This is a genomic window from Mycobacterium sp. E740, assembly GCF_001672895.1.
Lineage (GTDB): Bacteria > Actinomycetota > Actinomycetes > Mycobacteriales > Mycobacteriaceae > Mycobacterium.
The window spans coordinates 1-57671 of record NZ_LZKP01000215.1; the positions used below are offsets into that span (position 1 = coordinate 1).

The following is a 57671-nucleotide window of genomic DNA, read 5'->3' on the forward strand; positions in this document are numbered from 1 at the left end:
TCCCACCGTGGAGCGGCCCAACAGGTGAACGCGCCGACTGGTGGTGGTACGAACCCTTCCAACCACAACCACCACCGAACGCCAACTAGGTGGTGCATACCCGCGTCATCGGAATGTGTTGGAGCATCGGAGATTTGGTAGTAGGGCTTCGATGCCAGCTATTGGCTAATTCATTAGTTTGGTTGTGCCCTCCACCGGTCGCCAGGTGCTGACCATCTTCGCTATGCAGTTGTTCCGATCGAAGCCTTGGTCGCGGCACCAGCCAAGCACGTCAAGATAATTGGTCGATTTCAATCCCACGATTGTCACCCAGAAGTTGCGGCCGTCGAAGGTCGACCAGTCACCGGACCACAGCAACCTCACGTCGGGATACCGCTCACGTAATCGGAGGTGTTCATCGAGGATCTGCGCGTTGTGCCATACCTTGCCCTCGGCCTCGAGACCAACTCGTTTCGAACTGATCTGTGGTACCCAGATATCGCTGAAATACGAAGCGACGTAAGAGCGGTCGCCAGCTGCAATCGCTTGGAGCCGATTGAGACTAGCGGTGTTCAAGTCGGGTGCCACCGTGACTGTGCGCGTCGACGTCCGCGGCGGGGGTGGCTTAGGTGCCGATGACTTCGGCGGTGCCGCCGTAGCCGTCGGCTGATCTTCGGCGCCTGTAGTACCGAGCGGAACTTCGACGCCCGCTTTCGCCTCGGCCTCGGTGAAACTCATCTCCGGCTGCTGGGCGATCTTGACCCGGTAGAACTGGGCTCCGGTCGGGACCCGGTCGACGCGAAACAGCACCAGGCATGCATCGCGTCCGCGATTGCTTCCCTCGATCGCGCCTTTGGCAAGCAACTTTCCTGACTCGTCTTCGACGGTGACCGGGGCGCGAGCGCTGATGTCGCTGTAATTCCCTGTCCCGACGCACTTGTAGCCTCCTGGGAGGCCGCTCGTCTTCACCGTGTCGGGGGGAATGTGCAGGGACCCTGCGAGGGTGAACGGCTCGTCTCGGGGCTCGCGCTGGAAGCCGATTGCGAGATAGGCGACAACACTGACAACAGCCAGCAAGGCGGCGGCCCCGGCTAGGGCCCAACCCCAACGCTTGCCTCGTCGAGTGGAAGCTGGACGAACTTCCGAGTCGGGAGGGTAGACCATCACAGGGGCAGGTGGTATCGGCCGCGTCATCGTCTCGGCGCCGGGCGACACAGGCGGCGGTGGCGGGGCCAGATCAGCACTTGCCGCAGACTCGAGGGCGCGCGCGAAATCAAAGCATGCCGCGAATCGTTCGTCCGGGTTTTTGGCCAACGCGCGCGCCACAATCGGATCGAGCGCCGCCAACTCGGGACGAATGTCGGCGAGCAATGGGGGCGTCGCGTTCAAGTGCTTACCGATGACGACCGCCGCTTTGGAGTCCTGAAACGGCGGAGCGCCGGTCAGCATGTGGTAGGCCGTCACCGCGAGTGAGTACTGATCGGTTCTACCGTCGAGGTCCAGGCCCATGAGTTGCTCGGGCGCCGAGTACGCCGCCGTACCCACAGTCATGTTCGTCTGCGTGAGCCCACCGCTGTCGTCGGCCAGGTCACGTGCGACACCGAAGTCACCTAGCAGGACCCGACGTTCACCGTGCTCGAAGTCGGTCACCAGAATGTTCGCGGGCTTGACGTCTCGGTGTAAGAGACCCTTCGCGTGCGCATAGTCGAGCGCGCCGGCGACCGCATTCACTATCTCGACGACATCGTCGACGGGTATGCCGCTCGGATTCTGCTGCAGCAGACGGCTGACGTCGGTCCCGTCGACGAAATCCATGGAAATCCAGAGTCGCCCCCGATACCGGCCGCGATCGTGAATTCCGACAATGTGTGGATGCCACAGGCTGGCCGCAAGATCGGCCTCTCGGTTGAACCGCTCGACAAAGTCGGGATCCGCCGAGATATCCGAGCGCAGAATTTTCAGTGCGTCCTGCCGCGGCAGCCTCGGATGCTGGGCGAGATAGACCTCGCCCATTCCCCCTGAACCAAGCATCCGCTGGATCGTGTACCCAGCGATCTTCGTACCGTCTGCTAACGGCATGCTTCGTTCGTACCCACAACACGCGCTCAGCTAACGCTCAGTCGATAAGACCGGGCCGGTCGTCGCTTCTCGGAGGTCAGCGCACGAACGCGGACCCTTGCTCGCGGTCGAGGTACGTCTCGGACTTGTTCTTCAGGAAAAACAGGTACACCACGAGCGATACGGCGATGCACACGGTGACATAGCCGATGAACAGCGGCACCTGGTCGCGTTCCTTGAGCGCTTGGTAGATCATCGGCGCGGTGCCACCGAACATCGAATTCGCCAGCGCGTACCCGACTCCCACCCCCAGCGCCCGCACCCGCGCCGGAAACAGCTCCGACTTCACCAGCGCGTTGATCGACGTGTATCCGGTCAGGATCACATAACTGACCGCCACCAGCGCGAAAGACAGCAGGGGAGAACGTGTTTGGGGCAGATACGTGATGAGCACGTACGTGTAGAACAGTCCACCGAAGCCGAACCACAGCAGCAGTGGCTTACGTCCGACCCGGTCGCTGATCAGGCCGCCGACCGGCTGCAACAGCATCAGGAAGATCAGCCCGATCAAGTTGATCCACGTGCCCGTCATGCCGTCGCCCTTGTACGCCGTCTTCACGATCGCCGGCGCGTTGACGCTGTAGGTGTAGAACGCGATCGTTCCGCCCAGCGTGATCAGGAAGCACAACAGCAGCGGCCGCCGATACCGCGTGAACAACTCGCGGATCGAGCCTGCGCTCTTGTCCTCGCCCGCCTTCGCCGCTTCGATGACGTCCTCGCTGAGCGACTCGTCCATGGTGCGGCGCAACCAGAACACCACCACGGCCGCGACGCCCCCCACCGCGAAGCCGATCCGCCAACCGAACTCGCGCATCTGCTCGTCGTCGAGGAACACATCAAGGATCAGCAAGGTGAACTGCGCCAGGACATGCCCACCGACGAGCGTCACGTACTGAAACGACGAAAAGAAGCCGCGCCGCTCGCGCGTTGCCGCCTCGGACATGTAGGTCGCCGACGTGCCGTACTCGCCGCCGGTCGCGAAGCCCTGCACCAGTCGCGCGATGATCAGGATGACCGCCGCAGCCACCCCGATGCTGGCCTGTGACGGCACCAGCGCGACGACCATCGAGCACGCCGCCATCAGCGACACACTCACCGTCAGCGCGGCTCGCCGGCCCCGCCGGTCGGCGAACCTGCCGAAGAACCAGGAGCCGACCGGCCGCATCACGAACGTGATCGCGAAGATCGCATACACGTACACCGTCGAGTTCTTCTCCGACTCGGCGAAGAACTGGCTCTCGAAGTACGGCGCGAACACCGTGTAGACGTAGACGTCGTACCACTCGACGAGATTGCCCGACGACCCGCGGATCGTGTTCCAGATTGCCCGCCGGGTCTCCGCGGGGGTGGACCGCGGCGGCTGCGCTTCGGCCGTCGGAACGCTCATCGACGGTCACCCTAGCCGCGAGCAGGCGCAAAGATGCCCATTTCCACGCGTTTTCGGGCTACTTTGCGTCCGCTCGAAGGGAGGCGTTCAGCCGCTCACGCTGTGGCACCACGACGTACTTCGGGTCACGCGTCGAGGCCACGCCCGCCTCGAAAACTCCGAACCGCTGTAGCGCACTTCCCACCAGCAGCGCCACTCCCGACGCGGCGACCGCTGCCCGGTTCCGTCCGATCACCGCGCCGACCGCTCCCCCGACCGTCAGCACCTCGGAGAGTTGACGCAGCCGGTGCGGCCTGCCCGTCGTGTACGCCTCACCGACCAGTCCCAGCCGCTGCTCCATCGCCCGCGACGCCGTCACCTCCAGACCCGCACCCAGCACCGCCATCCGCCGCGCGGGTCCGATTTCGTTTACGGGCGCCAACAGCAGCCCGAGTCCGGCGCCGCTCGCCGCCGCCGACCCCGTGAACACGAACGGCAGATACGGATGCGCCTCCCGCCACGCCGGAACCGCGGTCTGCGACAGCAGGACTGCCGTGTACGACGCCACTCCCGGCGCCGTCCCCGCCGCCCACAGCCTCGCCGGTCGAGCCGCGACCTCCACCAGCCGGCCCAGCCGCGTCCGTCGCATCCGGCTCGGCATCACCTCGGCCACCGCGGCCGCACCCACTCCCGGCCCGTAGGCGGACAACAGCCACGTGCCCATGCTCATCGGCGAACTCGGCTTCGCGACCCGCAGCATGTGGTGAAAGCGCTCGGGGCGGCCCAGGTCCCCGATCAGGAAGTACAGACTGGCCAAAATGCTGACGAGCGAACCGATTCGGGTCACTTTCCGCAGGCCGGGCCGCCCGGTCAGGTCCGCACCGGCCGCCAGCATCGCAGCGCCCGCGGACAGGCCGCCGCAGAACAGGTACGCGGCGATCATCCAGTTCCACACCGGGCTCTTGAGGATCTGTTTGCCGTAGTACGACCGGAATTCGGCTTTCGGCACCGTCAGTTGTTCGCGTGGCATCAGGCCCGCCTTCCCAGAAACGACGACACCACGACGCCGACCAACGCCGACGCCGCCAGTCCCGCGTAACGCCACATCGCCCCGGCGTCGCGCGTCGGCACCACCGGGTCCGGCGGCAGCCCGTACACCTCGGGCTCGTCGAGCAGCAGGAAGAAGGCCCCGTCCCCGCCGACGCCGTCGTTCGGATCATCTCCGTACAGTCGCGCCTCGGTCACACCGCGCTCGTGAAGTTCGTTGATCCGCAACGCCGCTCGCTCGCGCAGCTCATCAAGCACGCCGAACTGGATCGAATCCGTCGGGCAGGCCTTCGCGCACGCGGGCTCCAGCCCGTCGCGCAACCGGTCGTAGCACAACGTGCACTTCCACGCCCGGCCGTCGCCCTCGCGCCGCTCGATCACCCCGTACGGACAGCCCGACACGCAATACCCGCATCCGTTGCAGATGTCCTGCTGCACAACCACAGTCGCGAACTCGGTCCGGAACAGCGCGCCCGTCGGGCACACGTCCAGGCAACCGGCGTGTGTGCAGTGCTTGCACACGTCGCTGCTCATCAGCCAGCGGAAGTCCTGACGCGTTTCCGCGCCGGTCGCGTCACCCGGACGCTCGAACCCCGGCATGCCCAAGTCGACCCTCTGCTCGACGAACGCGACGTGCCGCCACGAGTTCGCGCCCAGCTCACCGGTGTTGTCGAACGACGTGCCCAGCAGGTTGAACCCGTCCCCAGGCCCTGAGACGGGCACCCCGTTCCATTCCTTGCACGCCACCTCGCACGCCTTGCACCCGATACACACCGAGGTGTCGGTGAAGAAGCCCATCCGCGGCGGGTGGCCCGCATATCCGGCGTCGCCGGCCACGTCGGCCAGTGGACCGTAGAAGCTGTTGTTGCTCATGGCTTGTCCTCGGTGTGGTCGGCCGACGGCCCGGTGGTGTCCAGGTTGGTCCCGGTCTCGGGTGTGATGCGTGCACGCTCGCGGTACATCGCGATGTACTGCGTGAGCGCCGGGCCGCGCGGCCGCCGGCCCGGCTGGATGTCGCACGTCGCGACCTTGCTCTCCTGGATGAAGACGTTCGGATCGGCGACCACACCCACCAGGTCATTGACGACGTCGCCGTCGATCAGCCCGACACTGCCCCAGTGGTAGGGCATCCAGATCTGGTGCACGACGCGGTCCTCGATCCGCAGCGGTCGCATCCGGTCCGTCACCAACACCCGCGCGTCGACCGCCGACCGGCTGGTCACCACATGCGCCCAATCCATGTGCGTCAGACCGCGTTCGGCGGCCAGCGCCGGCGACACCTCGACGAACAGGCCGGGCTGCAGCTCGCTGAGGTAGGGCAGTTGGCGGCTCATCCCGCCCGCGGTGTGATGCTCGGTCAGCCGGGCGGCGGTGAAGATGAACGGGAACACGTCGCCGTGCAACTCCGGCGGCGACGGGTTGGACGGATTGTCCGCGCGCCCGTACACCTTTCGTGCCGGGTTGCCCTGCTGCTTGTAGAAGGCGTTGGGCACCGGCGACTCGTGCGGTTCGTAGTGCGTCGGCAGTGGCCCGTCGAGCACACCGTTGGGTGCGAACAGCCAGCCCTTGCCGTCGGCCTGCATGACGAACGCGTCGTCGCCGCGCAGCGCCGCCACGCCAACCGCGTCGGGCGGCGGTTCGTAATCCGGTGGCTTGGTTTTCTCGAAGTCGGGGACGTCGTAGCCCGTCCACTCGCGTTTCGATGCGTCCCACCAGATCAGCTTCTTGCGCTCGCTCCACGGCCTGCCCTGCGGATCGGCCGATGCGCGGTTGTACAGCACGCGCCGGTTCAGCGGCCACACCCAGCCCCACTGCGCGTCATCGTGCGGCACCCGCCGGGCTGCCTGGTTGACCTCGTCGGCGAAAACCCCGCTGTAGATCCAACATCCGCACATCGTGCTGCCGTCGGCCTTGAGCTCCAGATAGCTGTCCACCGCCCGACCGGTCGTCAGGTCGATGCCGTTGATGCGCCGCAGGACGTCCACGCTGGACGGCTCGTCACCGTCCATCGCGTAGTCCCATGACAGGTCGAGCAGCGGGCGGTCACGATCATCCGTTGAGCCGGCCAGCTTTTCGCGCAGCAGACGGCCGAGATGGTAGAAGAACCACAGCTCCGATCGGGCGTCGCCGGGCGGTTCGACCGCTTGCTCGCGCCACTGCAGCTTGCGTTGCGTCTGGGTGAACGTCCCGGACTTCTCGACATGCGAGGCCGCCGGGAACAGGAACACTTCCGTGCGACACGTCTCCGGACTGATCTCACCGGTCTCGATCTCCGGGGCGTTCTTCCAGAATGTCGCGCTTTCGATCTCGACGAGGTCGCGCACGACCAGCCAGTCGAGGTTGGCCATACCGAGGCGCTGCAACCGACCGTGCGCAGACCCGACGGCCGGGTTCTGGCCGAGCAGGAAGTAACCGAACACCTTGCCGTCGACCATGTCCATCACGGTGCGGTAGGTGCCGTGGTCTCCGTTGATGCGCGGCAGGTAGTCGAAGCAGAAGTCGTTGTCGGCCGCCGCGTGCTCGCCCCAGTACTCCTTGAGCAGCGACACCATGTACGTATCGGCGTTGTGCCAGAAGCCTTTCTGATTCTGGCCGGTGATGTCATCGATGTATTCCGACAGCGTCTCCTGGCCGGCGTGTGGCATGGCCAGATAGCCGGGCAGCAGGTTGAACAGCGTCGGCACGTCGGTCGACCCCTGGATGCTTGCGTGCCCGCGCAGTGCGAACACACCGCCGCCCGGTCGGCCGATGTTGCCCAGCAGCAACTGGATGATCGCCCCGGCACGGATGAACTGCGCGCCCATCGTGTGCTGCGTCCACCCGACGCTGTAGACGAGCGCGGCGGTCCGCTCACGGCCGGAGTTGCGCGTCCAGTCCTGAGCGATCTCGAGGAAGTCCGACGCCGGGACACCGCACACCCGCTCGACCATCTCCGGTGTGTAGCGGGCGTAGTGCCGCTTGAGGATCTGGTAGACGCACCGCGGGTGCTGCAACGTCGGATCCGACGGAATGCGTTGTGCCGAGCCCTCTATCGGAGCGCCGCCCGCCCCGTGCTGATCCGGAGCGGCGTGCTCCTTGGCGCCTTTGCCGCCGTACTCCGGATCGGTGTTCTCGTACTGCCAGGTCGACGGGTCGTAGGAGGCGGTGTCCACGTCGTAGCCGGAGAACAACCCGTCGAGGTCCTCGGCATCGCAGAAACGCTCGTCGACGAGGAACGACGCATTGGTGTACGCAGTGACGTACTCGCGGAAGTCGAGATCGTTGCTCAGGATGTAGTTGATCACCCCACCGAGGAACGCGATGTCACTGCCCGCGCGCAACGTCAGGTGCCGGTCGGCCAACGCGCTGGTGCGGGTGAACCGGGGGTCGATGTGCACAACCCTGGCTCCGCGCGCCTTCGCCTCGACCACCCATTGGAAACCGACGGGATGGGCTTCGGCCATGTTCGAGCCCATGATCACGACGTAGTCCGCGTTTGCGAGGTTCTGCTGGTAGTCCGTCGCCCCGCCGCGACCGAAGGAGGCTCCCAGACCGGGAACCGTGGCGCTGTGTCAAATGCGCGCTTGGTTCTCGATCTGCAACGCCCCGAGCGCGGTGAAAAGCTTCTTGATCAGGTAGTTCTCTTCGTTGTCCAGCGTCGCCCCGCCCAGGCTGGCGATGCCCATGGTGCGGCGCAGCGTGTTGCGGTCGGCGTCGAACTGCTGCCAACCCTTCTCCCGCGCGTCCAGCACCCGGTCGGCGACCATGTTCATCGCCGTGTCGAGGTCGATCTCCTGCCACTCGGTGGCGTACGGCGGGCGGTACCGCACCTTGGTCAACCGCTGCGGGCCGGTGACGAGTTGCTTGCTCGCAGAACCCTTGGGGCACAACCGGCCTCGCGATATCGGGCTGTCCGGGTTGCCCTCGATCTGGATGACCTTGTCGTCCTTGACGTAGACCTTCTGCGCACAACCGACCGCGCAGAAGGGGCAGACGGAGTGCGCGACCCGGTCGGCCTCGGTGGTTCGTGGGGTCAGCGTTGCCGAGCGCTTGGACTGGGCGGCCTGGCCGCGGCCCAACCGGTCCTGGCCGGTGAGCTGGCGGTAGACCGGCCATGACCCGAACAGCCCCTTGATGTCCACAGTTGCCTCCTTACCCCGGGTCTTCTTCATCAAACCGTGTCGGGTGCGCTGCTGCCGCGAGGTTGACGTATATCGGCATCGCGGCACGTCAGAGCGCTACGCCGGCCGCCGGTCGTCATCGTTTGCGCGGCGATGCCGGACGTCGCGGTGCCCGGAACCCGGCATGACTTCCGTCCGCACCCTCTATGGTCGTGCTGTGGCCGAAATCGACCGACGCACTCTGATGATGATGACGGGGGCCGCCGCGCTCGGCGCGGCAGCGTTACCCACGGCGAGCGCCAACGCGTCTCCGCTGCGGCCCTCCCCGCCGACGCAGCCGCCACCCGGCGCCGCGACCGGCAGCTATCTCTTCCAGGACGAATTCGACGGTCCCGCGGGCTCGGCGCCCGACCCGTCGAAGTGGCTCATCCAGAACTTCGACGATCCCGTGGTCCCGCCGGTCGTGGGGCATTACCGGGATGACCGGCGCAACGTGTTCGTCGACGGCAACTCCAACCTCGTGCTGTGCGCGACGCAGGAGGGCGACCAGTACTTCAGCGGCAAGGTGCTCAGCCACTTCCGCGGGCAGATCGGCACCACCTGGGAAGCGCGCATCAAGTTCGACTGCATGCACCCCGGGCTGTGGCCCGCGTACTGGCTGCTGAACCAGGATCCGCTTCCCGACGGCGAGATCGACATCGTCGAGTACTACGGCAACGAATCGTGGCCGCCCGGCACCACCGTCCACGCCGCCTCCAACGGCAAGACGTGGGAAGGCAGGTCCATTCCCGAGCTGGTGGACCCCGACTGGCACAACTGGCGCACCGAGTGGACCGAGGACGGATTCCGCTTCTGGCGCGACTACACCGACGGCGCCAAGCCGTACTTCTCCGTTCCGGCCAAGCCCATCCAGGTCCACGGCCGGCCCGGTGACATGCGGTGGCCGTTCGGCATCCCCGGTTACTGGTTGCAGGCGATCTTCAACCTCGCGGTCGGCGGTTCGGGCGGCGGCGATCCACGCCGGGCCCCCTATCCGTCGGTCATGCTCGTCGACTGGATCCGCGTCTGGTAGACGTCTGGGCGCGCGGTCGGCTCGCGCGGCTGACACCGCTGCTCGTCGGCATTCTCGGCGCCGTGGTGAGCCTCGCCGGCGCCGGGCGTCCGTCGTTCTGGTACGACGAGGCAGCGACGATCTCGGCGTCCTACAGCCGGTCGCTGCCTGCGCTGTGGCAGATGGTGCACGACGTGGACGCCGTGCACGGCTTGTACTACCTGCTGATGCACGGCTGGTTCGCGGCTTTTCCGCCGACCGAGTTCTGGTCCAGGGTGCCGAGCGGGCTGGCCGTCGGAGCGACTGCGGCGGGCGTGGTGGTGCTCGGCAGCCAACTGGCGTCGAGGAAGGCCGGAGTGACGGCCGGCGTCGTCTGCGCGATCCTGCCGCGCGCGACGTGGGCAGGAATCGAGGCGCGTCCGTACGCACTGTCGATGATGCTCGCCGTCTGGCTGGCGGTGCTGCTGGTTTTCGCGGCTCGGCGTGAATCCCGCTGGGTCTGGGCGGGATACGGCGCCCTGCTGGCGGCGGCTGTGCTGCTCGACGTCTACCTTGCCTTGCTGGTGTTCGCCTACGCCGTGTTCGTGGTGGCTTTCCGGCGCGCAGCCGTGCTGCCGTTCGCTGTTGCGTCGGTGCTCGCGCTGGCGTTGATGGCGCCGTTCGTCGCGGTGGTCGCCGGGCAGGCCAGGCAGATCAGCTGGATCACGCCGATTGGGCTGCGCACCGTCGAAGACGTTGCCGTGCAACAGTATTTCGACCGCAACCCGTACTTCGCGTTGTTGTCCGCGGTGACGGTGCTGGCGGCGATCGCCGTCTGGGCCGTCGTGCGCCGATCGAGCGTCGGCGAGCGGGAGGCGGTCGTGCTGGCGATGGCGTGGCTGCTGATTCCCACCGCGCTGATCGTCGCGTATTCGGCGGTGGCCGAACCGCTCTACACACCGCGGTATCTCTGTTTCACGGCGCCCGCGATGGCATTGCTGCTGGGCGTCTGCATCACCGCGGTGGCCCGTCCGGTCTGGGTGACGACGGCGGTCGTCGTCGTCTTCGCCGTCGTGGCCGCGCCCACTTTCGTTGCGGTGCAACGCGGTCCGTATGCCAAGTACGACATGGACTACAGCCAGGTGGCCGACCTGATCTCGGCGAACGCCGCCGCGGGTGACTGCCTGCTGGTGAACGACACCGTCACGTTCCATCCCGCGCCGATGCGTCCGCTGATGGCCGCGCGGCCCGATGCCTATCGCAAGCTGGCCGACGTCAGCCTGTGGCAGCGGGCCGTCGACACCCGCGAGGTGTTCGACACCAACCTCATCCCGGAGGCGTCCGTCGGGCCGCTCGAACACTGCACCGTCGTCTGGGTCATCACGCAGGCGGACCCGGCTGCGCCGGAACACGAAGCGGGCGTAGCGATTCCGCCGGGACCGCTGTTCGGCGGGACGCGCGCGTTCGCCGTGACCCACGACATGGGTTTCCGGCTGGTCGAGCGGTGGCAGTTCAGTCTGGTGCAGGTGATCAAAGCGGCGCGGTAGGCCTCAGGTGTTGCGTCCGCTCAACGCGTCGCGCAGCCGGTCCACCAGACCTGCGCCCGGAGCGAGGATCTTGTTGGCCGGTGGATGGTCGGGCGCCAACGGATGCGGGCGGGTCGGTGCAATGCTCTTGGCGCGCTGGAACTTCTCGCTCAACTCCTGCAGCTGTTCGGGCGGGCAGGCGTCGCGGAGCTCGGCGAGCATGTCGTTCTCCTCGTCGCCGATATGGTGGCGGATCTCGCCGATGAGCTTGCGGACGAGTTCGTCGTACTCAGGGTCGTCGGCGCCGGCCTTTTCGATCGCCTTCATGATCTCCTCGGCCTCAGCGTGCTCTTTGAGCTCGTGATCGGCGAGCTCGTCGCCGTTGGACAGGACCTTGCGGGCGGCCGGGTAGAGGTACTGCTCCTCGGCCACCGCGTGCCGGACGATCCCGGCGATCACGTGGTCGACCAGATCAGGCTGGCTGTGCGGGTCACCACCGGATTCGATCTCCGTGAAGACGCTTTCGAATTCACGGTGGTCGGTGATGATGTCGTCGACGATGTTTCCGGTGTCTGCCATGGTCACCCTCCTCGATTGACGGGCGTACCCCGGTGCCCAGCGGCTAAACCGCTCAGCGCGACGTGCGGGTGCCGTCGGCGTGACGACGGGTGACCTTGAGCGCGTCGAGCCCTTCCAGCAGCGGCACCGCGACGCGGCGCGTGGTGTTCAAGGCACGCTTCGCCTCCGCGACTGTGAACGGTTGCGGCAGCGCTCGGACGACCGCGGCCGCGCGGTCGTACGCATCGCGGCCGAGCACCACCCCGTCGGCGATCCGGGTCAACCGCTGCGCCCGGACCGCTGCTGCGAGTTCCTTTGCACCGAGCTGCAATTCGGCGAGCTCGTTGGCCTCCGGCGCGCGGAACGGCTCGGCGGCCAGCCACTCCTCCACCGTCCGCACCGCCTTGTCCACTCGTGCCGGCAGCTCCGCAGCCGGCTGCCGGACCACCCCGTCGACAATCTGCAGACCGGCACCGTCGAGCAACGCGGGCAGTAGCTCCGCGGCGGGCACGCCGACCTGCTGCCGCAACGTTTCCAGCGGCATACCGGCCGCGATGTCGTGTTCGGCGACCCACCGTGCGGCAGCCGCGACCGCCTGTTCGCGCCGCTGCGTCCACCAGTCGTCATCGATGACCCAATCGCCGACCCGCGTGCCGTCGGCGCCGAACCCCATGGCGCGCAACTCGTCCGCCCGCATGCACGGCGGTCGCCGGACCCGGCCGGCCGCCAGTTCCGCGCCTCGCTCGCGTGCGGCGCCGCGGCGGCGCAACGCCGGCGGTCTGACGTCGAGTACCTTGATGCCGGCGGCGATCCGGTGTTCGCCGGGGTCACGCAGCAGTCCGGTGTCGCCGATCCGAAGGGGCAGCGGCCGCGACAACCGCAGCCGCGCGCCTACCGTGCCGAGCGGCCGTACCCGCACCGGCACCGCCGCCGAACCGATGTGCAGCACCAGTTCTCGGTGCAGTTGCCCGGATTCCCGCAGCAGCACGTCGATTTCGGCGGTGTCCCGCCATGCACCGGGCGTCTGCACGGTGTCGCCGCGACCGATGTGCCTGCGGTCGACTCCGCGCAGGTTCACCGCGACGCGCGCTACGGCACCGACCTCCGACCCGTCCCGGCCGAGCGACTGCAGGCCGCGGATCGTGACCCGTCGTCCCGCATGCTCGAGCTCGTCGCCCACCCGGAGCGTGCCTTCGCCGAGTGTTCCGGTCACCACGGTGCCGGCACCGCGAACCGTGAACGAGCGGTCCACCCACAGCCGCACATCGGCGGCACGGTCGGCAGCGGGAAGCCCGTCGAGAAGCGAAATCAACGCTTCGCGAACAGCTTTGAGATCGGTGCCGAGGACCACCGGCACGGCGGGCAACCGCTCGCGCACCTGGGTGATGGCGCGCCCCGGGTCCGCGAGGTCGGCCTTGCTGATCACCACCATCAGATGCCGGACGTTCAGTGCGCGTAGCGCGTCGAGGTGCTCGTCGGACTGCGGCATCCAGCCCTCGGTTGCGGCGACCACGAACATAACTGCGGCGACGGCGCCGACGCCGGCGAGCATGTTCGCGACGAACCGCTCGTGGCCCGGCACGTCGACGAACGCGATGTCCCGGCCGTCGAGCGTCGTCCAGGCGAAGCCGAGGTCGATGGTCAGCCCGCGGCGCTGCTCCTCGGCCAGCCGGTCCGGCCACATGCCGGTGAGCCGCTCGACGAGCGTGGACTTGCCGTGGTCGACGTGGCCCGCGGTGGCTACGACGTGCACGCCAGCACCGCCCGGGCGAGCAGGTGGTCGTCGCCGGGGGCCACCGTGCGCAGGTCGAGCAGGCAGCGGCCGCCCTCCAGCCGCCCCACCACCGTCGGTGTGCCGGTACGCAGCGGCGCGGCGTAGGACTCCGGCAGGCTGACGGCGGCGCTCGGCAGCGCCACGTCGGGCGCACCGCCGCCGCCGACCGCGGCGACGCAGTCGACGGCTTGCGCTCCGGGAAGTTGGGCGGCCAGCGCCTGCGCCCGCGCTCGCAGGTTCGCGACGTCGGCGTCGAGCGCCTGCGCGACGGGTGTCGGCGGGCCGACGAGCGTCGCCTCCAACGCCGCCAGGGTGAGCTTGTCGACCCGCAGTGCCCGCGCCGCCGGATGCCGTCGCAGCCGTTCGATGAGGTCGCCCGCCCCGAACAACAGGCCCGCCTGGGGGCCGCCGAGCAGCTTGTCGCCGCTGGCGGTGACGAGGTCGGCGCCGTCGCGCAGCATGGTCGTGGCATCCGGCTCGTCGGGCAGCAGCGGGTGCGGGGTGAGCAGGCCAGAGCCGATGTCGGCGACCAGCGGCACGCCCAGCCCGGCGAGTTCGGGCACGCCGACCGTCGACGTGAACCCGCTGACCGAGTAATTCGACGGGTGCACCTTGAGGATGAAACCGGTGCCGGGCCCGAGCGCGTCGACGTAGTCGCGCAGATGGGTGCGATTGGTGGTGCCGACCTCGCGGATGCGCGAGCCGGTCGACTCCATCAGCTCGGGCAGCCGGAACCCGTCGCCGATCTCGATCAGCTCGCCGCGGCTGACGACAATCTCCTTACCCGGCGCCAAGGTCATCGCGGTGAGCAGCAGCGCGGCCGCGTTGTTGTTGACGACGTGCACGCCTTGCGCGGCGGGAACGGCGTGAGCCAGCGCGGCGAGCGCACCGCGACCGCGTCGGGCCCTACGGCCGGTCTCGAGGTCGAACTCGACGTCGGTCGCGCCGCTCGCGGTGACGATCGCGTCGACGGCGGCCTGTGACAGCGGCGCCCGCCCGAGGTTGGTGTGCACGACCACACCCGTGGCGTTGATGACCGGGCGCAGGTTGGCCGCGCTGACCGGCAGCGCCGCGACCGCGTCGTCGGCAACCCGCTCGGGTTCGATCTCACCGGACCGCGCCCGCTGTTGAGCTTGCGCGACAACGCTTTTGACAAGCGTGCGCCCGAGGATTCGCGACGCCTCGACGAGGCGGGGATCGGCGAGCAGCGCGTCGGTGCGCGGCACCCGCCGTCGCGGATCGGTCATGGAGCCATCATGGCGCACCGGCGGTGATCGGGTACACCGATGTCATGTTGACATCGGTGGGGCACGGTGCGCTGGACAAGGCGGCGCTGGCAGGGTTGTTGACGGATGCTGGCGTCGAAGCGCTGGTCGACATCCGCCGGTACCCCAACAGCAGGCACAACCCTGACGTCGAGACGGCCGCGATCGCCGAGTGGACGCGAGAGGCCGGCCTGGATTACCGCTGGGAGCAGCGGTTGGGTGGGCGCCGGAGCCTGCCGAGCGGCGCGGAGATCGAGGACCCGTGGTGGCGGGTCAAGCAGTTCGCCGCCTACGCCGCCTACACCCGCACCGACGCGTTCGCCGACGCGCTGGGCGAACTCGTCGAGCAGTCGCGGCGGCAGCACACCGCGATGATGTGCAGCGAGTCGGTGTGGTGGCGCTGCCACCGGCGCATCGTCGCCGACGTGGCGGTACTGAAGTTTTCGGTGACGGTCGGGCATCTCATGCACGACGGCCGGATCGTCGCGCACACACCGTCGGAAGGCGCGCGGATCCGCGACGACGGCCTGGTCGTGTGGGACGCGGTCTGATCGGCGCCCGTGGCGGAGGCGGACGGGAATCGAACCCGCCAGCGACAGGATCTGCCGCTCAGCGATTTTGAAGACCGCGCCGGTCACCAGACCGAATACGCCTCCCTGGCCACGGTCCGATCATGCCAGGCAGCATGGAGGCTGTGACCGAGCAGACGACCTTCCGACTGACCCAGTACGCCCACGGCGGCGGCTGCGCATGCAAGATCCCGCCCGGCGAACTCGAGGAGGTCGTGCGCGGGCTGGTCAATGCCGCGCCGCAGAACCCCGTCGGTGAACTGCTCGTCGGCCTCGACGACGGTGACGACGCAGCCGCGGTGCGCATCGACGGCGGGGTGGCGCTGATCGCGACGACGGACTTCTTCACCCCGGTCGTCGACGACGCCTACGACTGGGGCCGGATCGCGGCGACCAACGCGCTGTCGGATGTGTACGCGATGGGCGGGCGCCCGGTCGTCGCGGTGAACCTGCTGGGCTGGCCGCGCGACGTGCTGCCGTTCGAGTTGGCGACCGAGGTGCTGCGCGGTGGCATGGACGTGTGCGCGGCTGCGGGCTGCCATCTGGCCGGCGGGCACAGCGTCGACGATCCGGAGCCGAAGTACGGTCTGGCCGTCACCGGTATCGCGGACCCGAATCGGTTGCTGCGCAACGACTCCGGTAAGCCGGGGGTGCCGCTGTCGCTGACGAAGCCGCTCGGGGTGGGGGTTCTCAACACCAGGCACAAGTCGACTGGCGAGACGTTTCCGACGGCCGTCGAGGTGATGACCACGTTGAACGCCGACGCCGCTGCGGCCGCTCTCGCGGCGGGTGTCGAATGTGCCACGGACGTAACGGGTTTCGGGCTGCTCGGGCATCTGCACAAGTTGGCCCGCGCCAGCGGCGTCACCGCGGTGCTCGACAGTAGCGCGGTGCCCTACATCGACGGCGCGCGCGACGCGCTGGCGGCGGGCTACGTCAGCGGCGGGACGCGGCGCAATCTCGACTGGGTCGCCCCGCACGTCGACCTGTCGGCGGTCGACGAGGACGAGGCGCTGCTGCTGGCGGATGCGCAGACCTCGGGCGGCCTCCTGCTCGCCGGCGAGATTCCCGGCGCGCCCGTCATCGGCGAACTAGTGCCCCGCGGCGAGTACACGATCGTCGTGCGCTGAGCGGGCTGCGGTCAGTTACCCCCGCCGCCCGCACCGCCGGCGCCACCACCACCAGCACCGCCGGAACCGCCACCCGATCCGTTTCCGCCCGCAGGCCCACCGACACCCTCCTGGTTCGGGTTGCCCCCGCCGGGCGCGGTCACCGTCGGCGCGACACTCATGTTCGGGCCGCGGGTCACCGAACTCGGGCCCTGGTTGTCGGCCGGTGCCTGCTGCGGAGCTTCGCCGGCCGACGGGGCGGCAGATGTGGAGACCGGCGCCTGGCCCGTCGGTGAGGACGGGACAGCAGCGGTGGTCGACGGGGTCGTCGTGACAGTTTTCGTCGAGGTCGTCGGTGCTTCGTCGGCTTTGTCGCTGTTGCAGGCGGCCAGCGACCCGGCCGTCAGAACGGCAGCCGCGCAACACACGACGCGTCGGGTAAAGCGGGATGAGTTCATCAATGCTCCTTCGAGGTCGGCAAGCGCCGAGTTCCCGAGTACTGCACTGACAAACGTTCGCGCCGAGATCCGTTCGACGGTCAGGCCCGGATCGCCCACGCCGAGCTGTCGGCTCGGGCGGCGCGGATGACGGTGTCAGCGGCTTCACACCATTGGCTGTCTCGCGCCGAGCCGGAATTCGGCCTACCCACCGCGCAGCGCATCACCATCGCGCCGAGTGCAGGCGTCGTCATGTGCGGAACGACAAGGAGTTTGGCCGAAGCCGTGCGTCCGACGACCAACATCAGCCGATGCGGCCTGCGCGGAGCAGGCGTCTTCGAACGACTGTGGGAGAGAATCGAGTTGAAGTCCAGGGTGGCCTCGGTGGACGCCCAGTTCACCCGCAGGTCGACGACCTCGCCGAGCGTCTTGTGCAGTGTTTCGACGAGCTCGGGCAGTTCGCCGGCCACCGACCCGGTGTGCGGCCACCAGGCGCCGTCGATGTCAGATCCGAGTGTGTGCGCCAGCACGAGGCGGACGGGCCGGGCCAGTCGACGCGCACCCGTCAGGCCGTTCATGCCGACGGGGTGGCGGCAGACGAATCCCGTTCGGGACGATCGGAGAACACGGGGTTGGTCACGGGTTCGGAGGAATCGTCGTCGCTCGCGACGAACTGAGGTTTCTGAGGGTGGGAGAACAAGTCGTGTGACTGCATGGAGCAGGTCCTTCGTTACGTTCCGCTGCGGCCGACTTGAAAACGTGGCGCGCGGTATCAAATCGCAGACCCATCGTCATCCGTGAAGTCTGTCGACGGCTGCTAACCAGAGAAGGTCTACGTTCAGACTACCCGGTGCAGTTCGTGCCGTGTCAGCCGACCGGCCGCCAGCGCTTCACTGCCGATGAACGCCTCCGCCATGGGCGCAGGGCGCCAGGACGGCCTGACATCTCCGATGAGATTGCACCCACGCAGAGAAGATGCGAGTAGCGGCCTGCGTGAGTGCAATAGAAACGCGAACGGGCGGGCACCGCTGTTCAGCGGGTCGCGCCGTTGACCTGCGGGGTGGAGATCATGCCCTTCTCGACGCCCCACATCAGCGCGATCGTCCGGTATTCGCCGGTGGAGATCAGGTGGACCAGCGCTTGGCGTAGCGATTCGGCGAGCCCGGACCCCTTGGCCACCGGCCAGCCGTAGGGCGACGAGTTGAACACGTCACCGGCGGCCTCGAGCGATCCCCCCGAGGTCTTGATCGCGAACCCCGTCACCGGTGAGTCCGCGGCCATCGCGTCGACCTCGCCGTTGATCAGTGCCGTGTTGAGCACGTCCTGGCTGACGTAGACGACCTTGTCGATCGGCGCCGATCCGGCGGCCACGCAATCCTTGCTCTTGCTTGGGATTTCGTCGGTCTCCTGCAGCGACCCGTACGAGACGCCGACCCGCAGGCCGCAGCCGTTCGCCGGGGTGATGGCGGACCCGGCTCGCTGCGCCCACAGCGTGCCCGCCTGGAAGTAGGTGACGAAGTCGACGGCCCGCTCGCGCTCTCTGGTGTCGCTGAACGACGACATGCCGACGTTGAAGTCGCCGGCGCGCACCGACGGCAGGATCGCCTCGAACGCGGTCTCGCGGTACTCCGGGACCAGACCCAGGGTTCGCGCGACCGCGTTCATGAGGTCGACGTCGAAGCCGACGATCTGACCGTTGGCGTCCTTGAATTCGTTTGGCGCATAAGGGGTGTTGACGCCGATGATGAGCCTGCCCGTGGATCGGATCTCATCGGGAACCGTCGCCGCGATCGATTCGACCGCGCCTGGCGCGGCGGTGGGCGTGGCGGTCGTCGCTTCGACGCTGGCCGGTTTCGTATCGCTGCGGTCGACGCCGCCGCGCCATTGCAGCACACCGAAGGTGCCCAGCGTCGCGACCAGCACCACCGACGCGGCCAGTGCTAGCGCCCTTCCGGACGGCCGCACCTGGCGCGCGGGCGTCCGGCGCGCCTGGTGCCTCGCGCTGCCGCTGCGCACCGGGGCGTTCAACGCCCGGCGCGCGGCCTCGGCGAGATCACTGGCCCGCTGGTAGCGCTTGGCCGGCTTCTTGGCCATGCCCTTGGCGATGACGTCGTCGAAAGCCGCCAACCGCGGATCGACCGCCGACGGCTTCGGCACATCCTTGGTCATGTGGCCGGCGATCTGCTGCTCGAGGCTGTCGGCGGGATATGGCCGCACGCCGGTGAGGCATTCGTAGAGCACGCACGCCAGCGCGTAGATGTCGGCGGTCGGATCGACCGGCTTGCCCTCGAAGCGTTCGGGGGCCATGTAAGCCATCGTGCCCAAGGTGCTGCCCGCGCTCGTCAAGCCTCTGTCGCCCGCGGCGCGTGCCAATCCGAAGTCGATGAGGTACACGAACTCGCGGCCGGTGAGCAGGATGTTCGACGGCTTGACATCGCGGTGGATCAGCCCCGCGGCGTGCGCGGCGTCCAGCGCCGTGGCCACCTGCTCGACGACCTTGACCGCCAGCGCCGGGTCGATCGCCTTACCGGTGTCGGTCAGGACCGTGCCGAGGTTGCGGCCCTCGATGAGGCGCATGTCGAGATAGAGGCGGCCGTCGATCTCGCCGAAACCGTGGATCGGTACGACGTGGGGGTCATTGAGTCCGGCGGCGGCCTGCGATTCGCGGCGGAAGCGCTGCTGGAACGTCTCGTCAGCGGCCATGCCGGGTGGCAGAACCTTGAGCGCGACGACGCGATCGGTCCTCGCGTCGTAGGCGCGGTAGACCTCGCCCATACCACCACGGCCGATCAGCTGCTGCAGCTGGTAGTGCCCGAATGGTGTCGCGTCCACCGTCTTACTAACCCCTCGACAGCGGCCAACCCCGCCTTGGTGTGTCGATTGAAGTTACATCATGTTTGCCAGAATTCTTAAAAATCGACGGTGGCGCACGGTCAGCGGGTCGATTTACGCAGGTCAAGCCGGTAAAATAGACCAGTGAAGCAGTTCTCTTCGGGTTGGCCCATCTGCGGTAAATGTTGTGAAGTCGCGTATTTCCCATGGCTCGGTGGCGCGCATCGCTGTGACGTCACGAGCCGAGACGACTGGCCCGATTACGACTTCTTCGAATGGGAGGACGACTCCTTCGAGAGCCGTCCATTCGATGACTTCCGCTACGAAGACGGGCTCCATCGCCTGCTGTGGGATGTGATCGCACATTCTGCCGAAGTTGCCGCGAGCGCCGTTTCGGTGACCTTGCGCGCCGATGGCGGCGTCGAAGTGAGCCACGACGGTCGAGATCCGAACCTCGACGGTGCGATCGCCGCACTCCAGGACAACTTCCTGTCGGAACTGGCCTGCAGAACCGCCTTTCCGGATCTCGCCGCCGCTTACGTCGAAGAGCCGTCGGAACGGAATTCGCTTCCCGCTCGGCTCGACATCGAGATCCACCGTGACGGCTTCATCTGGTTCCAGCGTTACGATTGCGGCGTTGCCCGCCTCGTCGAATGCCGAGGTGCGACCACCAAGACAGGCGTGACCGTGCGGTGCTGGCCCGAATCGCTGGTGTGCGAGATGACGGACGGCGATGCCGGTGCGGCGCTGAAGCGGCTGCAGCGGATGGCTTTCCTGCGCGAGGGGCTGACCATCGATGTCGTCGACGACCGGCGAACCCGACCTGCCAGATCCCGCACGTTCTGCTATCCCGGCGGCTTGGTGGATTACTGCAGATTCCTCACCCGCATATCGATGCCGTTGCACGACAACGTCATTCAGTTGTCGGGCCGACGACGCGGTTTCGCCGTCGAGATCGCGATGCGGTGGACCACCGGTTACAGCCCGACGATCCAGGTGTTCGACACTTTCTCGGGTTCGCCCCGACCCAGTGCGCACGAGGAGGCAATCGCGCATGCGGTGACGGCGACGGTGGCCGGCCCGGTCAAGCAACACGTCGCCGACCGCATCCCGCTACCTGCCGCCGTACCCGATCTGACGACGCGCGACATCGCGGAAGGGTTGACGGCGGTGGTCAACGTGAGGCATCGGGCGTCGCCGCCGGAGGACGAGCGCCCGAGCCCGGAGGTGGTGTCGATCATCTACACGCTCTGCCATCGCCATCTGGCTGGCTGGCTGGACGCCAACCCGCGAGCGGCCGACCTCATCGCCGACAAGGCGATCGCGGGGCACCACTATGCGCGCATGCCGAGACGGAGCTTCTGCCGGGGATGAGGTCGCTCGCGGGTGATGCGGTCGCTCGCAGCCCGCGAGCGACCGCAAATTGCTGCTCCGGCGCGGCGTGTCGTGTGCAAACACGGTCGCTCGCGCCAAGGGGGAGGCAGCTCGCACCAGAGGGGGCCAAAGGGTGTGCTTGCAGGGAGTTCCGGTGAACTCCATGTTTGAGGGTGGCCGGTCGTGGTAAAAGCTCCGGCATGATGATCAACATCAAGAAGGTCTCACCGCTACTGGTGGCCGGCGCGGCTGCGGCCGCGATCGCTGCTGCGCCTGCCGGCTTCGCTTCGCCGTCGTTCGTCCCGGCCGGCGGCCCGTCGGGCTGCGTCGACCCCGCCGGCACCGGCTGCGGGGCCCCGGCTCCCGCTCCCGCACCCGCACCCGCCGCCGTGCCGGGGGCGTGGACGCCGCCGCCCGCCGGTGCTCCTGCCGCGGCCGGCGCGGTGCCGGGCGGACCCGCCGGAGTGGCCGGGCCGCAAGGTGCCACCGGCGCCGTCCCCGGCGGACCCGCGGGCACGGCCGGACCGCAGGGCGCCGCAGGCACCATCCCGGGCGGGCCCGGCGGTATGGCCGGACCGCAAGGCGCGGCAGGCTCGATCCCGGGTGGACCGGGTGGTGCGGCGGGGCCGCAGGGCGCCACCGGAGCCATCCCCGGTGGACCGTCGGGAACCGCCGGACCGCAAGGCGCCGCCGGGTGCGTTCCGGGCGTCGGCTGCGGCAGCGTGCCGGCCACCGACATCCCCTGAGCGGTCCTACGTCGACGATGACGTGTCGGCGGTGGTGGGTCTGGCCTCGACCTGACCCGCTGCCGTCGAGCCCGCAATCTTCTTCGCCGCCACGGTAATTCGCGCGCCGCGATGCGGTGTCATGATCACGTGCTTGAGTTTCTGGCGCTCGCCTGCCGCGGTCGTCGTCGCCAACTCGACCCGTCGCAGCACCTCGCCGAGCACCACGCGCATCTCCACCATCGCGAATCCCGCACCGAGACAACGCCGATTGCCGCCGCCGAACGGCAGCCAGGTCGTCGGGCTCAGCGTCGCGCCGACCATCCGGTCGGGGTCGAAGCGGTCGGGCTCGGGATAGATGCCGGCGGTCTCGTGCACCAGCGTGATGCTCGGAACCACCATCACGCCGGCCGGCAACCGATACCCGGCGACGTCGGTGGGCTCGGTCAGGATCCGGCCCACATCGGGCACCACCGGACGGATGCGCAGCGTCTCCTTGGCGATCGCGTCGAGATACTCGTCGTCACCGGATCCGGCCGCGCGCACCGCTTTTGCGAGCACCTCCGGATGTCGGGTCATCCGCTCCAGCGCCCACGACAGCGCCGTGGCAGTCGTATCGTGCCCGGCCACCAACAGCGTCATCAACTGGTCGCGCAGTTCGCGGTCGCCCATGCCGGCCTGCACGAGCATGGCCAGCGCGTCCGAGCGGTCGGCCAGGTTCGGGTCGGCGCGACGCTCGGCGATCTCCGCATCAAGCAGCCGGTCGGCCTCGGCCATGTTGCGTCGCAACCGCCGCCACAAGCGGTGCTCGAGCAACTTCGGCTTCGCGATGGCCAGCGACGCCCACGGCCCCACTTTCAACAGCCGAGGCATCACCTCGCGCAGCGCCGCCAGCCGCGCCGGGTCACTGGCGCCGATCACCGTCCGCAAGATCACCTCGAGCGTGATCTCCGACATCTTCGGCGCGACCGCGAACGGCTTACCGACGGGCCAGCCGGCGATGTTCTGCGCGGCGATCTCGGCCATCACTTCCGCCTGCCGCGCGACGGCGTCGCGGTGGAACGGCGCCATCATCAGCCGTCGGCGTTCGCGGTGCGCGTCATCGTCGATGACCAACACCGAGCTGTCGCCGAGCAGACCGGCCAGCATCGCGTTCGCCTCTCCCGCGTGGAAGACCCGCGGGTCGCCGGCGAACACCGTCTTGATGTCGGCGGGGTCGCCGAGGTAGACCATCGGGCCGGTCATGGGATTGGTCAGCGTGAAGACGTCGCCGTAGCGGCGCCGGCACATCGACACGATCGGCGACCACCACCGCATCATCAGCAACAGCATCACGAGCGAGGGAAGCCGGGGGCCCGGCGGCAGTGCCGACCCCGCTGTTGTACTCATGCCTAATACGGTACGTCCGCGACGCGGTCGGCGGAATAGCTCCATTGCAGCAGACTGCGGATAAGTTGTCGGCGGGTCGCTACCGACCTGACCACCAATCCGGAAGATCGTGGACACATGCGCGTCGACGGGCGGGACATCACCGTCTCGGGCAGCCTGCTGCAGCCACTGACGAGGCGGACCAACGACATCGTCCGCGTCGTGCTGGCCGCGCTGTTCCTCGTGGTCGTCGTCACCAGCTCGCTGATCACCCGCAACGAGTGGGTCGCGCTCGAACGCTCGATCTCCGAGATCGTCGCGGTGCTGACCCCGACGCAGGCGGACCTGGTCTACCTCGCCTACGGCATCGCGATCGTCGCCCAGCCGTTCGTCATCCTGGTCAGCTTGATCCTCTCGCGGCAGTGGAAGCTGCTCGGCGCCTACGCGGCGGCCGCCGTCATCGCCGGGTCGCTGCTGTCGATCAGCGGCTTCGGCCTGACGGCCCCACGCTGGCACTTCGACCTGTCGGACCGACTCGACTCGTTCGCCTCCCAGTTCGTCGACGACCCGCGCTGGATCGCGATGCTCGCCGCGGTGCTCACCGTGTCCGGGCCGTGGCTGCCGACCCGGTGGCGGCGCTGGTGGTGGGGACTGCTGCTGGCGTTCGTGCCGATCCACCTGATGATCAGCGCGGTGGTGCCGGCCCGCTCGCTGCTGGGGCTCGCGGTCGGCTGGTTCGTCGGAGCCCTGGTGGTTCTCGTCGTGGGCACACCCGGGCTGGAAGTCCCGCTCGACGGCGCCGTGCGCGCGATGGCCCGTCGCGGTTGCGTCGTGTCCGGCATGCGGGTGCTACGCCCGGCGGGCGCCGGCCCGCTGGTGCTGACGGCCACCTGCGAGGAACAGCAGTCGACGGCGGTGATGGAGCTCTACGGTCCGCACCAACGCGGCGGCGGCGTGCTGCTGCAGTTGTGGCGCAAGCTCCGGTTCCGCGACCGGGAGACCGCGCCGCTGCACGCGTCGATGCGCCGCCTCGTCGAGCACCGTGCGCTGATGGCCATCGCGATCGGTGAACTCAAGGTCGCGAACACGTCGACGATCGCCGTGGCCGCACTCGACCGGGGCTGGACGTTGTACGCGCACACCCCGCCCCGCGGACTGCCGATCAGCGCGTGCGTGGAGTCGATATCCGTTGGGCGCGTGTGGGAGTCGCTGCGCGAACTGCACGACTGCCAGATCTCGCACGGCGACCTGCGCGGCAGCGAGATCACCGTCGACGACGACACGGTGTTGTTCGGCGGGTTCGACAACGCCGAGTACGGCGCCACCGACGCCCAGTTGCGCACCGACATCGCCCAGTTGCTGGTGACGACGACGCACCTCTACGACGCGAACTCGGCGGTGCGCGCGGCGATCGACGCGTTCGGCAAGGACATCGTGCTGACCGCATCGCGGCGCTTGACGCCGGCCGCGATGCCGCCGGGCATCCGGCACTCGGTGACCGATCCCAAAGCCGTGATCTCCGCCGCGCGCGACGAGGTCAAGCGCCAGACCCGCGTCGACGAGATCCGCCCCGAGACGGTCACCCGGTTCACCCGGGGGCAGGTCATCCAGCTGGTACTGCTCGCCGCGCTCGTCTATGTCGCGTATCCCTTCCTCAGCTCGGTGCCCACCTTCATCACCGAACTGCGCACCGCGAACTGGTGGTGGGCGGTGCTCGGGCTGGCCGCGTCGAGTCTGACGTATCTCGGTGCGGCAGCGGCACTTTGGGCCTGCGCGGACGGCCTGGTCACGTTGTGGGGGCTGGTTGTCATGCAAGTGGCGAACAAGTTCGCCGCCACGACGACGCCCGCGGGAGTCGGCGGCCTCGCACTGTCGGCCCGCTACCTGCAGAAGAGCGGGGTCAGCCCGATGCGCGCCACCACCGCCGTCGCACTGCAGCAGTCGGTTCAGGTCATCACCCACCTCGGCCTGCTCATCTTCTTCTCGACGGCGGCGGGCGTGTCGGCCGACCTGGCCCGCTTCGTTCCGAACGCCACGCTGCTGTACCTGATCGGTGGCGTGCTGCTCGGGCTGATCGGCACGTTCCTGTTGGTGCCGAAGTTGCGGCGGTGGCTGGCGACGGCCGTGCGGCCGCGGTTGCAGGAAGTGCTCGGCCACCTCGTCGCGCTGGCCCGTGAGCCTCGGCGGCTGGCGGTGATCATGGCGGGTTGTGCCGCGACGACCCTCGGTAACGCGTTCGCGCTGTGGGCCGCGATCGAGGCGTTCGGCGGCAACACGTCGTTCATCACGGTCACGGTCGTGACGATGGTCGGGGGCACATTGGCCTCGGCGGCGCCGACCCCTGGCGGCATCGGCGCGGTGGAGGCGGCGCTGATCGGCGGATTGGCGGCGTTCGGCATGGCCGCCTCAGTGGCTGTGCCCTCGGTGTTGCTCTACCGGGTGCTGACGACCTGGCTGCCGGTGTTCGCCGGCTGGCAGGTCATGCGGTGGATGACCAGGAACTCGAAAATTTAGGGCCATGTCGGGCGGGCACTGATGCCGATAGGCCGACGGCGGGAGGTAATGTCGTCACATCGTGTCGAAGAACCTGCGCGATATCCGAATAACGACCCCGATATGTACTAAGGGCGAACCGTGACAGAAACGACAGAAGCACAGCAGAGCTCGGCACCGCAGGCGCAGTCGAAGTGGCTGTCCAAATCCGCCTCGGAGACCCGCGGCTCGGACAAGGACGAAGTCCAGTTCCATTACGACATCTCCAACGACTTCTTCAAGCTGTGGCAGGACCCGACCCAGACCTACAGCTGCGCCTACTTCGAGCGCGACGATTTCACGCTCGAGCAGGCGCAGCGGGCCAAGGTCGACCTGTCGCTGAGCAAGCTGGGCCTGCAGCCCGGAATGACGCTGCTGGACATCGGCTGCGGCTGGGGTTCGACCATCGCGCGTGCAGTGGAGAAGTACGACGTCAACGTCATCGGCCTGACGCTGTCGGAGAACCAGAAGCAGCACATCGAGGACAACCAGTTCCCCCGCCTCAAGAGCGACCGGAAGATGGAAGTCAGGCTGCAGCCGTGGGAGGAGTTCGAGGGCCGGGTCGACCGGATCGTGTCGATCGGCGCGTTCGAGCACTTCGGCTTCAACAAGTACGACGACTACTTCAAGAAGACGTTCAGCTGGCTGCCCGACGACGGCGTGATGATGCTACACACGATCATCATTCCCGAGGACGAGGAGATCAAGGCCAAGGGCCTGCCGCTGACCATGTCGCGGGTGCGCTTCATCAAGTTCATCATGGACGAGATCTACCCCGGTGGGCGTTTGCCGCTGGCGTCGATGGTGCGGGAGCACGCAAACAAGGCCGGCTACACCGTCACCCGCGAACAGCACCTGCAGCCGCACTACGTCAAGACGCTCGATACCTGGGCAGCCAACCTCGAGGCGAAGAAGGACGAGGCGATCGCGATCACGTCGGAACAGATTTACGAGCGCTTCCGCAAATACCTGACCGGCTGCGCTGATCTTTTCCGGCAGGGCTACACCGATGTCGCGCAGTTCACGTGCGAAAAGGCGCCCGCTTAGCCTGATTACGAAAAGTGCGATATATAAGTTGGTCGTTACGTCGGGACGCGGGTGAGTAACACCCGCTAAGGAGGCCAATCAGATGTCGGAAAGGTCGGGGACGACGATGAAGGTTGCCTACGAAGACGTTCAGGCGCACTACGACATCTCCAACGAGTTCTTCGGCCTCTTCCAGGACCCGACGCGCACGTACAGCTGCGCGTTCTACGAGCGCGACGACATGACGCTCGAGGAGGCGCAGCTGGCCAAGATCGACCTCGCCCTCGGCAAGCTCGATCTGCGGCCCGGGATGACGCTGCTCGACGTGGGCTGCGGCTGGGGTTCGATGATGAAGCGGGCGGTCGAGACCTACGACGTCAACGTCGTGGGCCTGACGCTGAGCCGCAATCAGTGCGCGCTCGGTCAGCAGATCCTCGACGGCATCGACACGGACCGCTCCCGGCGGGTCCTGCTGAGAGGCTGGGAGGAGTTCGACGAACCCGTCGACCGCATCGTGTCGATCGAGGCGTTCGAGGCGTGGCCCAAGTCGAAGTACAAGGCGTTCTTCGACACGTGCTACCGGGTCATGCCCGACGACGGCCGGATGGTGTTGCAGACGATCATGGGCCATCCGCTCAAGCGCTGGCCGGAGTTGGGCATCCCGATCACGATGACCGACCTCAAGTTCATGCGGTTCATCGCCAAGGAGATCTTCCCCGGCGGTGCGGTGCCGTGCGACGAGGACGTCGTCGAGTACGCCGGCAACGCGGGTTTCACCATCGCCGACCTGGAGACGATGACCCCGCATTACGTGCGCACGCTCGACACCTGGGCCACCGCCCTGGAGGCCGCCAAGGAGCAGGCGATCGCGGCGACCTCCGAAGAGGTGTATGACCGCTACATGAAGTACCTGATCGGCTGTTCGGACTTCTTCCAGCGCAACGTCAGCTACGTCGGACAGTTCACGCTGACCAAGAACTAGTACGCACCGAAAACGAGCGCGACGTTGTTGCCGCCGAGGCCGAACGAGTTGCTCACCGCGTAGCGGTAATCGCCGCGCCGGGGGCTTCCGGTGACGACGTCGAGGTCGACCCCGGGGTCGAGGTCTTCGAGATTGAGCGTGGGCGGGACGACACCGTCACGCAGGGCCTGCACCGTCAAGACGGCTTCGACCGCCCCGGCCGAGCCCAGGGAATGCCCCAGGGCGGCCTTCGGCGCAAACACGGCCGGGTTGTGCCCGCCGAGCGCTCGGCGGATTGCGCACGCTTCGGCGAGGTCGCCGTCCACGGTCCCGGTGGCATGGGCGTTGATGTGGCCGATGTCGGTGGGCGCCAGGCCGGCCAACTCGATGGCGCGCGCCACGGCGTCACCGGCGCGGATCCCGTCGGGATCGGTTCGCACGACGTCATATCCGTCGGAGGTGACGGCCGCACCCAGCAGCCGGGCCAGCGGTTCGGCGCCTCGCGCCAGGGCGTGCTGCTCGGTCTCGACGAGCATCAGCGCGCCGCCCTCGCCGAACACCATCCCGTCGCGGTCCTTGTCGAACGGGCGACAGGCGCCGGCGGGGTCGTCGTTGTTGGTCGACAACAGTGCCTGCAGGCTGAACGCCGCGACCGGCACCGCCTCGATCTGCGTCTCCACCCCTCCGCAGATCACCGCGTCGGCCTCACCGAGAACGACGTGCTGCCATGCCTGCGCGATGGCCGCGGCGCCCGATGCGTCGGCCATCACCGGTGAGAAGATCCCGGCCTTGGCCTGTCGGTCCAATCCGACCGCAGCCGCCGGTCCGTTCGGCATGTACATCTGGACGGCCAGCGGCGAAACGGCGCGCAGCCCCTTCTTGCGCCAGAGGTCGTGCTGAAGGGGGATCTCCTCGGTACTGCCCAGCGCCAGCCCGACCGACACCGCCAGCCGGCGGGTATCGATCTCGGGTGTGCCAGCCGCTTCCCAGAGGCGGCGGCTCAGGATGGTGGACATCTTCTGCATGTACGACGTCCGGCGGCGCTCGACGCGGCTGAGTTGCTCGTCGAAATCCTCCAGGATCGCGCCCCCGATACGTACCGGCGAATCGAGCTCGCGGACGAACCACTTGTCGAGGGGCCGGATGCCGCTTCGGCCCTGCTGCAGTAACTGCCAGGTCTGCTCGGCGTCCGTCGAAAGTGAGGTGCTCGACACGAACGCGGTCACCACGACATCTGGGAATGCGTCGCCAGTCCTCAGCGCGGCCATGCCCGGTACTCCTTGTTCCGTCCACTCGCCAGCTGAATATGTTGGTATCCCTGAACACCTTAGAACCCTCACGGACGATGGACGACCTGTGCCTGAACTCAATGTGCTCGGCGAGCCGCTCGAGCCGTGCGGCTCCGACCCGATCACCGGTTTCTACCGCGACGGCTGTTGCTCGACCGGACCCGAGGATCTCGGCAGCCACACCATCTGTGCCGTTGTGACAGCGGAATTCCTGCGGCATCAACGTTCGATCGGCAACGACCTGTGCACCCCGCGCCCGGAGTACCGCTTCCCCGGCCTGCAACCGGGTGACCGCTGGTGCGTCACCGCGGTGAACTGGCTGAAGGCTCATCAGGACGGCTTCGCCGCGCCGGTGGTGCTGGCGTCGACGCACCAGCGCACGCTCGAAGTGATCTCGCTGGACGCGTTGCGCGAGTATGCGGTCGACGTGCCCGACGACCTCGGATCGCTGTAGCGGCCTTTGGTGCATTCCGGTCGCCGATCGGCTGATTCGGCCATACCGTGTCGCCATGACAGATCACACACCCACGGTCACCACCGGACACCCGCCCGACGCGGTGATGCGTGCGGTCAACACGACGCTGCGGTTCCTGTTGCGCACTCCGCTGGCCGGCCCCTTGGGCAATCGGTTCATGGTGCTGAACTTCAGGGGTCGAAAAACGGGGCGCCAGTTCTCGATTCCCGTGAGCGCGCATCACATCGACGACGGGCTCTACGCGCTCGCCAACGCGGGATGGAAGAACAACTTCCGCGACGGCGCCGACGCGGAGGTGGTGCACGGCGGGAAGACTCGCACGATGCGCGGAGAACTCATCACCGATCCGGCGGTGGTGGGCGATCTGGCGCACCGGCTCGCGCAGTCCTACGGCCCCCGGCGTGCGCAGACGATCATGGGCCTGAAGTTTCGCGAACAACGGGTTCCGCCTGTCGAGGACTTCCGCGAGGCGGCGGCGCGTGAGAAACTCGCCGCGATCCGGTTGCGCTGACCCGTCCGGCGCGGCTCGGACCCGTCTTGTATGAATTGAGACCTGACCTCACCGCTTGATCGGAGGTACCGGGTGTCAGTGTCCGAGTCCGAGTCCGACTCCGAGTCCGAGCCGCAGGAGCCGCGCGACGAACTGGCCGTCGTCGCGCGCGGCATCTCCCAGCGAGGACCGTGGGGCCCCGTATACGGCCCTCTCGACTTCGACATCGCCGCAAGCGGTGTGACCGTCATGGTGTGCCCGCGCGGCTCGGGGCGCACCGCGCTGCTGATGACACTGGCCGGGCGGATGAAGACGCGAACCGGCTCGCTGACAGTGTTCGGTCGCCGCAACGCCCGCGAAATCTTCGGTGTCGCAGCGCTTTCCGGAATCGATGAACTCGACGAGGTCGCCGAGTCCGTGACCGTCGCCGACGTGGTGACCGAACATCTGCGATGGAACTCACCGTGGTACCGGCGGGTGCCGCGTGCCCGTAACGCCGAACTGGCCCGGGTGTGCGCACCGGTCTTCGGGCCGCTGGCACTGCCGACGCTCGATGACTATGTCGAGGAACTGTCCGAACTCGACCGCCGGCTGCTGCGCATCGCACTGGCCAACGCCGAACGCCCGCCGCTGCTGGTGGTCGCCGACCTGGACCGCGTCACCAGCGACCGGCATCGCGCCCTGCTACTGGACCGACTGGTCGCACTGGGCCGAGACCAGACCGTCGTCACCGCATCGGTCAACGGTGTCCCCGCCGACTCGGGCGTGCGCGCCCAACTGGTGGTCGACACCGTCGCGGTGGCAGAACCCGTCGCCGAAGAGCAGAAAGGTGGCCGTTGACCATGCTGGCCGGTCTCTCGCTGGGCACCGACATCAAGCGGTACTCCCGCGGGGCGATGCCGCGCATCGCCTTGGTGACGATCGTCGTGCTGCCGCTGCTGTACGGCGCGATGTACCTGTGGGCGTTCTGGAATCCCTTCGGGGAGGTGGACAAGGTGCCGGTCGCCTTGGTCAACGTCGACCGCGGCGCGATGGTGCATGGCACACAGTTGCGGGCCGGCGACGAGGTGGCCCGCGGGCTGTCGGACTCCGGCCAACTGGACCTGGCCGAGGTCTCGGCCGAGCAGGCCGCCGACGGTCTGGCCGACGGCCGCTACTACTTCACGATCACGGTGCCGCAGGACTTCAGCGCCGCGATCGCGTCGTCGGGCTCGGACAGCCCGCACAAGGCACAGATCCGGTTCACCTTCAACGACGCGAACAACTATCTCGGCTCGATCATCGGCCAGAACGCTGCCCGCGAGGTGATCAACGAAGTCAACGCCCGAGTCGGCGCGCAGACGGTGAACACCGTGCTGACGATGGTGACCGACGCGGGGAAGGGTTTGCACCAGGCCGCCGACGGGGCCGGCCAACTGGCAGCCGGACTGGGCACTGCCGACGACGGCGCTCACCAGCTCGCCTCGGGGTCACGGCTGCTGGCCGACAACCTCGGTGTGGCTCGCGCCGGCGCGGCGAAGCTCGCCGCAGGCACGAATGAACTGTCCTCGGCGGTCACCGCGACCACCGACCCGCTGCTGACGACGCTCGACATGGTCGGCGACCTGAAGGTCGACCCGCAGGTCGTCGGTGAGGCCGCAAGTCACCTGAGTGCCTCGGCGCGCTCGCTCACCGACCGCATCGCTGCACTCAACGTCGACTACGCACGCGCAGCGGGAGTCATCGACCAGGTGGTCGCCGGGTTGGGGGCGAACCCCGACCCGGCCGTCCAGCATCTCGGCGAAGCTCTGGCCCGGGTCCGTACGACGCTGGCCGCCAACGGAATCGACCCGGCCACCGACGAGGGGTTGACCCGGCTGCGCGACGGGGCCGCTCGGTTGGAGAACGACCTTGCCGATCCGAACAGCCACCTGCGCACCGTGCTCACCAAGGTCTTCGACGGCGGGCTCAAGACTGATCTGGTGAGGCTGCGTGACGGCGTCACCGCTCTCGACGACGGCGCACACCAGTTGAGTTCAGGGTTGGTGCAGCTGACCGACGGCGGTGAGCGACTGGCCGACGGAGCCGGTCAACTGGCATCGGGCGTCGACCAGTTACACGACGGCGCAGCGCTGTTGGCGAGCAAGCTCCAGCAGGGCGCCGACCAGGTTCCGTCGTGGAGCCCGCAGCAGCGCTTGAAGGTCGCCACGAATCTGTCCACGCCGATCGCGCTCGACGAGCGGACCGACAACCGCGCGGTCACTTTCGGGACCGGCTTCGCGCCGTTCTTCTTGCCGTTGGCGTTGTTCATCGGCGCGCTGATCGTCTGGATGTTGTTGACCCCGTTGCAGGCTCGACCGGTCGTGCACGGTCTCAACGCGCTGCGGGTGGTGCTGGTGTCCTACTGGCCGGCGGTGCTGCTGGCGTTGTGCCAGGTGTTGGTGATGTACACGGTGGTGCACTTCGGGGTGGGCTTGCAGCCGAAGTACCCGATCGCGACGATCGGCTTCCTCGGGTTGATCGCGGCGACGTTCCTCGCGTTGATCCAGGCGCTCAACGCGGTGTTCGGCGTGGCGATCGGCCGGGTGATCACGCTGGCGCTGCTGATGCTCCAACTGGTCTCGGCCGGTGGTATCTACCCGGTGGAGACCACTGCCCGACCGTTCCAGATCATTCACCCGTTCGACCCGATGACCTACGCCGTCAACGGTTTACGGCAGCTGACGGTCGGCGGCGTCGATCACCGCTTGTGGTTGGCGATCGCCGTTTTGAGCGGAATCCTGCTGGCGTCACTGGCCGCCACCGCGTGGGCGGCGCGGCGAAACCGCCAGTACACCGTCGAGCGGCTGCATCCCCCGGTGGAGGTGTGAGTCTGCGCGTCGTCACGTCCGGCGCGCGACCGCGACGGTCGGGCCGAGCCGGCGGGTGCGGAACTCGACGGTGATGTTGGGGTCGGCGTGGTGGGCCAGCGCCCGCAGCGCGGACGGGCTGTAGGCGCGCAGCGAGCTGATCACCCCGTCGTGGAGCAACGGCATCATCCGGCTGAACGGCAGCGCCGCCGCCAGCACGACCGCATGCACGGGTGCGGGCGGTCGGCGCAGGTCGACGATCATCAGCTTCTTAGCCGCGCGTGTTCCCTCGGCGAACACGCGGGCGGCTTGTTCGGGGGGCAGGTGATGCAACGACAGCGCGAACACGGCGAGGTCGTAATACCCGTCGGCAGCGTCGATTTCGGTGGCGTCTAGCCGGCGCACGGAGGCGCGCGGGTGACTGCCGAGGTCGCTTGCTGCGACGGTTCCGACGAACGTCGGATCGACGTCGGTGACGGTGACCTCGGCGGTGGGGTGGCTCTCCAGCAGCCGTTCGGACAACCCGCCGAGGCCGGCTCCCAGTTCGAGGATCTTCGGGGACGGCACTTCGGCCACCTCGTCGAGCACGACTCGGGCGATCTTGCCGTAGACGCCCAGCCGCCGTCGCCGCCCGCTGCGGTCGAGGGCCTCCACGACTTTTCGTTTCAGCTCGTCGACGTCGTCGCGGTCGAGGTACTCGAGCCGATCGGTCTGCAGGCGCCGGTCCAGCCAGGAGGAGTTGGGGCCGCCGCGCGGCATGCCGGCGATGTCGAGTGTCGCGTCGGTCATCGTGCTCCCAGTGCCTGCTCGAGTCGGCCGACGTACGTGCGCAGCGCCTGTGCCCCGAGCAGGTCGAGGTGCGTGCAGTCGACGGCGTGCGTGGTGATGTCACCGGTCACGTAGGGCCGCCAAGTCCGGGCCGGGGACGCCACCTTGTCGTCGTCGCGGCGGGCCGAGAACACGGTGATGTCGCCATCGAACACCTCGGGGGTGTGGGTCTGCAGGTACCGCTGGTTCTCACCGACTCGCTGAATCATGAACTGCAGCAACTGTTCCGACAGCATGGCGAGGCCGGCCGCATCGAGTTGCCGCCGGATCAGCGGCGCCGCGTCTGCTGGAGTCAGGGGCGCCGGACGGTTCGGGACATCGATGCCGTTGAGCCGCAGGATCTCCCCCAGGATCGCGCTCTCGTCGGACGCCTGCTCTTGCGCCATGACCTTGTCGGCGCTGAAGGCGTCGTCGAGCAGGATCACGCTTTCCACGACGCAGCCGCGGCGCTGCAGTTCGACGGCCAGCGCGTGGGCCACGACACCGCCGAGGGACCAGCCGAGCAGCTTGTACCGACCCTCGGGCCGGATGGCCTGCAGCCTGTCGGCGTACCGTGCGGCCATGTCGTCGATCGAGTTGGGTTCGGTTTCGCCGACCAGGGCGGTCTGGTTGATACCGATGATCGGGCAGTCCAGGTGGTCGCCAAGGATCCGGTAGGCCCAGCTGAGGCCGAAGCCGTCGTGGATGCAGCACAGTGGCACGCCGTCGCCCTCTTTGAGGATCTCGACGGGGACCACCTCGACGGCGCTGTCGGGGGTGTCCAGCTGCTGGCTCAGGGCCGCGACTGACGGTGAGTTGAACATGGTTCGCACCGCGAGTCGGCTGCCCAGTTCGGAATTTATCGCTGCGACAACGCGGATGGCTCCGAGCGAGTCTCCGCCGAGGTCGAAGAACGAGTCGTCGACGCCGACCCGCTCGACGCCGAGAATCTGCGCGTAGGCACCGGCGATCACCAGCTCGGTGGCGGTCTCGGGCGCCCGGTACACCTGGCGCTGCTGGTAGTCGGGCGCCGGCAGCGCGCGGACGTCGAGCTTGCCGTTGACGGTCAGCGGCAACTCGTCGAGCACCATGAACGCGGCCGGCACCATGTAGCCGGGCAGCCGCTCGGCCAGCGCGGCCCGCAACCCCTCGGAATCGCCCGTGGCGCCGTGCTTTTCGACGACATATCCGGTGAGTCGCAGATCGCCGGGACGGTCCTCGCGCGCGATCACCGCGGCTTGCTCGACGCCGTCGAGATCGGCCAGCGCGGCCTTGATCTCGCCGAGTTCGATTCGGTAACCGCGGATCTTGACTTGTTCGTCGGCGCGCCCGAGATAGCGCAGTTGGCCGTCGGCCCCCCAGCGGACCAGATCACCGGTGCGGTACATCCGTTGGCCCGGTGCGCCTTCGAACGGACAGGCCACAAACCGCGAGGCGGTCAACCCGGCCCGGTTCACATAGCCGCACGCCAGCCCGGCACCGGCCACGTAAAGCTCACCGACCACGCCCGGCAGCACCGGCCGCAGCGATTCGTCGAGCACGAAGAACGCCGCCCCCGAAATCGGCGCACCGATCGGCACCTCACCGGCTCCTGCCGTCAGCGGCGCGCTGAACGACGTGTACCACGTCTCGGTCGGGCCGTAGCCGTTGACCATCAGGTGATCCGGCGCCCAGCGGTCGACTAGGTTTGCCGGGCAGGCCTCGCCCGCCACCACCAGCGCCACCGTGTCGAGACCTTCGGGCGAGAGCAGGCCTGCGGCCGACGGCGTCTGGTTCAGAACGCTGACGTGTTCGTCGACCAGCAGCGCGTGGAAGTCGGGCGGCGAGGACGCGACCTCCTCGGGCACCACCACCAGCCGACCGCCCCGCAGCAGTGCACCGAAGATCTCCCAGACCGACACGTCGAAGGCCAACGAGTGCCACTGCGTCCACACTCCGCCGGGCGGCAGGCCGTCATCAGCGGCCCGCACCAGCTGTGTCACCGTGCGGTGAGTCACGCCCACGCCCTTGGGGATTCCGGTGGTGCCGGAGGTGTAGATGATGTAGGCCAGATCGTCCGCAGTCGGTGTCGGTACCGGCGCGGTGGGCTCGACGCCGGCGTCGGCGACATCGACGACCACCAGGTCGCGGCCGGTGAGCCGATCGGCGAGCCCCCGCCGGGTGACGGCAGCGACCGGCGCGGCGTCGGAGAGCATGAACTCGATCCGCGCGTCGGGGTGTGCGGGGTCGATCGGCAGGTAGGCCGCCCCGGTCTTGAGCACCGCCAGGATCGCCACGACCGCTTCCGCGGAGCGCTCCAGCAGCAGCGCCACCGACTCGCCGGGGCGCGCACCTTCGCCGATCAGCCTGCGGGCCAGGCGGTTCGACGCGTCGTCCAGCTCTCGGTACGTCATCGAACGTCCGTCGCAGGTGAGCGCGTCCTCGTCGGGGGTACGGGCGACCTGGGCGCTGAACACGGCCGGGATCGACACCTGGCTCTCGTCGGCGCGCGTCAACACCGCGCGGTTGCCCAGCGAGTCGAGCAGGGTCTGATCACCGGAGTCGAGCATCGTGATCGAGGAGATCCGCTGCCCCGCGTCGGCCGTGATGGCCGTCAGGACCCGCTGCAGCCGGTGGATCAGGGTCTCGATCGTCGATGCGTCGAACACGTCGGTGCGGAACTCCACCTCGCCGCGGATACCGCCGGGCTCGCCGGTGTCGGTCCAGCTCTCGGTCAGGTGGAACACCAAATCCATTCGGGCCGTGCGGATGTCGACCGGCTGCTGGGTTACCTGCAGGTCGCCCAGGGTGAGTCCGGCGGCGGGGTCCTCCCCGAGGACGTTCTGCCAGGCGAGCATCACCTGCACCAGCGGGTGGTGGGTGAGGCTGCGGGTCGGGTTGAGCCGATCGACCAGCACCTCGAACGGCACATCCTGGTTGTCGTAGGCGGCCAGGCTGCGCTGACGCACTTGCGCGAGGAGTTCGGCGATGGTCGGGTCACCGTCGAGGTTCACCCGCAGCACCAGCGTGTTGACGAAGAACCCGATCAGGTTGTCCAAAGCTGGGTCGGCGCGTCCGGCGATCGGGAAACCAACGGCGACATCGTCGTTGGCGCTGATCCTGGCCAGCAGCACAGCGAGCGCCGATTGAAGCACCATGAAGCTGCTCGCGTTGTGCTCGCGCGCCACCTCACGGACCCGGTGCTGCAGTTCGGCGGGCCAGTTCACGGCGACGCTGGCGCCGCGCTGGTCGGCCACCGCTGGATACGGCCGGTCGGTGGGGAGCTGCACCCGTTCCGGCATGCCCGCCAGCGCCCGCTCCCAGTAGCCGAGCTGCCCCGCGATCGGGCTGTCGGCGACGTCGAGATCGCCGAATTCGGCCCGCTGCCAGAGTGTGTAGTCGGCGTACTGGACCGGAAGGCGGGCCCACCCCGGCCCATGCCCGGCGCACCGGCTGGTGTACGCCACACCGAGGTCGCGCACCAGCGGGCGCACCGACGCGGCGTCGGCGGCGATGTGGTGTACCGCGGCCGCGAGCAGATGCTCGTCGTCGGCGACTCGGAACAGTGTTGCCCTGAGCGGGATTTCACCGGCCAGGTCGAAGGCGTGGCCCACCGTCTGCTGGACGGCTGCTTCCAGCATGGCCTCGGACCATTCCGCGGCGTCGATCACGTCCCAGCCGAAGTCGGCGCGGTCGGGCGGTGTCACCAGCTGGTGGGGCACGCCATCGGACGCCACGAACAGTGTGCGCAGGGATTCGTGGCGAGCGACCACGTCGGACAGCGCGAGGCCCAGCGCATCGGTGTCGAGCCGCCCGGTCAGGCGCAGCACCACTGCCATGTTGTAAACCGGTGAGCGGCCTTGCAATTGGTCGAGGAACCACAGCCGACGCTGGGCGAACGACAAGGGGATGACCGCGGGGCGATCGATGGGAACCAATGGCGCGCGTCGTGCCGCCGCCTCGCTCACTCGAGTCGCCAGCTGGGCGACTGTGGGCGCGTCGAACAACGCGAGCACCGAAAGCCCGGAACCCAATGCGGTGTTGATCGCCGCGACCACCCGCATCGCCGACAGCGAATCGCCGCCCAGGTCGAAGAACGAGTCGTCGACGCCGACGCGCCCGGCGTTCAGCACTTCGGCGAAGGTGTCGGCCAGGATCTCCTCGACGGCGTTGCGCGGCGCGCGGTAGCGCTGCCCGCCGGCGTATTCGGGTGCGGGCAGGGCGCGGGCGTCGAGCTTTCCGTTGACCGTCAGCGGGAGCGCGTCGAGCACGACCACCGCCGCCGGAACCATGTAAGCCGGCAGCTTTTCGGCGAGCTGAGGACGGATGCCGGCCGGGTCCGCAGTACCGGTGACGTAGGCGACGAGGCGCTTGTCACCAGCGCGGTCCTCGCGAGCGATCACGGCCGCCTGCTCGACGCCGTCCAACTGCGCCAGCGCCGTGCGTACTTCGCCGAGCTCGATACGGTAGCCGCGGATCTTCACCTGCTCGTCGACGCGGCCGAGATAGCGCAGCTGCCCGTCGGCGCCCCACCGCACCAGGTCGCCGGTGCGATACATGCGCGACCCGGCTCCGCCGAACGGGCAGGCGACGAACCGCGTTGCAGTCAGGCCGGACCGCCTCCAGTACCCGTCACCGACGCCGCGTCCGGCCACATACAGTTCGCCGACCACGCCGGCGGCCACTGGCCGCAGCCATCCGTCGAGCACGAACAGCGCCGCGCCTGCCACGGGCGCGCCGATGGGAACCGGGCCTGGCCCTGGCGTCAGCGGCGCGCTGACCGTCGCGTACACGGTCGTTTCGGTGGGCCCGTAGGCGTTGATCACCACCCTGTCCGGTGCCCAGGTTTCGACCAGTTCGGCCGGGCACGCCTCACCGGCGACCACCAGCGCGGTCGACTCCAGTCCGTCGGGTGTGAGAGTGGCGGCCGCCGAGGGGGTTTGGCTCAAAACGCTGACGTCTTCGGCGACCAGCAGCGCGTGCAGGTCCTCGGACGACGCCGCGACGGCTTCGGGCACGACGACCAGCCGGCCGCCGCGCAACAACGCGCCCCAGATCTCCCACACCGACACGTCGAAGGCCAGCGAGTGCCACTGCGTCCACACCGGTGTCTGTCCCAGGCCGACACCGAGTGAGTCCAGGTGCTGGGTGACGTTACGGTGTGTGATGGCAACGCCTTTGGGAATGCCGGTGGTTCCCGAGGTGTAGATGATGTACGCCAGGTCGTCGGCCGCGGGCGGCGGCGAGGCCTCGCACGGCTCGGTGTCGACCGCCGGCTCGTGCACGTCGATGACGGGCAGTCCGCAGCCGCCCAGCCGGCCGGCGAGTTCAGCGGTGGTGATCGCGGCGATCGGCGCGGCGTCTTCGGTCATGAACCCCATGCGGTTTTGCGGCAGGGCCGGGTCTATCGGCAGGTAGGCCGCACCGGTCTTGAGTGCCGCCAGGATCGCGACGATCGCCTCGGCCGACCGGTTCATCAGAATCGCCACGCAGCGCCCCGGACCGGCGCCGTAGCGAATCAGCCGGTGCGCCAGCCGGTTAGAGGCCTCGTCGAGTTCCCGGTAGGTCCACGAACTCGTTCCGCTGGTCAGCGCCACGGCGGCGGGTGTGCGCGCGACCTGGGCCGCCCACAGCACCGGGATCGAAACCGGCGTCGCGGGCTGGTGCAGCACCGCGCGATTGCCGAACCGGTCAAGCAGGTCGTGTTCGGCGGTGTCGAGGACATCCATCGACGACAACCGGCGGCTCGGGTCGGCGGCCATCGCTTCGAGCAGCCGTTGCATCCGCTCGATGAGCGCGTCGACCTCGGCCGTGTCGAACAGGGCGCTGTCGAACTCGATGCGCAGCCGCAGCTCCCCTGCCGAGCGCGCCTGCAGCATCAGCGGATAATGCGTGGATTCGCGGCCGACGATGTCGGTGATCGCCAGTTCGCTTGCGTTCGACAGCGCGCTGGTGTCGACCGGATAGTTCTCGTAGACGAAGATGGTGTCGAACAGCTGGTCCCGGCCCGCGGCTTTGTGAATCTCGTTGAGTGCCAGATGATGATGGTCGAGGGTGTGCACGTGGTCGCGTTGCAGCCGGCCGAGCAGGTCGGCCACGGTGGTCGCCGCAGTGACGTCAGCGCGCACCGGCACCGTGTTGATCAGCAGGCCGACCATCGTTTCCGCGCCGGCCACGTCGGTCGGCCGCCCCGACACCGCGGCGCCGAACACGACGTCGTGCTGCCCGGTCAGCGACATCAGCACCTGCGCCCAGGCGGCCTGCAACACGATGTTGACGGTCGTGCGCTGCGAACGGGCCAAGTCGTTGAGGCCATGGGTGATTCGCGGCGGCAGTGACACCGATGCGGTGCCGCGCGGCCCCTGCTCGAGGCGGCCGGGCGAGCCGACCAGCGTGGGGCTGTCGAATCCGGCCAGCACCTGTTGCCATGCGGCGCGGGCCGCCTCGACATCCTGTTCTGCCAGCCAGGTGACGAAGCTCCGGTACGGCGTCGCCGCGGGGAGCCGCTGCCGGTAGTAGCCGGCGAAAATCTCCTGCATCAGGATCGGCAACGACCACCCGTCGAGCACGATGTGGTGGTTGGTCAGCACGAACCGGTGCCGGTCCGGCGCGGTGCGGATCAGCGCGGCCCGGAAGGCCGGCGGTCGGCTGAGGTCACAGACTGCGGCGCGTTCTTCAACGCACAGCCTTTCGATGTGTTCGTCGGGGTTTCGGCCGTTGTTGGTGAGGTCGACGTACCGCCAGGCGGGGGCGGGGTCGGCGGGGATGACCTGCACCGGTTCGTCGAACTGCGAGCAGAATCGTGCGGCGAGGTTCGGGTGGCGCGCGGCCACGGTGTGCATGGCATCGCGGAGCCGCTCGGCGTCGAGTGGGCCGGCGATCGCGATGTCGAGTTGCATCGCGTAGACGTCGTCGGCGCTTGTCGCGGTGTCGGCGTGGAAGAGCAGTCCTTGCTGCAGCGGGGTCAGCGGCAGGATGTCGCCGATGCGCTCGTGTGTTTGGAGTTCGTCGAGTTGTAGCTGGGTGAGCCGGGCGGGGACGACGTCGGAGGGGGTCAACCCGCCGCCGCCGGCCGCGACGTGGGCGCAGATGCCCGTCAATGCCTGGAAGAACAGGCTGCTGAACCGGACCACTTCAGCGCGGTCGAGCGCCGACCGTGCGAATGTCCAATTCGCTTGCAAGGCGGGTCCTTCGGCGGTGTCCACGGCGGCGGCGTTGAGTTCAAGGGTGTGGCCCATCGGCATGGGCACGGCGGTGGCGGCTTCGGCGAGCGCCAGGCCTTCTTCGCTGACGCTCCACATGTCGTCGGAGAGCTGCGCGGCGCCGGCGCTGAGGCGGCCGAGGTAGTTGAACCCGAGCGACGGGTCGGAGCCGGGCAGGTCGACGTCGGAGTTGAGGTAGCGGAGCAACCCGAAGGTCAGCGGATCGGGGTGAGCGCGCAGCTGTTCTTTGAGTTCCTTGACGGTCCGGCCCAGTTTCTCGTCACCGGCGATCACGTTGTGCCAGTCGAGCTTTCCGGCGCTCAGCGCGACCGGGTGCTTGGCGGTGAACCAGCCCACCGTGCGGGAGAGGTCGACATCGGGGGCCAGGTCTTCGTGCCGGCCGTGGCCTTCGACGTCGATTCCGACCGCCGTGGAGGCGCCGACGAATTCGGCGCAGGCGATCGCGTAGGCGATCAACAGGATGTCGGAGATACCGGCGTGGAACGCGGTGGGCACCTCGCCCAGGAGCGCGCGCGTGCTGCGCGTGTCCAGTGACACCGACAACTGCCCGGCGCTGGCGTAGGTGTCGACGCCGGGTTCGGGTGCGGGAAGCGTGGGGACGGTTGCCGCGATCTGCCGCCATGCGTCGGCGTGGGCCAGGGCCGCCGAACTCCGGGCGTGTTCGGCCAACCGCGCGGCCCACTGCCGGAACGAGGTGCCGGTCGGCGGTAGCTCGATCGGTTGGCCGTTGTGGTGTTGCGCCCAGGCGATGTTGAGGTCCTCGACCAGGATCGGCCACGACACGGCGTCGACGGCGAGGTGGTGGACGATCAGCGCCAGCTGACCGGTGGGCGGCACCCACAGCGCCGCGAAGACGTGGCCGGTTGCTGGATCGAGTTGTGCGCGAGCGCTTCTCAGCGCGTCTTCGCTGAAGCCCTCGGCCGTGTGCAGGCAGGCCTGGGCGCTGACCGAACCGGGCTCGGGCACGGTCAGCTGGTCCTCGCCGACGCACAGCCGCAGCATGGCGTGTCGGTCCAGAAGTGCCTGCAGCAGCGTGACGACGTCCGTGTCGGTGACGCCGGCGGGTGCCTGCAGCACCATCGTCTGGTTGAACTGGTCTACGGGGCCGTCGACTTCGCGCAGCCAGGCCATGATCGGAGTGCGCTGCACGGACCCGGTGCCGTCGTCCACCGGTGCCTGACCGTCGGCGGTGTCGGCCACCCGGGCCAGCCGCGCCACGGTCTGCTCGACGAAGATGTCGCGCGGGCGGCACCGCAGCCCCGCGGCGCGGGCGCGGGCCACCACTTGCATCGACAGAATGCTGTCGCCGCCCAGGTCGAAGAACGAGTCGTCGACGCCGACGGGATCCAAGCCGAGCACCTGGGCGTAGATGCCGGCCAGGATCTCCTCGACCGCATCGGCGGGCGCGCGGTAGGCCAGCGTGTTCTGGTACTCGGGCGCGGGCAGGGCGCGGGCGTCGAGTTTGCCGTTGACGGTCAGGGGGATTGCGTCCACCGCGACCACCGCGGCCGGCACCATGTAGGCTGGCAGCCGCTCGGCCAGCGCAGTGCGTGTCGCGGCGGGGGTGGCCGTGCCGGTGGTGTATCCGACCAGACGCTTGTCGCCGGGCCGGTCCTCGCGGACGACGACCGCTGCCTGCTCGACACCGTCGAGTTCGGCGAGCGCGCTTTGGATCTCACCCAGTTCGATGCGGTAGCCGCGGATCTTGACCTGCTCGTCGGCGCGGCCGAGATACTGCAACTGGCCGTCCGCGCGCCAGCACACGAGGTCTCCGGTGCGATACATCCGCTGCGCCGGCGCTCCCCCGTCGGCGAACGGGCACGCCACGAACCGCGACGCGGTCAGCGCGGTGCGGCCGAGGTAACCCATCCCGACGCCGCGGCCGGCCACGTACAACTCGCCGACCACGCCGGCCGGCACCGGCCGCAGCCACTCGTCGAGCACGAACAAGGACGCCGTCGGCACCGGCGCGCCGATCGGTGCGGCCCCTGACCCCGCGGTCAGCGGAGCGCTCATCGACACGTACACCGTGGCCTCGGTAGGCCCGTAGGCGTTGATCAGCACCCGCTTTGGCGACCACCTGTCCACCACTTCGGCGGAGCACGCCTCACCGCCGAGCAGCACCGCCACCGTGTCGAGCCGCTGCGCGTTCAATGCGCCCACCGCAGAAGGCGTTTGGGTCAGCACGTTGACCCCTTCGCGCGTGATCAGCTCGTGGAAGTCTTCCGGAGAACCGGCGACCGCTTCGGGCACCATCACCAGTCGCCCGCCGCCGAGCAGCGCGGCCCAGATCTCCCACACCGAGAAGTCGAAGCCGTACGAATGGCATTGCGTCCACACCTGATCCGCGGGCAGCGCGGCGGGCGTGGAATCGGCGAGGTGGGCCAGGTTCCGGTGGGTGATCGCCACGCCCTTCGGGGTGCCGGTCGTGCCCGAGGTGTAGATGAGGTAGGCGACACCGTCGGCCGCCGGTGCCGGCAGCGGTGTGCACGGGTAACCCGCGACAACGGGGTCGTCGATGTCGAGCACCTCGATGCCGGTTCCGTCCACCAGACCGGCCAGCGCGGTGGTCGTCAGCACAGCGACCGGGTGGGCGTCTGCCAGCATGAAATCCCGTCGCGCGCCGGGCAGCGCCGGATCGATCGGCAGGTACGCGGCCCCGGCCTTGAGTACCGCCAGCATCGCGACGACCGCTTCGCAGCAACGTTCGAACAACAGCGCGACATGCGAGCCGGGGGTCACGCCGCGGGTGATGAGCAAGCGCGCCAGGCGATTCGACGCGTCGTCGAGTTCGCGGTAGGTCAAGCCACGGCCGGCACCGCTGACCGCGACGGAGTCCGAGTGGCGAGATACCTTCTCGGCGAACAACTCCGGAACGGACGCCGCTGCCGGTGCGGGCGTCGTCAGGATTCGACGGTTGCCCGCTTCGGCCAGGCGGTGGTGTTCTTCGGGCTCCAGCAGGTCCAGCGCTGAGATCGCCCGCTCGGGATCGGCGGTCATCGACGTCAACACCCGCGCGAACCGGTCGACGAGCGTTTGGATGGTGGCGGCGTCGAAGATGTCGGTGCGGAACTCGACCGCGCCCCGGATGCCGGCTGGCTGGCCGGAATCGGTGAACTGCTCCGCCAGTGAGAACGTCAGATCCATGCGGGCGGTGTGGGTCTCGACCGGCAGCTGGGCGACCTCCAGATCGCCCAGCGTCAGGCCGCCCGCTCGGGCGCCGTCGAGCCCGGGCAGGTTCTGCCACGCCAGCATCACCTGGACCAGCGGGTGGTGCGCCAGCGATCGGACCGGGTTGAGCCTTTCCACCAGCAGCTCGAACGGCACTTCCTGATGGTCGAACGCCGCCAGCGTGCGTCGCCGTACTTGGTCGAGCAGCTCGGCGAAGCTGGGATTGCCCGACAGGTCCACCCGCAGCACCAGTGTGTTGACGAAGAAGCCGATCAGCTCGTCGAGCGCGGGGTCGCTGCGTCCCGCGATCGGGAACCCCACCGCCACATCGGAACTCGCGCTCAGCCGCGACAGCAGCACCGCCAGGCCGGCCTGCATCACCATGAAGGTGGTCACGTCGTGCTCCGCGGCCGTCTCGCGCACCCGCTGCTGCAATTCGGCGGGCCAATCCACCGTCAGGCTCGCACCGCGTTGATCGGCGAGCGCCGGATAAGGCCGGTCGGTGGGCAACTGCAGCCGCTCGGGCAGGCCCGCCAGCACCTCTTCCCAGTGCGACAGTTGCGCGGCGATCGGGCTGTCGCCGTCGTCGAGGTCGCCGAATCGCGCGCGCTGCCACATCGTGTAGTCGACGTACTGCACGGGCAGCGGCGCCCACTGCGGCGGCTCTCCGTGTCGGCGCGCCTCGTAGGCGGCACCGAGATCGCGTACCAGCGGCGCCAGTGACCAGCCGTCGGCCGCGATGTGATGGACGACGCCCACCAACACGTGGTCGTCTTCAGCCACGCGAAAGACTGTGGCCCGCAGCGGTATCTCGGCCGCGAGGTCGAATGTCCGGGCCGCTACGCCGCCGATGGCCGCGTGCAGCCGGTCCTGCGGCCATCCGGTGGTGTCGACGACCTGCCAGCCCGCCTCGGCGTCCTCGGCGGGAACGACCAACTGCTGCGCGGTGCCGTCGGGCGCCACGAAGAGTGTGCGCAGGCTTTCGTGCCGGACGACCACATCGCCCAGCGCCGCGTGCAACGCCTCGTCGTCGAGGCGTCCGCGCAACCGCAATCCGACGACCATGTGGTAAACCGCTGAGGGACCGTGCAACTGGTCGACCACCCAGAGTCGGCTCTGCGCGAACGACAACGGGATCGCGGCGGGCCGCTCACCGGCCACCAACGGTTCGCGACCACCGGCATGGCGGCTCAGGCGCGGCACCAACTGGGCGACCGTCGGCGCGTCGAACAGTGCGCGCATCGGGAGGTCGGCCTCCATGGCGGCGTTGATCGCGGCGACGACCCGCATGGCCGACACCGAGTCGCCGCCGAGGTCGAAGAATGAGTCGTCGACACCGACCCGCTCGAGGCCCAGCACGTGGGCGTAGATGCCGGCCAAGATCTCCTCGAGATGGCCGGCCGGGGCGCGATAACGATCGACGTCGACATACTCCGGCGACGGCAACGCGCGCGTGTCGAGCTTGCCGTTGACCGTCACCGGCAACGCCTCGAGCACCACCACCGCAGCCGGCACCATGTACGGCGGCAACCGCTCCCCCAACGCCGCACGCGCCGCCGCCGCGTCCACCGAACCGGTCACATAACCGACCAGCCGCTTGTCACCGGGCTGGTCCTCGCGTGCGACGACCACCGACTGCTCAACGCCGTCGAGCTCGGCCAGCGCCGCCTGCACCTCACCCAGCTCGATGCGGTAGCCGCGAATCTTGACCTGCTCATCGGCGCGGCCGAAATAGCGCAGCTGCCCGTCGGCACCCCAACACACCAGATCGCCGGTGCGATACATCCGCCGGCCCGGCGCCCCGAACGGGCACGCCACGAACCGCGACGCGGTCAACCCCGCCCGCCGCCAATAGCCCACGCCCACGCCACGACCGGCAAGGTACAACTCGCCGACGACGCCGACAGGTGCCGGGCGCAGGAAGCCGTCCAGGATGAAGAAGGCCGCGCCCGTCACCGGCGATCCGATCGGCGGCGCACCGGAGCCGGGGGTGAGCGGTGCGCTCTTGGACAGCCACATGGTGGTCTCGGTCGGTCCGTAGACGTTGAGCATCACCCGTCCGGGCGCCCAGCGATCCACCAGTTCGGGTGGGCAGGCCTCGGCTCCAATCACCAACGCCGTCGCGCCGAGGCCATCGGGCGTCAATCCCCGTACCGCAGAGGGCGTTTGGGTCAGGACGCTGACGTGTTCCCGCATCAGCAGCGCGTGGAATTCTTCCGGTGCGCGCGCCACGCTCTCCGGCACGATCACCAGCCGCCCGCCGTGCAGCAGCGCGCCCCAGATCTCCCACACCGAGAAGTCGAAGGCGTAGGAGTGGAATTGCGTCCACACCTGTCCGGGCGTCAGCTCGAGGCCGGTGTCGAGGCGGTCGAACAGTTGCACGACGTTGTACTGCGTGACCGCAACGCCTTTGGGCATGCCCGTCGTGCCGGAGGTGTAGATGATGTGGGCGATGTCGTCCGGCGCGGGGGCGACCAGCGGTGTGCTCGGCTGCGCCTCGATGCCCGGGTCGGCGACGTCGATGACCGGTACGTCGGACTCGGCGAAGCGGTCCGCGAGAGCGCAGGTGGTGACCGCGGCGACCGGCTCGGCGTCCCCGACCATGAATGCGATCCGGGCGGGCGGGTGCGCCGGGTCGATCGGCAGATACGCCGCACCCGACTTGAGCACGGCGAGGATCGCCACGATGGCTTCGGGGCAGCGCGAGAACAGCAGTGCCACAGACTGTCCCGGGCCGGCACCGCGACCGGTGAGCAGGTGCGCCAGTCGGTTGGCCGCCTCGTCGAGCTCGCGATAGGTCCATGATGACTCACCGCATGTCAGGGCGACCGCATCGGGCGTGCGGGCGACCTGTGCGGCGAAGACCACCGGAACAGACGTGGGCGTCGCGGGCTGGATCAGCACCGCTCGGTTGCCGATGTGATCCAGGCGTGCGTGTTCGTCGGCATCGAGCAGGTCGATCGACATCAGCCGCCGCGCCGGGTCGGCGGTCATCGCTTCCAGCAGGCATTGCAGACGCTGGATCAGCGTGTGAACGCCGGCCGCATCGAAGACGCCGGTGTCGTATTCGAAGCGAAGTGCGAGTTCGCGGCCCGGCATGGCCTGCAAGGTCAGCGGGTAGTCGTTGCGTTCGCGGGTGCTGAACCCGGCGATGGCCAGTCCGTCGACATCGAGAAGCGCCGAGGTGTCGACGGGATAGTTCTCGTAGACGAAAAGCGTGTCGAACATCTGGTCCAGGCCGGTGATCCGATGGATCTCGGCGAGCGCGAGATGCTGATGGTCGAGCGTGTGGGCGTGGTTCTCCCGAAGTTGTTCCAGCACATCTGATGTGGTGGTGGCCGGCCCGAAGCTCGCCCGGACCGGCACGGTGTTGATCAGCAGGCCGACCATCGACTCGGCATCGGCGAGGTCGGCTGGGCGGCCGGACACCGCGGTGCCGAACGCCACGTCCTGCTGACCGGTCAGCCACATCAGCAGCTGCGCCCAGGCGGCCTGGAGCACGGTATTGACGGTGGTGTGCTCGGCGCGCGCCAACTCGGTGACTGCTCGGGTGATGTCTTCCGACAGGCGGTGTGATTCGACACCGCGCCGACCGAGCGTCCGCGGCGGGGCGACCAGTGTGGGCGTGTCGAACCCTGCGAGGACCTCGCCCCAAGCGGCCCGGGCGGATTCGAGGTCACGCTCGAGAATCCAGGTGACGTAGCGCCGATACGATCCGGCGGCCGGCAGCCGCTGACCGAAGTAGCTCGCGAACAACTCCTGCGCCAGGATGGGCAGCGACCACCCGTCGATCACGATGTGGTGGAACGTCAGCACACAACGGTGTCGATCCTGCGCGGTGCGCAGCAACGCCGCGCGGAACGCCGGCGGGTCGGCGAGGTCGCAGACCGCAGTGCGTTCGTCGTCGCAGACCCGCACGATCCGCTCGTCGGCGTCGGAGCCCTCGATGGCGAGATACCGCCAGGCAGGTCGGGCATCAGCGGGGATGATCTGCACCGGCGGGTCGTACTCCTCGCAGAACCGGGCGACGAGATGCGGGTGGCGGGCGGCCACGGCATGCACGGCCGCCTCGAGTCGATGAGGGTCCAGCGGACCGGTGATGGTGATGTCGAGCTGCATCGCATACAGGTCGTCGCTGCTGGCCTGGGCGGTGTTGGCGTGGAAGAGAAGTCCCCGCTGCATCGGGGTCAGCGGCAGGATGTCCGCCGGCTGGAACTGCTGCTGCAGCCGGTCGATCTGGGGTTGGCTCAAGCGTGCGGGGACGATGTCGGACGGGGTCAGCCCGCCGCCGCCCTGTCGCACGTAGGAGCAGATGCCGCCCAGCGCGTCGAAGAACAGCTCGCTCAGCCGGGTGATGTCGGCCTGCTCGAGAACCGACGGTGCCCACGCCCACCTGGCCTGCAGTTGCGGTCCGGTGTCGGTGTCGACGGTGGCGGCGTTGAGTTCGACGGTGTGCGCCAACGGCATCGGGACCGCAGCCGCGGCTTCGTTGAGCGCCAGGTCGTCTCGGCTGACTTGCCACAGTTCGTCGGTACCCTCGGCCGTAGCGGCGCCGAGGCGGCCCAGATAGTTGAACCCGATCGACGGGTCGGCCGTCGGCAGATCGACGTCGTCGTTGAGGTAACGCAGCAGTCCGTAGGTCATGCCGTCCGGCAGCGGACGCAGTTGTTCCTTGGCGTCTTTCACCACAGCGCCCAGCGAGACATCACCGCTCAGCGCCGCGGTCCAGTTCAGCTCCGGGATAACCAGGGCAACAGGGTATTTGACGGTGAACCAGCCGACGGTGCGCGACAGGTCGGCATCGGGGGCGAGGTCGTCCTGCCGGCCGTGGCCTTCGACGTCGATGCCGACGGGATCACCGCCGGTGTCGAGGAACTTCGACCACGCGATCGCGTAGGCGATCAGCAGTACGTCTTGTATCCCGGCGTGGAACGCGCCGGGCACCTCGCCGAGCAGAAGGCGGGTGGTCTCGGTGTCGAGCGACACCGAGAGGTGTTCGGCACTGGCGTAGGTGTCAGTCTCGGGCCGAGGCGCGGGCAACGCCAGCGGGACATCCGCCACGCGCCGCCAGGTTTCCGCCAGGGCCAGCACCGACGCGTCGTGGGCGTGTTCTGACAGCAGCGCGGCCCAGCGCTGGAACGACGTACCGACCACCGGCAGGTCAACCGGTTGCCCGTTGTGGTGTTGCGCCCAAGCGATGTTGAGGTCTTCGAGAAGGATGCGCCACGACACCGCGTCGACGGCCATGTGGTGGATGATCACCGCAAGCTGACCGGTGACCGGCACCCACAGCGCGCTGAGCATCACTCCGGTGGCCGGGTTCAGCTGCGAGCGAGCCGCTTTCACCGCCTCGTCGGACAGTCGGTCGACTGTGTGTACGCAAGCGTCGGCGTCCACCGAACCCGGCTCAGGAACGTGCAGTGACCAACCGGCGGACTCGTGCTCGGTGGCACGCAGCCGCAACATGGCATGGCGGTCCAGCAGCGCCTGCACGATGGTGACGACGTCGGAGCGGGTCACCCCGGCGGGGGCCTGCAGGATGAGCGCCTGGTTGAATTCAGCTGTCGGGCCCGGTATTTCGTGCAGCCACCGCATGATCGGAGTGGCCACCACGTCGCCGAGGCCTTCATCGATGGGACCGATGTCCGCAGTCAACACTCGCGCGGCGCGCGCGAGCCGGGCCACGGTCTGCTCGACGAAGACGTCGCGAGGCCGGCACGTCACACCTGCTGCCCGCGCCCGCGCCACCACCTGCATCGACAAGATGCTGTCGCCGCCGAGGTCGAAGAACGAGTCGTCGACGCCGACGCGCTCGAGCCCGAGCACCTGGGCGTAGATGCCGGTCAAAATCTCCTCGACCGCGTCGGCAGGCGCACGGTAGCGGTCGGTGTCCTGGTATTCCGGCGCGGGAAGGGCGCGGACGTCGAGCTTGTTGTTCGACGTCAACGGCAGCGCGTCCAGGCGCAGCACCGCGGCCGGCACCATATAGGCGGGCAGCCGCCCGGCCAGCGCGCTGCGCGCCTCAGCGGGATCTGCTGTCCCGGTGAGGTATCCGACCAGCCGCTTGTCGCCGGCCCGGTCCTCGCGCGCGACGACGACGGCTTGGTCCACGCCGTCCAGTTCGGCCAGCGCGGTCTGGATCTCGCCGAGTTCGATGCGGTAGCCGCGGATCTTGACCTGTTCGTCGGCGCGTCCGAGGTACTGCAGCTGGCCGTCCGCACGCCAGCGGACCAGGTCCCCAGTGCGGTACATCCGCTGGCTCGGTGCGCCGGCGCCGACGAACGGGCACGCCACGAAGCGCGAGGCGCTCAGCGCGGGCCGACCGAGGTAGCCACACGCCACGCCGGCCCCGGCCACGTACAGCTCACCCACCATCCCGGGCGGCACCTGCCGCAACCGATCGTCAAGGACGAACAGCGCAGCGCCCGGCACCGGGGTGCCGATGGGAACTCCCGACCCGGGTGTCAACGGCGCACTGATCGCCACACACATCGTCGTCTCGGTCGGCCCGTATGCATTGATCATCAGGCGCCCGGGAGCCCACTGCTCGACCACCTCGGCCGGGCAGGCCTCACCGACCACCACCAACGCCGCCGACTCCAGTCCCTCGCGGGGCAACACCGCTACCGCAGAGGGGGTTTGCGTGAGTACGTCAACCTTCTCGGCGGCCAGTACGGCGTGGAACTCGTCGGGTGAGGTGGTCACGTCCTCGGGTATGACGACCACTCGGCCGCCGCGCAGCAATGCGCCGAAGATCTCCCAGACCGAGACGTCAAAGGCCAGGGTATGGCATTGCGGCCACACGCCCGGCCGCGGCAGTCCGGCGTCCAGAGACGACAGCAGTTGGACGACGTTGCGGTGAGTCGCCGCAACACCTTTGGGTACTCCGGTGGTGCCCGATGTGTAGATCACGTACGCGACGTCGTCGGCGGCGGGCGCCCGAAGCGCGGCACGCGGTTGAGCCTCGATACCGGAACCGTCGATGTCGACGATGGTCAGGTCAGAGCCGCTCAACCGGTCGCGCAGCGCCGCGGCGGTGACGGCGGCGATCGGCTTGGTGTCGGCGACCATGAACGCGATGCGCGCCGGCGGCAGCGCCGGGTCGATCGGAAGATACGCGGCCCCGGTCTTGAGCACCGCGAGGATCGCCGTGATCGCCTCGGCTGACCGGTTCGCCAGCACCGCAACACATCGTCCCGGCCGCGCACCGTGCTCGATCAGCTTGTGTGCCATCCGGTTCGACGCATCGTCCAGATGCCGGTAGGTCAACGTGGTGTGGCGGCAGGTGACCGCGGCTGCATCGGGGGTCCGCGCCACATGTTCGGCGAACACTGCCGGAATCGAGACCGGCACCGGCAGCGGCGCCGACAGCGCGGCCCGGTTGCCCAGCGCATCGAGCCGCACGTGCTCGTCGGCGTCGAGCATGTCCACCGACGACACCCACCGTGCCGGGTCGGTTGTCATCGCGGTCAACACCCGCTGCAGCCGTGCGACCAAAGTCTCGATGGTCGACGCGTCGAACACGTCGGTACGGAATTCGACTGTGCCGCCGATGCCGTCGCGCTCACCGGCTTCGGTCCACCGTTCGGACAGGGAGAACACCAGATCCATCCGGGCGGTGCGGGTGTCCACCGGCAGCCTCGTCGCCTGCAGATCACCCAACGTCAGTCCGGCCGCAGTGTCGTTGGCGCCTAATGAGGTCTGCCAGGCCAGCGCGACCTGCACCAGCGGGTGATGGGTGAGGCTCCGGGCGGGGTTGAGGCGCTCGACCAGCACCTCGAACGGCACGTCCTGATGCTCGTATGCGGCCAGGCTGCTCCGTCGCACCTGCTCCAGTAACTCGGCGACGGTCGGGTCACCACCGACATCCACCCGCAGCACGAGGAGGTTGACGAAGAAGCCGACGAGGTCGTCGAGCGCGGGATCGCGGCGGCCGGCGATCGGGAACCCGACGGCGACATCATCACTGGCGCTCAACCGTGCCAGCAGCGCCGCCAGGGCGGCCTGGACGACCATGAAGCTGGTCGCGTCGTGCTGGGCGGCGACCTCGCTCACCTGCTGCTGCAACTCAGCCGGCCATTCGACGGTCACCGTGGCGCCGCGCTGCTCGGCCACTGGCGGGTAGGGCCGATCGGTGGGCAGCTGCAGCCATTCGGGCATCCCGGCCAGCGTGTCGTGCCAGTGAGCGAGCTGCGCCCCGATGGGGCTGTCGCTGTCGTCGAGGTCACCGAACTGCTCGCGTTGCCACAGCGTGTAGTCCGCGTACTGCACGGGCAACGCCGGCCAGCTCGGAGCCTGTCCCGCGCAGCGACTGGTGTAGGCCGCGTCCAGATCGCGCACCAGCGGGGCGATCGACCAGCCATCGGCGGCGATGTGGTGCACCACGCCGGCCAGCACGTGCCGGTCGTCGGCGGTGCGGAACAGCGTCGCCCGCAACGGTATCTGGCTGGACAGGTCGAAGGCGCGCCGGACTGCCTCCTCGACGGCTTCGGTCAGCCGCTCTCGCGGCCAGCCGCCGGCATCGACGACCTGCCAACCGAATTCGGCCCGGTCGGCGTGGACGACGACTTGCTGGGGGATGCCCTCGGGAGCCGGGAAGAGCGTGCGCAGGCTTTCATGGCGGCCGACGACGTCATGCAACGCGGCGCGCAACGCGTCGGCATCGAGGAGCCCGTGCAACTCGAGCGCCACGGTCATGTTGAAAACAGCTGAGGGGCCCTGCAATTGGTCCAGGAACCACAGCCTGCTCTGGGCGAACGACAGCGGGATCGCTGGAGGGCGCTCGACGGGGATGAGCGGTGCACGCCGACCGGTCTCGCCGCTGAGCAGCGGTGCCAGCCGCGCGACCGTGGGCGCGTCGAAGAGTGTCCGCACGGAGAGGTCACCGTCGAGGCTGGCGTTGATGTCGGCGACCAACCGCATCGCCAGGATGCTGTCGCCGCCGTGGTCGAAGAACGAATCGTCTATGCCGACGCGGTCGAGTCCGAGCGCTCGGGCGAACAGGCTGGCGAGCACCACCTCGATCGGTGTCCTCGGCGCACGGTAGTGATCGGCGCCCTGATATTCCGGTGCCGGCAGGGCACGGGTGTCGAGCTTGCCGTTGGGCGTCAACGGCAACGCGTCGATCGCCACCACGGCGGACGGCACCATGTAGGACGGCAGCCGTTCGACGAGCGCGGCGCGGGCTTCAGCGGGATCGACTGTCCCAGGGATGGTTTCGATGATGTATCCGACGAGGCGCTTGTCACCGGGGCGGTCCTCGCGGGCGATCACCGCCGCCTGCTCGACACCGTCCAGCGCGGCCAGCGCCGTGCGCACTTCGCCGAGTTCGATGCGGTAGCCGCGGATCTTGACCTGCTCGTCGGCACGACCGAGGTACTGCAGTTGCCCGTCGGTCCCCCAGCGCACCAGATCACCGGTGCGATACATGCGTTGTCCGGGCCCGCCGGCCGGGCATGCGACGAACCGCGTGCCGGTCAGTCCCGGCCGGTGCCAGTAGCCGACACCCACACCACGGCCGGCCACGTACAACTCGCCCACCATGCCCGGAGGCACCGGGCGCAGCCACCCGTCGAGCACGAACAGCGCCGCGCCGGGTACCGGTGCACCGATCGGCACCGGGTCTGATTCCGCCGTCAGCGGAGCGCTGATCGTCGCGTACACGGTGATCTCGGTCGGGCCGTAACCGTTGATCATCACCCGTCCCGGCGCCCAGCGGTTCACCACCTCCGGCGGGCACGCCTCGCCGGCGGCCATCAGCGACACCGCGGCCAAGCCCTCGGTCGAAAGTGCCTGCAGCGCAGACGGAGTCTGGCTGAGCACCGTCACACCTTCGGTGCGCAGCAGGGCGTGGAAGTCCTGCGGGGAGCGCGTGACGGACTTGGGCACCACGACGAGCCGGCCACCGAACAGCAGCGCCCCCCAGATCTCCCACACCGAGAAGTCGAACGCCAGCGACGCGCACTGTGTCCACACCTGATGCGGGCCCAACTCGAGGCCGACGTCGAGGGAGTCGAACAACCGGGTCACGTTGTCATGAGTGACCGCAACACCTTTGGGAACGCCTGTCGTCCCCGATGTGTAGATGATGTGGGCGACGTCGTCGGGAGCCGGACTCCGAAGCGCTCCGCTCGGCTGGGCATGTGTCGCTTCGTCGTCGAGGTCCAGGACTGGGGCGCCGATGCCGTGCATCCGCTCTGCCAGGTCGGCGGTGGTGAGCGCGACGACCGGTGCGGCATCGGCGACGATGAACTCGATGCGGGATCTGGGCGCTGCCGGATCGATCGGCAGATAGGCCGCCCCGGTCTTGAGCACGGCGAGGATCGCGACGACTGCCTGCGCCGACCGTTCGGCCACCAGCACCACACATCTGCCCGGGCCCGCGCCGTGCCGAATCAACAGGTGCGCCAGACGGTTCGATGCCTCGTCGAGCTCGCCGTAGGACATCGAGTCGCCGTGGCACGTCAGCGCGGCCGCCTGGGGATCACGCGCCACCTGTGCTGCGAAGAGCGCCGGAATCGACACCGGCGCGGCGGCCTGGGTCAACGCGTGATGATGACCGCACTGGAGCAGGTCGGCACGCTCGGATTCGTCGACGAGATCGATCGTCGACAACCGGCGCGTCGGGTCGACGGTCATCGACTGCAGGAGATGCCGCAGCCGGCCGCCGATCTTGTCGACCTCGGACACGTCGAACACGTCGGTGTCGAACTCGATGCGCACGCCCAGTTCCTTGCCCGGTTGCGCGACGACCGCGAGCGGGTAATGGGTGGACTCGCGACCGTTCACCTCGGTGATGGTCAGGCCGTTGCTGAGCAGCGCTCGGGTGTCGACCGGGTAGTTCTCGTACACGAAGACCGTGTCGAACAGGTGATCCTGACCTGTGACACGGTGAATCTCGCTCAGCGCCAGGTGCTGGTGTTCGAGAGTGTGGTTGTAGTTGCGCTGCAGCTGGTCGAGCAAGTCCGCGACGGTCGTCGCGGCTGTCATCGCGGCGCGCACCGGCACGGTGTTGATCAGCAACCCGACCATCGATTCGGCGCCGACCACGTCGGCCGAGCGCCCGGACACCGCCGTGCCGAACGCGACGTCGGGGTGGCCGGTCAGCGACATCAGCATCTGCGCCCAGGCCGCCTGCAGCACGGTGTTGACGGTCGTATGGCACGAGCGCGCCAGTTCGCCGAGTGCTCTGGTCTCCCGCTCGCCGACCTGGAACGCGATCGTCCCGCGCGGGCCCAGCTCACGCCGGTTCGGCGGCCCGACCAGTGTGGGCGTGTCAAATCCGGCCAGCACCTCCCGCCACGCGGCATGTGCTGCGGCAGTGTCCCGTTCGGCAAGCCACCTGACGTACCGGCGGTAGGAGCCGGCTGCGGGCAGCCGATGCCCGTAGTAGCTGGCGAAGATCTCCTGGGCGACGATCGGCAGCGACCAGCCGTCGAGCACGATGTGATGGTTGGTGAGCACCATCCGGTGCCGGTCCGGTGCGGTGCGGATCACCGCCACCCGGAAGGCCGGTGGGCGGCTGAGATCGCAGACCGCAGCACGTTCATCGGCGCACAGCTGCGAGACCGTGTCGACGACATCGACATTCACCGGTCCATATACGGAGCGGGGCAGTCTGCCGGCCGCTGCGGCAGAGCCGGAGTCGGCGTACAGATCGAGCAGGGTCCACGGGATCACAGGGTCTGCCGGAATGATCTGAATGGGATCGCCGTAACGGCCGTCGAATCGGGCGGCGAGGTTGGGGTGGCGCGCGGCCACGGTGGAGATCGCGCGTCGGAGCCGGTCGGGTTCGAGGGGGCCGGCGATCGTGATGTCGAGCTGCATCGCGTAGAGCGCGTCGTCGGCGCTGACGGTGGTGTTGGCGTGGAACAGCAGCCCTTCCTGCAGCGGCGTCAAGGGCAGGATGTCGGCGACGCGGTGAAGCTGTTCCAGCTCGTCGATCTGGTGTTGGTCGAGGACGACTGGCGTGATGTCGGAAGGGGCGAGACCACCGCCGCCGGCTTCGACGTGCTTGCAGATGCCGGTCAGCGCCTCGCACCAGAGTCGATTGAGTTGGGCGACCTGTATATCTTCGAGCACCGAGCGAGCCCAGGTCCAATTGGCTTGCAGCCGCGGGCCATCGGCGCTGTCGACGGTCGCGGCATTCAGTTCGACGCTGTGCGCCAGCGGCATGTGCACCGCCGCAACGGCGTTGGCCAATGTCAACCCGTCGTCGCACACCCGCCACATGTCCTCCGACATCTGCCGGCGACCGGCGTCGAGGCGCCCCAGATAGTTGAAGCCGATGGCCGGATCGGCGCCGGGCAATTCGACACCGGTGTTGAGGTAACGCAGCAGCCCGTAGGTCATGCCGTCGGGCAGGGCGCGCAGTTGTTCCTTGGCGCTCTTGACCACAGCTCCGAGCGCCGTGTCACCGGCCACGACCTGTTCCCAGCGCGGCGTGTCGAGGGCCAGTGCCACGGGGTGCTTGGTGGTGAACCAGCCCACGGTGCGAGACAGGTTCGTGTCGGCAGCGAGCTCTTCGTCGCGGCCATGGCCTTCCACGTCGATGACGACGGAATCACTTGTCGCGAGCAGCTTCTGGCATGCCAACGCGAATGCGATCAACAGAATGTCCTGCACACCCGCATGGCACGCGGAGGGCACCACGCCAAGGAGCATGCGGGTGGTTTCGGCGTCCAGCGACGTCGACAGCCGTCCTGCGTCGGCGTAGGTGTCCGCGTCCGGCTCCGGTCGAGACAACCCCGCGGGTGCGGCCACCACCGCGCGCCAGGTGTCGGCGTGCGCGACGACTGCCGGGCTGTGAGCGTGCTTGTCGAGAAGCGCTGCCCAACGTTGGAACGAGGTTCCTTCCGTCGGGAGTGCTACTGGCTGACCGTTGTGAACCTGCGCCCAGGCGATGTTGAGGTCTTCCAGCAGTATTCGCCACGACACGGCATCGACCGCCAGGTGATGGACGATCAACGCCAACTCGCCGGTGCTCGGGGCCCACAGACCGCTGAGCATTCTCCCTGCGGCGGGGTCGAGTTCCGAACGTGCGGTGAGCAAGGCATCCGCCGACAGCGCGTCGACGGTGTGCAGGCAGGAAGCCGCGTCGACGGATCCCGGACCAGGCACATGCAGTGCCCATCCCGCCGGGCTCCGTTCGGCGCGCAACCGCAACATGGCGTGGCCGTCGAGCAGTGCCTGCAGCATGGTGACGACATCGCCGGCGTGGGTGCCCCCCGCCGGAGCCCGCACCACCACGGTCTGGTTGAACTCGCCGACCGGGCCGTCGATTTCGCGCAACCAGCACATGATCGGCGTCGGCGTGATCGCGCCGACACCCTCATCGACGGGGCCGGCGTCCTCACCGGTGATCCCGGCGACCCGGGCGAGCCGGGCGACGGTCTGCTCGACGAAGATGTCGCGAGGCCGGCACCGCAGTCCCGCGGCGCGGGCACGAGCAACCACCTGCATCGACAAGATGCTGTCACCGCCGAGATCGAAGAACGACTCGTCGACGCTGACCCGGGCCAAACCCAGCACCTGTGCGTAGATGCCGGCCAGGACCTCCTCGACCGCGTCTGCCGGGGCGGTGTACTGCTGCGAGTTGTGGTAGTCCGGCACCGGCAACGCGCGGGTGTCGAGCTTACCGTTGACCGTCAGCGGCAGCGCATCGAGAAGAACCACCGCGGCCGGGACCATGTACGCGGGAAGGCTGTCGGCGAG

Annotated in this window: 29 protein-coding genes and 1 tRNA gene (1 of these 30 running past the window's edge); 14 read left to right on the forward strand and 16 right to left on the reverse strand. The window is 68.4% G+C overall.

All coding sequences use genetic code 11. The features are described from left to right. Window positions 1–89, forward strand: an 89-nt coding sequence (locus tag A5663_RS23680; protein WP_231976861.1) for a hypothetical protein, incomplete at its 5' end; no start/stop codon positions are given. A 76-nt stretch (window positions 90–165) separates the two neighbouring features. Here the strand turns inward: A5663_RS23680 and A5663_RS20770 are convergent. The 5 genes from A5663_RS20770 to fdh all read right to left on the reverse strand — a co-directional run bounded on the left by A5663_RS20770 (window position 166) and on the right by fdh (window position 8661). Continuing rightward, complete coding sequence (locus tag A5663_RS20770) at window positions 166–2058, reverse strand: serine/threonine-protein kinase (protein ID WP_068153619.1); 1893 nt, start codon at window positions 2056–2058, stop codon at window positions 166–168. 76 nt (window positions 2059–2134) lie between these two features. Beyond that, complete coding sequence (locus tag A5663_RS20775) at window positions 2135–3484, reverse strand: MFS transporter (protein WP_068153620.1); 1350 nt, start codon at window positions 3482–3484, stop codon at window positions 2135–2137. A 58-nt stretch (window positions 3485–3542) separates the two neighbouring features. Continuing rightward, window positions 3543–4493 carry an NrfD/PsrC family molybdoenzyme membrane anchor subunit gene (gene nrfD, locus A5663_RS20780; protein WP_068153621.1) on the reverse strand — a complete coding sequence of 317 codons (951 nt, stop codon included), beginning with the start codon at window positions 4491–4493 and terminating at the stop codon, window positions 3543–3545. Then, complete coding sequence (locus A5663_RS20785; RefSeq protein WP_068153622.1) at window positions 4493–5383, reverse strand: 4Fe-4S dicluster domain-containing protein; 891 nt, start codon at window positions 5381–5383, stop codon at window positions 4493–4495. Before A5663_RS20785 ends, nrfD begins: the two co-directional genes overlap by 1 nt. Then, entirely contained in the window at window positions 5380–8661 is a 3282-nt protein-coding gene (gene fdh / locus A5663_RS20790; protein ID WP_156744591.1) for a formate dehydrogenase, read from the reverse strand. The genes A5663_RS20785 and fdh overlap by 4 nt, the downstream gene beginning before the upstream one ends. A gap of 175 nt (window positions 8662–8836) precedes the next feature. Between fdh and A5663_RS20800 the strand changes: the two genes are divergently transcribed. Beyond that, entirely contained in the window at window positions 8837–9682 is an 846-nt protein-coding gene (locus tag A5663_RS20800) for a family 16 glycosylhydrolase (RefSeq protein ID WP_068153656.1), read from the forward strand. Next, a complete protein-coding gene (locus tag A5663_RS20805; protein ID WP_068153657.1) occupies window positions 9676–11187 on the forward strand; it encodes a glycosyltransferase family 39 protein in 1512 nt (503 codons plus the stop codon). Before A5663_RS20800 ends, A5663_RS20805 begins: the two co-directional genes overlap by 7 nt. A 3-nt stretch (window positions 11188–11190) precedes the next feature. On the opposite strand, the gene A5663_RS20810 is transcribed toward A5663_RS20805, so the two are convergent. Genes A5663_RS20810 through selA form a run of 3 tightly spaced genes read right to left on the reverse strand, consistent with a single transcriptional unit; the run spans window position 11191 to window position 14745 of the window. Next, entirely contained in the window at window positions 11191–11745 is a 555-nt protein-coding gene (locus A5663_RS20810) for a hemerythrin domain-containing protein (protein ID WP_068153624.1), read from the reverse strand. A 52-nt stretch (window positions 11746–11797) separates the two neighbouring features. Beyond that, the gene (locus A5663_RS20815; RefSeq protein ID WP_068153625.1) at window positions 11798–13477 is read right to left on the reverse strand and encodes a selenocysteine-specific translation elongation factor; all 1680 of its coding nucleotides are present in this window, start codon (window positions 13475–13477) and stop codon (window positions 11798–11800) included. Further along, a complete protein-coding gene (gene selA, locus A5663_RS20820; RefSeq protein WP_068153626.1) occupies window positions 13465–14745 on the reverse strand; it encodes an L-seryl-tRNA(Sec) selenium transferase in 1281 nt (426 codons plus the stop codon). The genes A5663_RS20815 and selA overlap by 13 nt, the downstream gene beginning before the upstream one ends. A 44-nt stretch (window positions 14746–14789) precedes the next feature. Here selA and A5663_RS20825 point away from each other — a divergent pair, with 44 nt between their 5' ends. After that, window positions 14790–15314 (forward strand): DUF488 family protein, encoded by a 525-nt coding sequence (locus tag A5663_RS20825; protein WP_068153658.1) that lies wholly within the window; start codon window positions 14790–14792, stop codon window positions 15312–15314. Window positions 15315–15324: 10 nt separating this feature from the next. On the opposite strand, the gene A5663_RS20830 is transcribed toward A5663_RS20825, so the two are convergent. Continuing rightward, window positions 15325–15419: transfer RNA gene (locus A5663_RS20830), tRNA-Sec, on the reverse strand. 29 nt (window positions 15420–15448) lie between these two features. Between A5663_RS20830 and selD the strand changes: the two genes are divergently transcribed. Further along, the gene (gene selD, locus A5663_RS20835; protein WP_068153627.1) at window positions 15449–16462 is read left to right on the forward strand and encodes a selenide, water dikinase SelD; all 1014 of its coding nucleotides are present in this window, start codon (window positions 15449–15451) and stop codon (window positions 16460–16462) included. 11 nt (window positions 16463–16473) lie between these two features. Here the strand turns inward: selD and A5663_RS20840 are convergent, their stop codons facing one another. From A5663_RS20840 to A5663_RS20850, 3 genes are all read right to left on the reverse strand, one after another. Then, window positions 16474–16899 carry a hypothetical protein gene (locus A5663_RS20840; RefSeq protein ID WP_156744592.1) on the reverse strand — a complete coding sequence of 142 codons (426 nt, stop codon included), beginning with the start codon at window positions 16897–16899 and terminating at the stop codon, window positions 16474–16476. Between the two features lie 80 nt (window positions 16900–16979). After that, on the reverse strand, window positions 16980–17456 hold the full coding sequence (locus tag A5663_RS20845; RefSeq protein ID WP_068153629.1) for a DUF5994 family protein: 477 nt from the start codon (window positions 17454–17456) through the stop codon (window positions 16980–16982). A 454-nt stretch (window positions 17457–17910) separates the two neighbouring features. After that, window positions 17911–19710, reverse strand: a complete 1800-nt coding sequence (locus tag A5663_RS20850; RefSeq protein ID WP_068153630.1) for a bifunctional serine/threonine-protein kinase/transporter substrate-binding domain-containing protein — start codon at window positions 19708–19710, stop codon at window positions 17911–17913. A 144-nt stretch (window positions 19711–19854) separates the two neighbouring features. On the opposite strand from A5663_RS20850, the gene A5663_RS20855 reads away from it, so the two are divergent. Further along, window positions 19855–21084 (forward strand): hypothetical protein, encoded by a 1230-nt coding sequence (locus A5663_RS20855; protein WP_068153631.1) that lies wholly within the window; start codon window positions 19855–19857, stop codon window positions 21082–21084. A 200-nt stretch (window positions 21085–21284) separates the two neighbouring features. Further along, window positions 21285–21830: a hypothetical protein gene (locus A5663_RS20860; RefSeq protein ID WP_068153632.1), complete on the forward strand. Its 546-nt coding sequence runs from the start codon at window positions 21285–21287 to the stop codon at window positions 21828–21830. A 6-nt stretch (window positions 21831–21836) separates the two neighbouring features. On the opposite strand, the gene A5663_RS20865 is transcribed toward A5663_RS20860, so the two are convergent. Further along, on the reverse strand, window positions 21837–23198 hold the full coding sequence (locus A5663_RS20865) for a cytochrome P450 (RefSeq protein ID WP_068153633.1): 1362 nt from the start codon (window positions 23196–23198) through the stop codon (window positions 21837–21839). Window positions 23199–23315: 117 nt separating this feature from the next. On the opposite strand from A5663_RS20865, the gene A5663_RS20870 reads away from it, so the two are divergent. From A5663_RS20870 to A5663_RS20880, 3 genes are all read left to right on the forward strand, one after another. Then, window positions 23316–25691, forward strand: a complete 2376-nt coding sequence (locus A5663_RS20870; RefSeq protein ID WP_068153634.1) for a lysylphosphatidylglycerol synthase transmembrane domain-containing protein — start codon at window positions 23316–23318, stop codon at window positions 25689–25691. A gap of 120 nt (window positions 25692–25811) precedes the next feature. Further along, a complete protein-coding gene (locus A5663_RS20875) occupies window positions 25812–26756 on the forward strand; it encodes a cyclopropane mycolic acid synthase family methyltransferase (protein WP_068153635.1) in 945 nt (314 codons plus the stop codon). 82 nt (window positions 26757–26838) lie between these two features. Beyond that, window positions 26839–27717 (forward strand): cyclopropane mycolic acid synthase family methyltransferase, encoded by an 879-nt coding sequence (locus A5663_RS20880; RefSeq protein WP_068153636.1) that lies wholly within the window; start codon window positions 26839–26841, stop codon window positions 27715–27717. On the opposite strand, the gene A5663_RS20885 is transcribed toward A5663_RS20880, so the two are convergent. Then, window positions 27714–28964, reverse strand: coding sequence for a KasA/KasB family beta-ketoacyl-ACP synthase (locus A5663_RS20885; protein ID WP_068153637.1), 1251 nt, complete (start codon window positions 28962–28964; stop codon window positions 27714–27716). The two genes, A5663_RS20880 and A5663_RS20885, sit on opposite strands and share 4 nt — an antisense overlap. Before the next feature lie 88 nt (window positions 28965–29052). Here A5663_RS20885 and A5663_RS20890 point away from each other — a divergent pair, with 88 nt between their 5' ends. The 4 genes from A5663_RS20890 (at window position 29053) to A5663_RS20905 (ending at window position 32799) form a co-directional block, all read left to right on the forward strand. Continuing rightward, window positions 29053–29439 carry a DUF2237 family protein gene (locus A5663_RS20890; RefSeq protein ID WP_068153638.1) on the forward strand — a complete coding sequence of 129 codons (387 nt, stop codon included), beginning with the start codon at window positions 29053–29055 and terminating at the stop codon, window positions 29437–29439. Window positions 29440–29494: 55 nt separating this feature from the next. After that, window positions 29495–29971, forward strand: coding sequence for a hypothetical protein (locus tag A5663_RS20895; RefSeq protein ID WP_068153639.1), 477 nt, complete (start codon window positions 29495–29497; stop codon window positions 29969–29971). A gap of 78 nt (window positions 29972–30049) precedes the next feature. Beyond that, on the forward strand, window positions 30050–30790 hold the full coding sequence (locus A5663_RS20900; protein WP_231976859.1) for an ATP-binding cassette domain-containing protein: 741 nt from the start codon (window positions 30050–30052) through the stop codon (window positions 30788–30790). Between the two features lie 2 nt (window positions 30791–30792). Further along, window positions 30793–32799 carry a YhgE/Pip domain-containing protein gene (locus tag A5663_RS20905; protein ID WP_068153640.1) on the forward strand — a complete coding sequence of 669 codons (2007 nt, stop codon included), beginning with the start codon at window positions 30793–30795 and terminating at the stop codon, window positions 32797–32799. Window positions 32800–32811: 12 nt separating this feature from the next. Here the strand turns inward: A5663_RS20905 and A5663_RS20910 are convergent, their stop codons facing one another. Together A5663_RS20910 and A5663_RS20915 are read right to left on the reverse strand one after the other, a co-directional pair. Further along, window positions 32812–33567 (reverse strand): methyltransferase domain-containing protein, encoded by a 756-nt coding sequence (locus A5663_RS20910; protein WP_068153641.1) that lies wholly within the window; start codon window positions 33565–33567, stop codon window positions 32812–32814. Further along, window positions 33564–57671, reverse strand: partial view of a non-ribosomal peptide synthase/polyketide synthase gene (locus tag A5663_RS20915; protein ID WP_369816679.1) — the 3' portion only. Its footprint extends 1386 nt past the window's final position; only the last 24108 of its 25494 coding nucleotides appear in the window; the start codon falls outside the window, past its right edge — the gene reads right to left on this strand; its stop codon occupies window positions 33564–33566. The genes A5663_RS20910 and A5663_RS20915 overlap by 4 nt, the downstream gene beginning before the upstream one ends.

What these genes read in the sequence shown, in the direction of transcription:
- A5663_RS20770 (WP_068153619.1), bottom strand. Translation starts at nt 2,058, where the DNA reads ATGCCGTTAGCAGACGGTACGAAGATCGCTGGGTACACGATCCAGCGG.
- A5663_RS20775 (WP_068153620.1), bottom strand. Translation starts at nt 3,484, where the DNA reads ATGAGCGTTCCGACGGCCGAAGCGCAGCCGCCGCGGTCCACCCCCGCG.
- nrfD (WP_068153621.1), bottom strand. Translation starts at nt 4,493, where the DNA reads ATGCCACGCGAACAACTGACGGTGCCGAAAGCCGAATTCCGGTCGTAC.
- A5663_RS20785 (WP_068153622.1), bottom strand. Translation starts at nt 5,383, where the DNA reads ATGAGCAACAACAGCTTCTACGGTCCACTGGCCGACGTGGCCGGCGAC.
- A5663_RS20810 (WP_068153624.1), bottom strand. Translation starts at nt 11,745, where the DNA reads ATGGCAGACACCGGAAACATCGTCGACGACATCATCACCGACCACCGT.
- selA (WP_068153626.1), bottom strand. Translation starts at nt 14,745, where the DNA reads ATGACCGATCCGCGACGGCGGGTGCCGCGCACCGACGCGCTGCTCGCC.
- A5663_RS20825 (WP_068153658.1), top strand. Translation starts at nt 14,790, where the DNA reads ATGTTGACATCGGTGGGGCACGGTGCGCTGGACAAGGCGGCGCTGGCA.
- selD (WP_068153627.1), top strand. Translation starts at nt 15,449, where the DNA reads ATGGAGGCTGTGACCGAGCAGACGACCTTCCGACTGACCCAGTACGCC.
- A5663_RS20840 (WP_156744592.1), bottom strand. Translation starts at nt 16,899, where the DNA reads ATGAACTCATCCCGCTTTACCCGACGCGTCGTGTGTTGCGCGGCTGCC.
- A5663_RS20845 (WP_068153629.1), bottom strand. Translation starts at nt 17,456, where the DNA reads ATGAACGGCCTGACGGGTGCGCGTCGACTGGCCCGGCCCGTCCGCCTC.
- A5663_RS20860 (WP_068153632.1), top strand. Translation starts at nt 21,285, where the DNA reads ATGATGATCAACATCAAGAAGGTCTCACCGCTACTGGTGGCCGGCGCG.
- A5663_RS20865 (WP_068153633.1), bottom strand. Translation starts at nt 23,198, where the DNA reads ATGAGTACAACAGCGGGGTCGGCACTGCCGCCGGGCCCCCGGCTTCCC.
- A5663_RS20870 (WP_068153634.1), top strand. Translation starts at nt 23,316, where the DNA reads ATGCGCGTCGACGGGCGGGACATCACCGTCTCGGGCAGCCTGCTGCAG.
- A5663_RS20880 (WP_068153636.1), top strand. Translation starts at nt 26,839, where the DNA reads ATGTCGGAAAGGTCGGGGACGACGATGAAGGTTGCCTACGAAGACGTT.
- A5663_RS20885 (WP_068153637.1), bottom strand. Translation starts at nt 28,964, where the DNA reads ATGGCCGCGCTGAGGACTGGCGACGCATTCCCAGATGTCGTGGTGACC.
- A5663_RS20895 (WP_068153639.1), top strand. Translation starts at nt 29,495, where the DNA reads ATGACAGATCACACACCCACGGTCACCACCGGACACCCGCCCGACGCG.
- A5663_RS20905 (WP_068153640.1), top strand. Translation starts at nt 30,793, where the DNA reads ATGCTGGCCGGTCTCTCGCTGGGCACCGACATCAAGCGGTACTCCCGC.
- A5663_RS20910 (WP_068153641.1), bottom strand. Translation starts at nt 33,567, where the DNA reads ATGACCGACGCGACACTCGACATCGCCGGCATGCCGCGCGGCGGCCCC.